The sequence below is a fragment of the Marinobacter sp. G11 genome (assembly GCF_021282325.1).
In the GTDB taxonomy this organism is placed as follows: domain Bacteria; phylum Pseudomonadota; class Gammaproteobacteria; order Pseudomonadales; family Oleiphilaceae; genus Marinobacter; species Marinobacter vinifirmus.
In genome coordinates, this window is the sequence record NZ_JAJSPB010000005.1 from 115,344 (window position 1) to 173,014 (window position 57,671).

A 57,671-nucleotide genomic window follows, 5' to 3' on the forward strand; every position below is an offset into this window, starting at 1 on the left:
TCTCCAGGAGATTGCCAACAACCGGAACGCCGCAGTAAAACTGGTCGACACCGTGGATTACGACGGCTGATCCATCAGTAACTGATCGATAGCTTTTATAGCTGACTCGAAAGGTGCTCCGGAGGGTTCCGGGGCACCTTTTCTTTTAGCAGGACAAAAGGAAATGACCCGCATCATTGCAGGGAGCATGCTCAGTATCTAAAATCGGAACACTTCTCATCACCACTATCAGAACGGATCACTCATGACAGAGGTCGTTACCAGCGCCAACCCGGGTCTATCGCAACCATTGCTGGCCAAACGAACCTCCAAACGATGGATGATCAGCGCACTGGTCACCACTGCCATCGTAGCCTTACCCGTTCTGTCGGTGATTGTCCTGGCCCTGTTCCCGGAAGAGAACATCTGGCCGCACCTCCTGGAAACCACCCTGCCCCGCTACCTGGTGACTACCATCAAACTGATGATCGGTGTGGGCGTAATTACACTGGCCATCGGGCTGGCAACGGCCTGGGCCGTCACCATGTGCGAATTTCCCGGCCGTAAATTTTTCGAATGGGCGCTGATGCTGCCCTTTGCGGTGCCCGCCTACGTGATCGCCTATGTTTATACCAGCCTGCTGGATTACGCGGGCCCGGTTCAGATTGCCCTGAGGGACTGGTTTGGCTGGCAAAGCGCCGCCGACTACTGGTTTCCGGAAATACGCAGCCTGGGCGGCGCGACCATCATGATCGGACTGGTGCTGTACCCCTACGTGTACCTGCTCGGCCGCGCCGCGTTTCTTGAACAGTCCCCATCGCTGTTTGCGGTCAGCCGCAGCCTTGGCCATTCTGCCCTGAGCACCTTTTTCAAGGTAGTGTTGCCCATTGCGCGCCCGGCCATCGCCGTAGGCTTGTCGCTGGTGTTGATGGAAACCCTGAACGACTTCGGCACCGTGGACTTCTTTGCGGTACAAACCCTCACCGCAGGCCTGTTCGATACCTGGATGAACCTGGGCAATCTGGGGGGAGCCGCGCAGATCGCCACCACCATGCTGATGTTCGTGGTACTGCTGGTGACGCTGGAACGCTATTCCCGCCGCCGGCAGCAACAGTTTGCCGCCCGGGACAACCGTGAGCCGCTGCACCGGTTCACCATGTCTTTCCCGCGCCAGATGATTTGCGTGGTGGTGTGTGCCGTACCACTGGTACTGGGCTTTGTCATTCCCGGTGCAACGCTCGGCTACTACGCCTGGGAATATTTCGATGTAAGCTGGAACCCCGACTTCCTGCGCAACACCATGAACAGCCTGTTCCTGTCCGGCTCGGCCGCCCTGACCACGCTGGTAATCGGGGTAACCCTGGCCTATAGCCGCCGGCTGCACAACACCCGTGGCATGCAGGTGCTGATGCGCCTTTCCTCATTGGGGTATGCCATGCCCGGTGCCGTATTGGCAGTCGGTGTGATCGTCCCCCTGGCCGGGTTTGATAACTGGCTGGATTCCCTGATGCGGGATTACCTGGGAGTCAGTACCGGCCTGCTGCTCAGCGGCAGTGCCTTTGCCCTGATCTTCGCTTACACCGTTCGCTTTCTGGCAGTATCAGCCGGCAGCGTGGAAAGCGCCCTGCAGAAAGTAACCCCAAGCATGGATATGGCGTCCCGCTCACTGGGCCACAGCCCCGGCAAAACCCTTGTGAAAGTCCACCTGCCGATGCTCAGGGGTACACTTATTACGGCGGCACTGGTGGTCTTCGTGGACTGCATGAAGGAGCTGCCGGCAACGCTGATACTGAGGCCGTTCAACTATGAAACCCTGGCCACCTACGTGTATCAGTTTGCGTCTGACGAGCAGCTGTACCATAGCGCACTGCCGGCGCTGATCATTGTGCTGGCCGGTATCATCCCGATTATTCTGATGAACCGCTCCATCTCCAATTCCCGCTCCATGGCTTAGGGCCGGTTTTCAACTGGCGCAAAAAACAAAGGCCCGGCAATTTGCCGGGCCTTTGTGATTCACCATCAATCCTGCAGCCGTTACTGCCAGATTACCGGCTGCTTCTGGGCATACCAGTTATCCACCTTCGCCTGGTAGGCATCTTCCACCACGTTACGCTTGAGCTTCAGCGTGGGTGTCAGGAAGCTGTTCTCGATGGACCATTCATCGCTGACAACGGTGATGAACGCCAGCTGCTCGTGGGGATCCACGGTCTTGTTCACGTCGGCAATCAGCTTCTTGAAGCTTTCCTCGATTTCCTTCCGGAAACCGGCGTCGGCCATCTGAGGACGGATTTCCTCGCCCAGCAGCACCAGCGCATGGGGCTGGGTCTGGTTGGCACCAGAAACGCACACCATCTCAATGGCATCGTGAGCCATCAGGCGGTTCTCGATCGGTGCCGGGGCAATGTACTTGCCTTTGCTGGTCTTGAAGATTTCCTTGATGCGGCCGGTCAGCTTCAGGCGGCCCATCTCGTCGATTTCGCCCTTGTCACCGGTTTTCAGGAAGCCGTCCTCGGTAAAGGTTTCCCGGGTTTTCTCCTCGTCCTTGTAATAGCCCATCATGGTGGCCGGGCTCTTCACCAGCACCTCGCCCTGCTCGCTGATCCTTACTTCAACGCCGGGCAGCGCCTCGCCAACATAACCGGTCCGGGTACGGCCGGGCTTGTTCATGTGGGAGTAGGCAAAGTTCTCGGACATACCGTAGCCTTCCAGCAGCTCCAGCCCCAGGTTGCGGTACCAGTCGAGCACATCGTTGGACAGCGGCGCCGAACCGGAGCCTGCCAGCTTGACCTTGTCGAGCCCCAGCCCCTTGAGCACTTTTTTCTTGATCAGCTTGCTGACCACCGGGATCTTCAGCAAACGCTCAAGCTTCTGCTTCGGCACTTTCTGCAGCACGCCGTGCTGGAACTTCACCCACAGGCGGGGTACAGACAGGAACAGGGTCGGCTGTGCACGCTGCAGGTCCTGGACAAAGGTATCCAGTGACTCGGCAAAATACAGCTCGAACCCGGCGTACAGTGAGCCGAGCTCCACAAAGGTCCGCTCGAACACGTGGGCAAGCGGCAGGTAAGACAACATCCGCTCACCCGGGCCCACGCCCAGGGTTTCGATACCGCCGGCGGCGGCAAAGGCCATGTTATTGAAACTCAGCATCACGCCTTTTGGCCGGCCGGTACTGCCGGAGGTGTAAACAATGGTGGCCAGCTCTTCGGGCTCACGCTCGGTCTTGCCTGCCAGCGGCGGATACTTGGCAACGATATCGTCCCAGGTTTCGAAATCATTGGGCGGGCTGAGGGGATAGGAAATGCAGCGCACGGAATCCGGCACGCCGGGTTTCATCATGTCCCAGTCGTCCAGCTTGCCCACAAACAGGACTTCACACCCGGCATGGTCGAGGATGTAGTTGACGGTATCGGCATTCAGGGTGGGATACAGTGGCACGGAAATATGGCCGGCCATCCAGATTGCCCAGTCGGTCATGACCCATTGGGCACAGTTCTTGGAAATCAGGCCGATACGGCTTTTTTCCGGCAGGTTAAGAGACTTCAGGTACGATGCCATCCGGCGAGCTTCGTCTACCGCCCGGCCCCAGGTGTATTGCACCACCTTGCCATCGCCGATGGGCTGGGTCATATAGAGGGAGTCCGCCATTGTGGCCTCCCGGTGGTAAACCATTTCCAGGGGAAGTTTCTTTGCTGTGTCCATGGACCTTCCTGCTTTGTCTTTATAGTTTTCAGAGTTGCGTTTTTAGTGTTATCCGTGGCCTGAATAGCCATTACGACTTTAGTAGCCTATTTGAACACACCTTCACTCGTCAAAACGTGATGAATGCAAAATTATCTGCAGTTCAATACATTGAGGAAAAACAACCGATAAAGTTCATCGCAATCGCTACCCCGAACCCCGCAACCCTGTGGTAAACTTGCGAACTTTGAAAATTTTCCACCCCGTTCCAAGGGGAAACCTGCAAAAGACCCGGAGATCGGCATATGGCCAAGAAAACTCTGCGTACCCTGATCGGCGCGTCGCTGCTCGCCGCTGCAAGCCTGGTTCAGGCAGAAGACACTCGTGTAGTTGCCATCACCCAGATTGTTGAACACCCGGCACTGGATGCCGCCCATCAGGGCGTGGTCGACGAGCTGGCCGAACGTGGTTACCGTGAAGGTGAAAACCTGCGTCTCATGCACGAAAGTGCCCAGGGCAACTCGGCTATCGCGTCCCAGATCGCACGCAAGTTTGTGGGTGAAAGCCCGGACGTCATCGTGGCCATTGCCACACCGTCAGCCCAGACAGTTGCCGCAGCCGCCCGGGAAATTCCCGTTGTCTTCTCCGCCGTAACCGACCCGGTTGCCGCCAAGCTGGTTAAGAGCTGGGAAGCACCTGGCGCCAACATCACCGGCGTAAGCGACATGCTGCCGATCGAAAAGCACCTGGACCTGCTCCAGCGTGTAATGCCGGATGCCAAGCGTATCGGTACCGTATACAACCCGGGCGAAGCCAATGCTGCTGCCCTGGTGGAACTGCTGGAAGAGCGCCTGGCTGCCCGTGGACTGGAGCTGGTTAAAGGTGCCGCCACCAAGACTTCCGAAGTACTGGGCGCTGCCCGCTCCCTGGTTGGCAAGGCCGATGCCATCTACCTGACCACCGACAACACCGTTATCAGTGCAGCTGAAGCGGTTATTTCCGTAGGCGAGCGCGCCAAGATCCCGGTCTTTGCCGCCGACACCGCTACCGTAGAGCGCGGCGCGGTTGCAGCCCTGGGCTTCAACTACTACAACCACGGCCGCCAGACCGGCGCCATGGTAGCCCGCGTACTTGAAGGTGCCAGCACCGCAGACATGCCGGTGGAAATCATGGAAGAGCTGGACCTGTATGTGAATCCTGAAGCTGGTGAGCGCATGGGCATTACCCTGTCTGAAGACCTCATCCAGGAAGCAGTAAAAGTCGTCAAGAACGACAAGTAACGCCTGACCAACACGGGCGGACCCCAAAAGGGCCCGCCCGTTTTCTTTCACGGTGAATCCATACCCATGCTCAGCGAAATTGCTTTTTACGGCGCACTCGAAACCGGCCTCATTTATGGCCTGGTTGCTTTTGGTATCTATATCTCTTTCCGTGTTCTGGACTTTCCCGACCTGACGGTAGACGGCAGCTTTCCCCTTGGCGCCGCTGTGGCAGCCGTATTGCTGCTGGAAGGCTGGAACCCCTGGCTGGCCACAGGCTGTGCCGTCCTGGCAGGCATGGCCGCCGGCGCGGTGACTGCCATCCTGAACGTTAAACTGAACATTCTTAACCTGCTGGCCTCCATCCTGACCATGATTGCGCTTTATTCGGTGAACCTGCGCATCATGGGGCGGCCCAATATTGCGCTGCTTACCGAAGAAACCGTGCTGACCCCCTGGTACGACCTGGGGCTGAATTACCACCAGGTTCCGGTACTGCTGTTCGTGATCGTGGTTTTTGTGTCACTGATCCTGCTCTGGCGTTTCATGAAATCCGAAACCGGCCTGGCCATGCGCGCCACCGGCGCCAACGCCCGAATGGCTCGCGCCCAGGGCATCGCGACTGGCGGCATGATCATTCTCGGCGTTGCCCTCTCCAACGGCCTGGTTGGCCTGGCTGGCGCCCTGTTCGCCCAGAGCCAGGGCGCGGCAGACGTGACCATGGGCGTTGGTGTGATCGTTATCGGCCTGGCCTCGCTGATTGGCGGCGAAGCGGTTATCACACCGTCTACGGTTATCCGGGCCCTGCTGGCCTGCGTGATTGGTGCCATCATCTACCGCCTCGCGATCGCCTTTGCCCTGAATGCCGACATTCTGGGATTGCAGGCACAGGACCTGAACCTGATCACCGCAGTGCTGGTAACCCTGGCCATTGTTCTGCCGGGCGTGCGCACCAATATCGCCAACCGCTTCACCCGCAAGAAAGCCTGAGGAGGCACTATGATCAGCGCAACCGATCTGAGGCTCACCTTTGGTAAGGGTACTCCCCTGGAGAACCCGGCCTTGCGGGGCATGAGCCTGACTGTAAACCAGGGTGAATTTGTCACGGTTATCGGCAGTAACGGTGCCGGCAAGTCCACCTTCCTGAACGCCCTGGCCGGCGAGGTGATGGTCGACAGCGGCCAGATTATCGTGGACAACCAGGACGTAACCCGGCTGCCGACCTACAAGCGCGCTGCGCGGGTGGCCCGGGTTTTCCAGGATCCCCTGGCGGGCACCTGTGAAAACCTGTCCATCGAAGAGAACCTGGCGCTGGCCATCAAGCGCGGCCAGCGCCGTGGCCTCACTTCTGCGGTAAAGAGACAGTATCTGGGCCAGTTCCGGGAGAGCCTGTCTTCCCTGAATCTGGGCCTGGAAAGCCGCCTTGGTGACAAGATGGGACTGCTTTCCGGCGGCCAGCGCCAGGCTGTGAGCCTGCTGATGGCAAGCCTGACCCCGTCCAGCATCCTGCTGCTGGACGAACACACCGCGGCGCTGGACCCCAAAACCGCGGCCTTTGTGCTGGATCTCACCGAGCAGATCATCGAAGAGCAGAAGCTGACCGCACTGATGGTCACCCACAGCATGAAACAGGCACTGGAAGTCGGCAGTCGCACTGTGATGCTGCATCAGGGCCAGGTGGTGTTCGATATCGCCGGTAAGGATCGGGAAGGCCTGGAGGTGAAAGACCTTCTGGGGCTGTTCGAGAAACAGCGCGGGCTTCAGGTAGACGACGACAGCCTGTTACTCGGCTGATTCAAACCAGAGCCTGACCTGAAAAGCGGGGCCTGGCCCCGCTTTTTTTGTTTTGTTAATTGTGGCAAGGATCACCTTTTAACCACTACATCTAGTGATCTCCGCAAACGCAGGTTTCATGCGGGGTTGCGGAGTTTCAAGCCTTTTTCCATTGAATTTCTTTGCGGGGCATCGCTCCGGCAATAGTTCGTACCTTATTCACAGAACACTATATCCTGTTATACTCCATTCAAAATAAGCCCATATATAGGGTTAAAGCCAAAGACAGACTGGAAACCGAGGGTGGCAATGAACGCTAAGGCACAGGCAGTAATCACAACGATTCCGATGCAGGAAGCTTCGCTCGACATCTGGAGCAGCAAGTACCAGCTGAAAACCAAGACTGGCGAGCCGGTCGACAAGGACATCAACGCAACCTACGAACGGGTTGCCCGCGCCCTTGCCGAAGTCGAGAAAAAGAATGTACGCGACAAGTACATGAAAGAATTCCTGTGGGCCCTGCAGAACGGCGCCATTCCGGCGGGCCGTATCACCTCCAATGCCGGAGCCGAGGCTCACAAGCCGGCGACCTCGACCATCAACTGCACCGTGTCTGGCAGCATCCACGACTCCATGAATGACATTCTGGAGAAAAACCACGAAGCAGGCCTTACCCTCAAGGCCGGCTGCGGTATCGGCTATGAATTCTCCACCCTGCGCCCCCGTGGTGCCTACGTGGCCGGCGCCGGCGCCACTACTTCCGGCCCGCTGTCGTTCATGGATATCTTCGACCGCATGTGCTTCACCGTGTCGTCTGCCGGTGGCCGCCGCGGTGCCCAGATGGCCACCTTTGACGTTCACCACCCGGACGTCATCGAGTTCATCCAGGCCAAGCGTGAAGATGGCCGCCTGCGCCAGTTCAACCTGTCTCTGCTGATCACCGAAGATTTCATCGAAGCCGTACGTAACGGCGACGACTGGCACCTTTCCTTCCCGGTCACCAAAAAGGAAGTGGAAGAAGAGGGCCTGGACCTGGCCGACACCAGCAAGTTCCTGTACCGCGACTTCCCGGTTCAGGACAGCTACGTTATTAACGATGAAGGCAAGGTCGCCTGCCGCATCTACAAGACGGTGAAAGCCCAGTTCATCTGGGACACCATCATGACCAGCACCTACGACTATGCCGAGCCGGGCTTCATCCTGATTGACAAGGTCAACCAGATGAACAACAACTGGTTCTGCGAAGACATCCGTGCCACCAACCCCTGTGGCGAGCAGCCCCTGCCCCCTTATGGCAGCTGCCTGCTGGGTTCGGTCAACCTGACCAAGTTCGTGGACTACCCGTTCACCGACAAGGCCAGCTTCAACTACGAGAAATACCGCAAGGTCGTTGGCACCTTCACCCGTATGCTGGATAACGTAGTGGAAATCAACGGCCTGCCGCTGGCCGAGCAGCGCCACGAAATTACCTACAAGCGCCGTCACGGCATGGGTATTCTGGGCCTCGGCTCTACCCTGGCTATGCTGCGCATGCCATACGGTTCAGATGAATCCGTGAAGTTCACCGAAGAAGTGGTTCGGGAGATGGCCGTAGAAGGCTGGCGCCAGTCCCTGGCCCTGGCCGAAGAGAAGGGCCCGGCTCCGATCATGGAAGACGAGTTCGAAGTGACTCCGAAGATGATGAGCAAGTGCCCTGAGCTGGCTAAAGACGGCTACAAGGTGGGCGACATTCTCAAGGGTAAGCTGCTGCACGCGAAGTACAGCCGCTACATGCAGCAGATCGGCCACGTAGAGCCGGAGCTGGTCAAGCAACTGGCCGAGAAAGGTGGCCGTTTTACCCACCACACTTCCATTGCTCCGACCGGCACCATCAGCCTGTCCCTGGCCAACAACGCCAGTAACGGTATTGAGCCGAGCTTCTCGCACCACTATGCCCGGAACATCATCCGTGAAGGCCGGAAAACCAAGGAAAAAGTGGACGTGTTCAGCTTCGAACTGCTGGCCTACCGCCACCTGGTCAACCCGGGCGCCATGCCGTTCTCCGATGACGACGACAAGAAGCTGCCCGGCTACTTCACCACATCCGATGATGTATCACCGAAGCAGCACGTAGACATTCAGGCGGCCGCTCAGAAGTGGGTTGATTCCTCCATTTCCAAGACCGCCAACGTACCGCAGGACTTCAAGTACCAGGACTTCAAGGGCATCTACCTGTACGCCTACGACATGGGCCTGAAGGGTTGCACCACTTTCCGCTTCAACCCGGAGGCGTTCCAGGGCGTGCTGGTTAAAGAGAAGGACCTTGAGAATACCCTGTATGAGTTCACCCTGGACGATGGCAGCAAAGTCACCCTGAAGGGCAACGAACAGGTAGAGTACGACGGCGAAGTCCATACCGCCGCCAACCTTTTCGACGCCCTCAAAGAAGGCACCTACGGAAAATACTGAGTCCGGAAACCGACAGACAGGAACAGCAAAATGACAGTCAAAATCAGCAACAAAATCGTCGGCTACCGGGTCAAGAAAGCCGATGCGGAAACCCCGAACGAACACCAGGCACCGGTACAGGCAGAAACCAAGCCGGTGGAGATGAATGAATACATCGAGCGGCCGGATTTCCTGTTGGGCACCACCTACAAGATCAAGCCGCCCGTGGCCGAGCACGCGATGTACATCACCATCAATGACATCCTACTCAACGAAGGCACTGACCACGAGAGCCGCCAGCCCTATGAAGTGTTCATCAACTCCAAGTCGATGGAACATTTCCAGTGGGTTATCGCCCTCACCCGCGTTATCTCGGCGGTATTCCGCAAAGGTGGCGACGTCACCTTCCTGGTGGAAGAGCTGCGCAGCGTGTATGACCCGAACGGTGGTTACTTCAAGAAAGGCGGCGTCTTCATGCCGTCACTGGTGGCCGAAATCGGCGCCGTGATCGAGAAACACCTGAAAGCCATCGGCCTGCTGGAAAGCGACGAGTTGAGCGAAACCACCAAGCGCATTCTCGCCGAGAAGCGTGCGGAGTTTGAAGCCAGCCAGGACAAGGCCACCAACGACGACACAGGCAGCGACTACCCTGCCAACGCCACCATGTGCGGCAAGTGCAATACCAAGGCTGTGATCGTGATGGACGGCTGTGCTACCTGCCTGTCCTGCGGCGACAGCAAGTGCGGCTGAAGTAATCAGCTGACGAGTTGAAAAAAACCCGGTTGCGCAAGCAACCGGGTTTTTTGCAGGCAATTACAGATAAACGCCAGGCTTCTCAGGAACAGGAACCACAGCAGGTGCCACCACCATGGCCGCCTTTACTGGCTTCTTCCTTCTTCTCTTCCGCGTTGGCTTTGGGGTCAAAACCTTCAACCTTTGCGGTCTCAGTTTCTTTCTCTTCTTTCTTGAAAATGTTCAGAAATGACAATGCCATCAGGTATTCCTCTATCAAGGTTTCTTAACATTCATTTTTAATGAATGTTAAAGGGTGCCGGGAATGCGGTCAAGCAATTTGAGTGGGTATGAATGCTGGATTTTCCTGCTGTACGGGGTATGCTGCGGGTATAGTGGAATAACGGTTTTAACCTGCTATCCAACACAGGTGCACACTGAGCTGACATGAACACAATCACGTCTATCACGATTCGCAAGTACCAGATTCAGGATCTGAGCCCGGTGGTTCGGCTGTTTACGGATTCCGTACATGAGCTGACCGCTGGGGCCTATGATGAAACCCAGCGCTATGCCTGGGCCTCCCGCACGCCTCACCTGGATGTCTGGCGCGCTCGGCTGGACTCGCTGGAAACCCTGGTCGCCGAGGAAGGCGACGACCTGGCCGGGTTCATTTCCTACGACAAGGACGGCACCATTGACCTGGTGTTCACCGCGCCCAACTTTGCCCGCCGGGGCATTGCCTCCACCCTCTACCATGAGGCGGAGAAGCAACTGATCGGCATGGGTGTGAAAGAGCTGAAAACCGAGTCCAGCGTGGTCGCACGGCCGTTCTTTGAGCGGCACGGCTTTGAAGTGGTCGACGAGCAGCGAGTCACGGTTCGTGGAGCCCAGTTCCTGCGCTATAACATGCGCAAAGTACTGGAAGGATAATGCGGTGATGCACTATGGCATCACCCCATGCTCACAGGGCCAGCTTCTGGCCAGCTGGTCCGAAGAAGGCCTCTGCGCCATCGAGCTGGGCGACACAGACGAAGAACTTGTCGCCCTGCTTCACGCCCATTTCCCGGGCCAGGTTATAAAGCCCGCAGCAGCCGGCATCGCCGACGTACTTGACCCCGTGCGGCAGCTTGTCGACACCCCCACTGGCAGCCTACCGATACCCCTGTCACCAAAAGGCTCTGTCTTCCAGAAAGAAGTCTGGCAAGCCCTTCTGAAAATTCCGGCAGGCACCACCGTCAGTTACAGCGAACTTGCCCGGATGCTGGGCCGCCCGAAAGCCACGCGCGCCGTTGCTACGGCCTGTGCAGCCAATAAACTGGCGGTGGTAATACCCTGCCACCGGGTTGTCCGGTCTGACGGCAGCCTCGGGGGCTACCGCTGGGGCATCGAGCGTAAACGCGCCCTGCTCAACCTTGAAGCGACGCTGGCAGCCAGCGCTTCTTAGCCTTCTCCACAAGATCCCGGGCGTCGTTGTTCCAGGGGTGGAAGTTCGGGCTGTAATACTTCAGGTAAGACGGTATCAGCTTGCGGAATACACCCGGCTTACCCCACATATAATTAAAGGCCCCGGCCCAGGATTTCAGGTTCCCCAGCTGGCCGTCTTCCTTCATCAGCTGAATCACATGCAGCGTGCTGAAGAACGGGAAGATCACGCTCACAACCATCATTTCCGTTACCCGGATAAACTCGCTGCCGCCGATACTCTTATAAACATCAAAGGCCACCGCCTTGTGCTCTGACTCTTCAATAGCGTGCCAGGCCCAGACTGGCGCGATCCTCGGGTCCATTTCCTCGAGCGCATCAAACTTGAGCAGAAACTCCTCTGCCATCAGGGCCGTAAAGTGCTCAACCGCCACGGTATGGGCCAGCTGGCGCTCCGGGGTGAAGTTCCTGCGCAGCTTGTTCATGAACCACTGAACTTCACGCTCTAGCCGGCCCAGACCAACGCCCCGCTCCTCGAGGAAGCCGTTCATCAGTTTGTGCTCTTTCGAGTGATGAGCCTCCTGGCCGATAAATGCCCGGATCGCCTTCTTCAGCTCCGGGTCCGTAATCTGGTCCTGGTAGTGACGGACAGAATCAATGAAGAATTTTTCTCCGGGCGGGAAGCTGGCAGACAACGCCCCCAGCAACAAGGTTTTTACCGGGTCGTTATCCCACCAGTATTTTGGGAGATCCTCCGGAAACTCGAAATCCGGACTGCGCACTTCCGGAACCAGTCCCGGCGGTGTCGCACTCCGGTAGCCCCTTGTGGACTTCTTGATCTGTGTCGCTGGCGCGTTCATAGCAAACTCTCCTGAACCTGTGGGCTCGAATACATTCCTACAGGCTACGCCCCCTTTTACGGGGGCGTCAGGTGATTGCGGGCCAATTTCGTAATCAGGCGGGCTCTGTGGCCTCTGCGGCAAGCGCCCGTACCCGTTCGAAGTCCTCCTCGGTGAACACACCGTTAACCCCGGACACCGCCGCCAGCTGCATGCCGTGCTTCAGGCCGAGTTTGTAGATTTCCCGCACCTTCTCCCATTCGATATTACGGCCCAGGGTGAAGTTTTCGAACCGGGCTTCCAGCGTCAGTACGATGGTTTCGGCCAGGCAGGCATAGGCGATGCCTTTGGGCAGGCCAATGTCTTTCATCTTTACCGGCCCGGGAAGCTGGATTTCACCGGATTCGATGACCAATACATCCGGCCGCCGGGCAACATCTTCTGCAGGAATATCCAGCGGCCGGGCCACGTCGGTGATCACGCAGCCGGGCTTCACCTTCATGATATCCAGGATGCGTTTGCCGGCCCCGGAGGTGGCCGTTACCACCATATCCATATCCGGAAGATCGCGATCGGTGGTGGCTGCCACGTGAACGATAGCACCCGGGGTTTCCAGTTCGATGCTTTCCTTCAGGGCCAGCAGCTTGGCCGCTTCCGGAGCAACCATATAGATTTCATCCACGGCCTTGGCCAGCAACCGGGCGCACACAGAACCAATGGCTCCGGTAGCGCCCACAACCATGGCCTTGCCAGCCATCTTGCCGCTTTTGCCGATACTCACCCTGCCAATACGCTGCGCCGCGTCGTGGGCGGCCCAAAGGGCACCTGAGGCGCTGTAGCTGTTGCCGGTAGTAATCGGCAGCGGTGCCCGCTTGGCCACCGTAATCCCGGCATCCCCGACTACCTTGGTAAACGCGCCCAGGCCCATAATCTGGGCGCCCAGTTTCCTGGCCAGCTTTGCCGCCGCCAGCAAGCGGCTGTAGGTAAACTCCGGGTCGTGGGCCATGATTTCTTTCGGGGTGCCGCCCACGGTAATCAGCCAGCCTTCCACTTCATCACCAGTGGGTGACTGAATGCCGGAGACCTTCGAATACACAAATGGCGGCGTATAGGCGATGGCTTTTTCCACCAGGTTCATCACCGCCGGCGGCGATACGCTGGCGACCCAGTCCAGGGGCGGGGTTTTGGTCAGATACTGTTGGGACAGCGGATGGATTACAAAGGCGAACCGGTTTATTCGGCGGTAGCCATTGGGGTACAGAATCCGGGGTTCTACCCCGAGCCGCTCGATCACATCGAGAAAGTCATCCGCACCCAGCTGCTCCGGAGTTCGTGACAACGCTGCGCTGATCATCGCCTCCATAACGTTCACCCCCACTGGCCGACCTTCCAGCCAGGGGCTGTAGTCCACCACCATGGCGACTTTCCGGGAACGGAACCAGTCCAGGGCAGATTCGCTCACCCGCGAGGTGATCACGGTTTTGCCATCCAGCTCTTTCTCCGTAAACGCCTCCAGATCCCCCATCGCCCCGACAATCACATGGCAGTCCCTGACCGATTCATGCAGGGAACCGCTGATCAGCTTCTCCCCCATCCGGTAAAGCGGAGTACGATGCAGTCGCTCGATGACCTTCACGGCATTGGGGCTGAACATCACCGGTGCGGTGAGCTTGGTGTAGGCTTCCAGCTGGCTCAGGGAAGTCAGCAGACGCGGCACGCCGAAATCCAGGTAAGGATCAGCGAACAGCAGGTTGTCTGTATGTTCCGACAGCGCCCTGGCAATGCGGAAACCGGCCTGGCCGTTGAGGAACAGCACCCGGGCGTTGTCGAAAAAATGGCCCAGTTCGGTCTGGGTATGGCGCACGGCCCATTCCTGGAGAATGCCCCGAAGGCCGGCCCCGGTGGTGACGGGCTTATCCGGCACACAGGCTTCCAGACGCGAGGTATCCGGGTGCTGAAGCTGCTCCCGCCCTACCTGGTAATGGTCGTGGATCATACTCAGGCCAATGGCATCTGCCTGTTCACGCACCGAATCCAGAACGGCCTCGGCACGGTCCAGGTTACCATCGCTCCCCACCCTGATCACCCGGAAGTCCTGGCCCAGAAACCGGGTTTCAAGCTCGTAGTCGTACTCGGATGAGCCCTGGCTGATACTCACAACGGTTTTCATGGCGCCTTGCCCCTGTTTTTGTCCCTGTTGTTTTGTTCTATCTCAAGTCTAGAAGCTGGCGCCTTATCCTGCCTTAGCCCAGATCAAATACCACCGCGCAAATTACCGGCTACACTGAAAAGCACGTTTGATCACCACATCCTTCCACGGAGGTACCATGACCATTCAGGGCGACCTTATTACCACCATTGCCGACCTGGTGCAGCCCGGCAAAGGCATACTGGCTGCTGACGAGAGCACGCCCACCATCGCCAAGCGCTTCAAGGCGGTCGGTGTGGAGTCCACGGAAGCCACACGGCGCGAATACCGCAGCATTATTTTCTCCACGCCCGGCCTTGGCAAACACATCAGCGGCGTGATTCTTTACGACGAAACTCTGGAACAACTGAGCCTGGATGACGTCGCTATCCCCAAGCTGCTTGCCAGTCAGGGCGTTGTGCCCGGCATCAAGGTCGATCAGGGTAAAGGCCCGCTGGTGAATGCCCCGGGGGACGAGATTACCTATGGGCTGGATGGCCTGGCTGCAAGGCTGGAACACTACAAATCCATGGGTGCGCGATTTGCCAAGTGGCGGGATGTGTTCCATATCTCGGATACCCTGCCCTCGTTCCAGGCCATCAAATCCAACGCAGAGGTGCTGGCCCGCTATGCCGCTGTGTGTCAGTCGATGGGTATTGTGCCGATTGTTGAGCCGGAGGTACTGATTGACGGCAACCACACCATCGAGCGGGCTGCAGAGGTGAGCGAAGACGTGCTGCTGGAAGTATTCAAGGCCCTGCACCGGCACCGGGTGAACCTGGAATGCATGGTGCTGAAGCCCAGCATGGTGACGCCGGGCAAGGAAACCGGCAAAGCCACACCGGAACAGGTTGCCGAAGCGACACTGAGTGTGTTCCGGCGAGTGGTGCCAGCGGCCGTGCCGGGGATTTTCTTTCTTTCCGGTGGCCAGACACCTGAAGAATCCACCGAAAACCTCAACGCTCTGAACAGCCTGGGCTACCACCCGTGGGAGCTGAGTTTCTCCTACGGCCGGGCGCTGCAGGAGCCCGCCCAGAAAGCCTGGGCCGGAAGACTGGAGAACGCCGGGGCATCACAGGCGGCCATGAAAAAACGGGCCAGACTCAATGGCCTGGCCCGTTCCGGTGATTACACGCCCATGATGGAGAACGAGGGCTAGGCGGCGTTGGAGCTGCGCTGCGGCAGGTCAACCGGTTGATCCAGGCAGGCCAGCATCGGCGCCACTTCGCGGATTTTACGGGCCTGGGGCCACAGGGCTTCGGCTTCGGCAAAGCCCTGGCGCAGGTAGTTGAGCCATTGCTTGATGCGGCCGGTCACGTATTTGTCTTCCAGGCGGGTTTGCAGGGCGGAAGCGTATTCCCGCACCAGAACCACAGCCTCGGCCCAAGTCATGGATTCCAGTGTTTCACCGTTCTGGGAGGCTTTAATCTGTGCCGCCAGGTCTGGCCGGGCAATCAGGCCGCGGCCGATCATCACATCGTCGCAGCCGGAGACTTTCCGGCAGCGCCAGTAATCGTCCACAGTCCAGATTTCGCCGTTGGCGATGACGTGGCTTTTGACCGCTTCGCGTACCCTGGCGATTTCTTCCCAGTAGGCCGGCGGTTTGTAGCCGTCTACTTTGCTGCGGGCGTGAATCACGATTTCCGAGGCCCCGGCTGCTTCCAATGCCTGACCACAGGCCACACCCATGGAACGGTCGTCATAGCCCAGGCGCATCTTGGCGGTGACCGAAATATCCGCAGGCACGGCTTTACGAACGGCTGCGGTGATCTCATACATCAGCTCCGGCTCGCGCATCAGTACACAGCCGCCCTTATGCTTGTTCACGGTCTTGGCCGGGCAGCCGAAGTTGATGTCCACCTGCCCTGCTCCCAGCTCGGCGGCCTTGGCCCCATGACGGCCCATCATTTCAGCGTTGGAGCCCAGCAGTTGAACGGCCACGGGCGTGCCCACTTCAGTCAACGCGTTGTTGTAAAGTTCCGGGGCGTACTTGTAGAAAATCCGGGGCGGCAACATGCCGTGGGTCACGCGAATAAATTCCGTCACGCACCGGTCAATCCCGCCGACTTTGGTCAGGGTTTCACGGATGGGTGCGTCGACCAGCCCTTCCATCGGGGCAAGGATGATTCGCATGAAGGCTCCAGGAACTGAGAGAAGTGAATCAGAATGCGGCTGATCAAAAATCAGGCGGTGCGGATTGTAAGGAATTCGGGGGAAAATAGGTAGCCGGGCATCCCGAAACAGGACGCCCGGCTTATTCTACAACGTTACCGGTAGATTATGCCTGTACGTCGAAGCGGTCGTTGTTCATGACCTTGGTCCAGGCAGCGATAAAGTCCTTCACGAACTTCTCACCGTTATCGTCCTGGGCGTACACCTCTGCGTAGGAACGCAGGATGGAGTTGGAGCCGAACACCAGGTCTACGCGGCTTGCGGTCCACTTGGCCTGGTCGGTCTTGCGGTCACGGATCTCGTAGGTTCCGTTACCCACCGGCTTCCAGCTGTAGGCCATGTCGGTCAGGTTCACGAAGAAGTCGTTCGTGAGCTGGCCTTCACGGTCTGTGAACACACCGTGCTTGGTGCCACTGTGGTTGGTGCCGAGCACCCGCATACCGCCAACCAGAACTGTCATCTCCGGTGCCGTCAGACCCATCAGCTGGGCGCGGTCGAGCAGCAGCTCTTCCGGCTTCACGATGTAGTCTTTCTTCTGCCAGTTACGGAAGCCATCGGCTACCGGTTCCAGGTATTCGAAAGACGGCGCATCGGTCATCTCGTCGGTTGCGTCGCCACGGCCCTTCAGGAAGGGTACGCGAACATCGTAACCGGCAGCTTTCGCTGCTTTTTCGATACCCACGCTACCGGCCAGGACGATCACATCGGCCACGCTGGCACCGGTTTCGGCAGAGATCTGCTCGTACACCTTGAGCACCTTGCTCAGACGGGCCGGCTCGTTGCCTTCCCAGTCTTTCTGCGGAGCCAGGCGGATACGGGCACCGTTGGCACCGCCGCGCATGTCAGAGCCACGGAAGGTACGGGCGCTATCCCAGGCAGTGCTGACCATCTCGCTGATGCTCAGGCCGCTGTCTGCAATCTTCTCTTTCACCACTTCTTCGCAGTAGTCGGTGCTGCCTGCCGGTACCGGATCCTGCCAGATCAGGTCTTCTGCCGGCGCTTCCGGGCCGATATAACGGCTCTTGGGGCCCAGATCCCGGTGAGTCAGCTTGAACCAGGCACGGGCGAAGCAATCCTTGAAGTATTCCGGATCTGCCATGAACTTCTCGCAGATGGCGCGGTACTTCGGGTCCATCTTCATGGCCATATCCGCATCGGTCATGATCGGATTGTGGCGCTTGGACGGGTCGCTGGCGTCCAGCGGCTTGTCCTCTTCCTTCATGTTGATGGGTTCCCACTGCCAGGCACCGGCCGGGCTCTTCTTGAGCTCCCACTCGTAGCCGAACAGAAGGTCAAAGTAACCCATATCAAACTTGGTCGGATGGGTGGTCCAGGCACCTTCAATACCGGAAGTCACGGCATTGGCAGCCTTACCCTTCATGTTCGGGTTGCTCCAGCCAAAGCCCTGCTCTTCTACATCCGCCGCTTCCGGCTCGGGGCCGAGGGCACCTGCGTCACCGTTACCGTGACACTTACCAACTGTGTGGCCACCGGCTGTCAGGGCTGCGGTTTCTTCATCGTCCATCGCCATACGGGCAAAGGTTACGCGAACCTGTTCACCGGTCTTGATCGGATCCGGCTGGCCATTTACACCTTCCGGGTTTACGTAGATCAGGCCCATCTGAACCGCGGCAAGCGGGTTTTCCATGGTGTCTGGCTTATCGACGTCGCCGTAGCGCTCGTCAGACGGTGCCAGCCACTCTTTCTCGTTGCCCCAGTAGATGTCTTTTTCCGGGTGCCAGATGTCCTCACGGCCGAAGGAGAAGCCGTAAGACGGCAGGCCCATAGACTCATAGGCCACCGTACCAGCAAGAATAATCAGGTCTGCCCAGCTCAGTTTATTGCCGTACTTTTTCTTGATCGGCCACAGCAAACGGCGGGCCTTGTCGAGGCTGACGTTATCGGGCCAGGAGTTCAGCGGGGCAAAGCGCTGGTTACCCGTACCACCGCCACCACGGCCGTCCTGGATACGGTAGGTACCAGCGGCGTGCCACGACATACGAATCATCAGACCACCGTAGTGACCCCAGTCTGCCGGCCACCAGTCCTGGCTGTCTGTCATCAGGGCGTGCAGGTCTTTCTTGACGGCTTCAAAATCGAGTTTTTTGACTTCTTCCCGGTAGTCGAAATCTTCACCGAGGGGATTGGTCTTGCGGTCGTGCTGGTGCAGGATGTCGAGGTTGAGGGCTTCCGGCCACCAATTCATGACATCGCGATTTTCGGTGGAGTTGGCACCGTGCATTACCGGGCACTTACCACCAGAATTATTCTCAGACATAGCACTCTCCTGTTTTCGTCATTTAGACATTCGGTCTTTCTTATCAGGGCAACACTTAATATAGATCACTCACGTTTGCCTGCTTGAATCTTTCCTAACGCCAGCATAGTGCGTGACTATAAACGGCCCCTAAAGTTCCGGGATGTGAGGTCAAGATACGCCGGAACCATGATTAGTAACAATTAATTAGAAATAACCTGGCGAAAGATTTTATTTATCGAAAACATTTCTCATTGCCAACAAAAAAGGGGCGGTGATTTGCTCACCAGCCCCTTTTTCTCAACCACAGTAACGATCGCTATCAGTTCGCAAGTTCCAGCAGCAACCGGTTCAGGCGGCTGACATAGGCACCGGGATCTTTCAGCTGTTCACCGCTGGCCAATGTGGCCTGGTCAAACAGAACCGCAGACAGCTCCTTGAAGCGCTCCTCGCCCTGCTCGGTTTCCAGGCGCTGCACCAGCGGGTGGTCCACGTTGATTTCAAAGATCGGCTTGCTCTCCGGCACTTTCTGGCCGGCAGCTTCCATGATCTTCTTCATCTGGGCGCCCATATCGAACTGGCCAACCACCAGGCACGCCGGTGAATCGGTCAGGCGGTTGGTTACCCGCACTTCCTGCACCTGATCGTCCAGCACCTTCTTGATACGCTCCAGCAGGTCCTTGTGCTCCTTGGCCGCTTCTTCCTGGTGCTTCTTGTCTTCCTCGGTTTCCACTTCGCCAAGGTCCAAGTCACCACGGGCAACGTCCTGGAACTGCTTGCTGTCGTATTCGTTCAGGTAACCCATCATCCACTCGTCGATACGATCCGACAGGATGAGTACCTCGATGCCCTTCTTGCGGAACACTTCCAGGTGCGGGCTGCTCTTGGTGGCCGCGAAGTTGTCGCCGGTAATGTAGTAGATCTTTTTCTGGCCGTCTTTCATCCGGCCGATGTACTCGTCCAGAGAGACGTTCTGGGTCGACTCACCAGTGTGGGTAGAGGCAAACCGCAGCAAGCCGGCAATTTTCTCGCGGTTGCTGAAGTCTTCGGCCGGGCCTTCTTTCAGCACGGTGCCGAACTCGTCCCAGAAGCCCTGGTAGTCATCACCCTCTTTCTTGGCCAGCTTCGACAACATGTCCAGCACCCGCTTGGTCATGGCAGTGCGGATGCTCTCCACGGTGCTGTCGTTCTGCAGGATTTCCCGCGATACGTTCAGGGACAGGTCGTTGGAATCGATCACACCCTTGGCGAAACGCAGGTACAACGGCAGGAACTGCTCGGCGTCGTCCATGATGAATACACGCTGAACATACAGCTTCAGGCCACGGGGCGCTTCGCGGTTATACAGGTCAAACGGCGCACGCTTCGGGATATACAGCAGGCTGGTGTAGTCCAGCTTGCCTTCCACCTTGTTGTGGGACCAGGTGAGCGGGTCTTCGAAGTCGTGGGCGATGTGCTTATAGAACTCCTTGTACTCTTCGTCCTTGATCTCGGTACGGGGCAGCGTCCACAGGGCGGTGGCATCGTTGACCGTCTCATCTTCACCCTTCTTGTCCTCTTCCTCGGACTCGGCTTTCATCACGACCGGGAAGGAGATGTGATCAGAGTACTTCTTCACCAGGCTGCGCAGCTTCCAGCCATCCGCAAACTCTTTGTCTTCGGCTTTCAGGTGCAGCACGATTTCGGTACCGCGCTGCTCACGGCTCACCGGCTCGATGGTGAACTCGCCATCGCCCTTGGACTCCCAATGCACACCCTCTTCGACCGGTGCACCGGCACGGCGGGTGAATACATCTACCTTGTCCGCCACGATGAAGGCAGAGTAGAAGCCCACACCAAACTGGCCGATCAGCTTGCTGTCTTTCTTTTCGTCACCCGACAACTGCTTGAGGAACTCTGCAGTACCGGAGCGGGCGATGGTGCCAAGGTTGGCAATCACATCGTCACGGGTCATGCCGATGCCGTTGTCGGCAATGGTGATGGTGCCGGCGTCTTTGTCGTAATCCAGGCGGATTTTGAGTTCGGAATCGCCTTCGTAGAGTTTGTCGTCTTTCAGGGCGGCGAAGCGGAGTTTGTCTTCGGCGTCTGAGGCGTTTGAGATGAGCTCACGAAGGAAGATTTCCTTGTTCGAGTACAGAGAGTGGATCATCAGGTGAAGCAGTTGCTTCACTTCGGTCTGGAATCCTAGTGTCTCTTTGCTGGTTTCTACCGTCATGGCTTTGTTTTCTCCTGCTCGGGTTCTAACTTTTGGTGGAGCGGCCTGGGCCGGTAGGTTCTTCCAAAACACGCTGTGAATACGTCCATGTACGCTCTGCTCCGCCATCCATGGCTCCGCAAGGTTTTGGAAGAACCTACCGGCCCAGGCCACCCAACTTTTGAGTTGGTCCAGTGAAAGCACGATGTCTGGGCAAGTGGGTGGGGATGGCTTTCCGAAACCGTGCGGAGCCATGGATGGCGGAGCCCGAGCCGCACAGGGACGTCTCGAGGCGTGTTTCGGAAAGCCATCCCCACCCGCTTGCCTGCACCAATGCTGAAATTTCTTGAACCAGAGATGGGGGTCGACCGGGGCATTTCAACCCCGGCCAGAACCAATTCAGTCTTCGAGAAGGAAGTGCGCGCGGGCCGTGGCTATGGGCTGGGAACGGGATTTTTGCCAGGCGGTGATCATTACGTTGGCTACCCGGTTGCCCTGGCGGGTCAGGCGGCATTCGGCGTAGGTTTCACGGTTGAGACCGGCGCGCAGGTAGTCGAGGGAGAAGTCGACGATTCTGGGCATTCTGAAGGTGTCCTGGGACATCATCAGGTAGATCGCCGCAGACATTTCCATAAAGCCGCCAATCACGCCACCGTGGATGGCGGGCAGGATGGGGTTGCCGAGGTTTTCTTCTTTCTTGGGCAAGCGGAAAATCAGGTCGTCACCGAAGCGCTCGCACTGCAGGCCGATCCACTTGGCGTAGGGTACGGCGTCGAGCATTCTGGAGAAGTCGCCGCTTTCCCGGGTGTGCTTGAGGATTTCCGGGTCGGTCATTCGGCGCCTCCGGTGATCAGGTCGCGGTAGCTTTTAGGCGTGGCTTCTTTGCCGATGCGCATGAAGGTGCCCACGCAGTTGGCGATGGTTTCGCCGCCTTCCTGGTAGGCTTCGCAGCGGGTGAAGATGATGTTCTTGGTGATCTTGTAGGTTTCGGCCCGGGCGAAGACCGGTTTATGGGGTTCTGCCGGGCGCATGTAATCTACCCGCAAGTCCAGGGTCGGGCAGAGTTCGAATTCTTCCAGGGCGCAGATCATCACCGAGCCGGAGGTGGTGTCCATCAGGGTGGTGATGGCGCCACCGTGGATCACGCCGGTGTCAGGGTTACCGATGATTTTGTCGCTGTAGGGCAGCTCCATGACCAGGTAGCCTTCACCCGCTTCCCTTGCGGCCAGGCCGAGTTCCCGGGCCTGGTTGAGCGTGTTCAAAAACCGGTTCACCCGGTTAATTCGGGTTTCGTCATTCATTCAGGAAAATCCTGCAGGTCAGTTTTTCGTTTTTGCATCGTCACCCGTGCGGGCGGGGGTGGCTTCTTCAAATACTTTGCCGGCACGCAAGGATGCCAGCGCATCAGAGTGGAATTCCCTGCGGTAGAGCACGTATACCACCAGCGTCGCCGCCGCAATCAGGGCCAGCGGGTGTATGAACCAGGCCACCACGGCGAGCGCATAGTAATAGGAACGCAGGCCAAGGTTAAAGGTATCGCCCGCCTGGTTGCAGATGGCGCCGGCACTGCGGGCAAAGGCCTCCCTCGCCGCCGGGCTGGTTTTGCTGTCGTCGGGCATGGGGGCGCTGCCGATCATCACCGCCACGAAGTTGTACATGCGCATCGACCAGGTGAATTTAAAAAAGGCGTAAACAAACACCACCATCAGCACCACCAGCCGCAATTCCCAGATTTCCCGGGAGGGTACGGCCCCGAACGGCATGGTGGCGAACACTTCCATGGCTTCACTGGTGTAACCCAGTGCCGTGATGATACCCGCAAGGATCAGCAGGCAGCTGGAGGCAAAGAACGCGCCGTTGCGCTCGAGGTTACCCACCACAGAGGCGTCGGAGATGCGGTTGTCCCGCTTGAGCATCACCCTCATCCAGTCTTCCCGGTAGAGGTCCAGCGTGTTGGAGAGGCAAGACCGAGAATCCGCCCGGTTACGGGAGTACCAGGTATAGCCACCCCAGCAAGCCAGAAACCAGATCAGTGCCAGAAAATCCAGGTAATGCGTTGTCACAGGTAGCGGTATCCGGGCCAATTTCGGTGATTATTCAATGTGCTGATATGATACGCCAAGGGCGGTGGCCCGGCCACATCCCCGCCAGTACAGGCGAGGAAACCACCGCCTGGCTGTGCTATAAAAACAGCATCATGAATGGCCGGCCCCTGAACAGGACGTTGGTTGCTGACCCATCAAGGAGTAAAACGTGATATCCGGATCTCTCGCCCGTTTGTGTGTCGTTCTTTCTTTGCTGTTTGCCCTGGCGGGCTGCGCCGTGAATCCGGTGACCGGCAAGAAGCAGCTGTCCCTGATCTCGGAAAGCGAAGAACTCGCTCTGGGCGCAGAACAGTACACCCCTACCCAACAAACCCAGGGCGGTCAGTTCTATATTGACCCTGAGCTGACGGTGTACGTTCGGGAAGTCGGCATGAAGATGGCGCAGGTCAGTGATCGTCCGGACCTCCCCTACGATTTCGTGGTGCTGAACAACAGTGTACCCAACGCCTGGGCCCTGCCGGGGGGCAAGATTGCCATCAACCGGGGGTTGTTGGTGAAGCTTGAAGACGAAGCCCAGCTGGCGTCGGTACTGGGCCATGAAATTGTTCACGCTGCGGCCCGCCACAGCGTTCAGCGTATGCAGCAAGGCATGCTGATCAGTGCAGGCATGGCGGGAATCGGCATTGCGGTCTCTGACAATGAATGGGCAAGCCTGATTATGGGAGGCGCAGCCGTTGGCGCACAGCTGGCGCTGGCACGGTACAGCCAGGGCGACGAACTGGAATCGGATGCCTATGGCATCGAATACATGAAAGCGGCAGGCTATGATCCCCAGGCAGCCGTGGAACTCCAGGAAATTTTCCTTCAACTCTCCGAAGGCCGGGAGAGCAACTGGCTGAGCGGGCTGTTTGCCAGCCACCCGCCCTCCGCCCGTCGGGTGGAGGCGAACCAGCAACTGGTGCAGGAACTCGGTGGGGGCGGCTACCGGGGCCGGGACGTGTACCAGCGCCGGATTGCCAAAATCAAACAACTCCAACCCGCCTACGATGCCCACGACAAAGCCATGAAACTGGCGTCCGAGGGGGATTACGAGGCAGCCCTGGCTTCGGTAAACCAGGCCATTAAGGCAGAACCCCGTGAAGCCATGTTCTATGCCCTGCGTGGCCGCATCTACAAGGCACAGGACCAGGCTGAGAAAGCCCGTGCCGACTTCGACAAAGCCGTCTCGCTGTATCCGGAAATGTTCGAGTACCAGCTTTACAACGGCCTGAACGAGCTGCAACTGAACAACCTCACCAAAGCCCGCGAACACCTTGAACGGGCGAATCAGGTGGTGCCCACCTCTATCGCTTACCTGCGGCTGGGGGATATTTCCCGGCAGCAAGGGCGGAGAGACGAGGCGGTGCAATACTATGCAGCCGCTGCCGAAGCCGGTGGCGATGTGGGCGAGGAAGCCAAGCGTAAACTCGCCGCCATGACCAACTGACGGCAACGCCGCAAGCCCGGGAACCGGAGGCCACAAGCCTCCGGTTTTTTGTGCCCGGTCAATTTGCCAGCCTGACGCGGAGTTCGTGTCACTGAATGCATTGACTTCTAGAGCAATAACTCTAAAAATCACTGAAACCAACAACAACCGGATTGCGAACATGCTCCTCAAGCGACTCCAACCGATGATGTTTCAGGCCAGGCGTAATTATGTGGAACTGATGTTCCAGGTAATGGGCCGGGCACTGCAGGCGATCAGTGACGTAGACGAACCCACCCGCGAAGAAGTCCGCGCCCTGCCCGAAGGTTTTCTGTTCGAGATGCAGGTTATGCCCAACGGGCCGAAACTGATTGTGGAACACACCGGCGACGGCAAATTGCACTTTCACGGTGACACCGCCCCGCGCCCCGTGGACCTGTCTATCCAGTTCAAACACATGGCCCACGCGTTCCTGGTGTTGTCGTTCCAGGAGAAAACCTCTGTTGCCTTCGCCAACGATCGCATGCTGGTGGATGGCGATGTCAGCTACGCCGTGCGTATGACCCGGGTGCTGAACCGCCTTGAGTCGTTCATCCTTCCAAAACTCGTGGCACAGCGGGCGGTCAAGGAATACCCCGCAGACCTCCACCTGCCGGAGAAACTCATGAGCTCAGCCCGCATCTACCTGAAAGTTGCCACCCAATTTGTCGAGACAGTGAGAGCATAATGACTAACAAATACTACGAGTTCTTCTGCCCGGTAAAAGTGATTGCCGGTAAAGCCGCCCTGGAGCATATTCCGTACGAACTGACCGGACTTGCTGCCAAACGGCCGATGATTATTACTGACAAGGGTGTGCGGGCCGCCGGCCTGCTGGACCCGGTGATTGCAGCCTGTGAAGAGAGCGGGCTGGAGATTGTCTCTATCTATGACGATGTGCCGCCGGATTCCTCCACGACCGTGGTACGGGACATTGCCGCTGTTTATCGCAAGGAAAAATGCGACTCCATCATTGCCGTCGGTGGCGGATCCGCCATCGATACCGGAAAGGCCGTCAACATCCTGGTGTCCGAGGGTGGCGATGACATTGCCAGGTACACCGGCGCGGGCGTGCTCAAACATCCGCTCAAGCCCTTTTTCGTAGTACCCACAACTGCCGGCACGGGCTCCGAGGTTACCTCGGTGGCGGTCATTACCGACGAAAAGAAAGGCGTCAAGCTGCCGTTCACCTCCAGCTTCCTGCTGCCGAATGCCGCGATTATAGACCCGCGCATGACCCTGACGCTGCCGCCGCACATTACCGCCGCCACCGGCATGGACGCCCTTACCCATGCCGTTGAAGCCTTCACTTGCATGGCCAAGAATCCGTTAAGCGATGCCTACGCCACCGCCGCCATCAAGAAAATCAGCCAGTCCCTGCTGGCGGTGATGGACAACCCGAAAGACCGGGACGGCCGGTTAGAGCTGGCTCAGGCCTCAACCATGGCCGGTATCGCCTTCTCCAACTCCATGGTAGGGCTGGTGCACTCCCTGGGGCACGCCACCGGTGCCATCTGCCATCTGCCCCACGGCCTGTGCATGAGCTTGTACCTGCCGTACGTGCTGGAGTTCAACCTTGAAAGCATCCGTGAGTCTCTGGGCGAATTGCTGCTGTATCTGGAAGGCCCGGAGGTCTATTCTGCCACTCCGGCTTCCCGCCGTGCCGAAGCCAGCATCTCCGCCATCCGCAAGCTTCGTGATGCCCTGCACAAGCGCTGTGAGTTGCCCCGTACCCTGAAGGAAACCGGCAAGGTACTGGAAACCCAACTGGAGGCGATTGCCCGTCAGGCACTGGACGACGGCTCCATCATGTTCAACCCCAGAGAGGTGACCCTCGAGGACGCATTGAGCGTTCTCCGCCGGGCCTGGGCCTGAACACGGACTCAAAATCATTGAAACAAACGGATAAAACGGTAATATTTGGCAAGCGCACTGGCAGGGAGTTGGCCGGATAAGTGCATTTTCAAAGCATAGGCCGCTTCCACCAGAGTTTCTTGCGATGACTAAACTGGTCCGACACCTCAAGAGCATTGGTTTCCGGACACTCTCCGGGCTGATAACCGCAGGCTGCTTTTCCATGGCAGCCTATAGCGGAGAAACCGGCCCGGGGGTTTTCCACTTCAATGTATCCCCTAACGGCTACCCCCCGTACCTGATCGTCCAGGACTCCGAGCCTGCCGGTATTATGTGGGATGTGGTGGAACTGATCGTTCCGCGGCTCGGCTACCAGGTCGAGCCACGAAAGATACCGCGCAAACGGGTAGACCAGATGCTGGAAGACGGGTACATCGATGGCACGCCCAGAGCCATCGAATGGACCGAAGAACCGGAAAAGTTTCTGTTCACGGATCCTGTTGTGAATGTGGAAGAAGTGTTTTTCTTTCCTGAAGTTTCAGACCTGGATTTCGAACATCCCAGCGACCTTTTCGGGAAAACCGTGGTAACTCACCTGGGCTACCTCTATCCCACCCTGGCCCCCTATTTCGAAGACCAGCGTATCCGGCGCTTTGACGTTTCCCGTGACCGTGACATGTTCCGCTTCCTGCAACACGGCGACCGATTCGATACTGCGCTGGCAGATCGCCTGGTGGGCAAGTGGATACTGAGAAATGAAGGCATGGCGGATGAGTTCAGAAGCTCGGACAAAGCCATCAGCCAGTATGGGTTCCGGCTGATGTTGAGGCCTGACTGGACGGACTTCGCCGAATCCTTCAACCGGGAACTGGAACTGATTCGCGAGAATGGCGAACTGGACGCCATTCTCGCCAATTACCGCTAAAACGCCGTCATTGCCGGCTCACTCGAGCCGGCGCAGCAACAGCATGGGTGACACGCTGAGTACCGGCCGCAACTGCCAGCGGCCAAACAGGGCCAGCAGCAACGCGCTGATCAATGGCACTGGCAGCATCACTTCCCAATGCCACTGAAAACTGCCCTCGAACATTCTCACCTGCAAGGCATAAACCGCCGCTTCCGCCGCCAGCACGCCCAATATCCCGGCAACGAACCCAAGCAAGGCAAACTCGAGCATGGTGCTGCGCACCAGCAGAGATTGTTGGCCGCCCAGCGTCCGCAACAGGGCACCTTCACGCTGACGGTCCCGCAAGGTCGCGCTGACGACCGCCGCCATCACAACCAGTGCCGCCGCAAGAATCAGCGCCAGAATGGCCTCAATGGCCTGGGTGACCTGGCGGACGATATCCTGGATGCGCTCGATAATGTGATCGATCTCCAGCACCGACACCGTGGGAAAACGGCGCGAAAACTCGTTCAGGGCCACCTTGTTGCTGGCCCCCAGATGGAAACTGGTAATCCAGGTAGCCGGCATGTCGGTCAGGCCGCCGTCCGGGGGAAAGGCAATGTAGAAGTTCGGCTTCATGCTGTCCCATTGCACGGTACGGATACTGACGACCGGCTCGGTGACCTGTTCCGAGCCTATGGTAAAGGTCAGCCGGTCGCCAAGTTTCAGCCCCAGCCTCTCCGCCAGCTCGGCTTCCACCGAGACCCCCTCGGTTACGCCCGCAGCAAACCACTCGCCTTCCACAATCCGGTTGTCTTCGGGCAGGTCTTCCATCCAGGTCAGGTTCAGCTCCCGGTTAAGCGCGTTAATTCGCTCATCCTTACTGACCGCTTCTTTCACAGGCTGGTCGTTCAGTTCGGTCAAACGGCCACGCACCATGGGATAGACGGTGTCCAGGGGCGATCCCTGCTGCGCCCAATAGGCATCAACCTCGTCCACCGTGTCCGGCGCTATGTTTATCAGGAAGTGATTGGGAGCATCGTCCGGAAGCTGGGCCTGCCAGTCGTCCAGCAGGGACGAACGGACCAGCACCAATGTCGCCGCCAGCATCAGGGTCATGGCAAATACCGCCATTTGCGCCATGCTGGCCTGACGGTGCCGATAAAGGCCAACAAGGGCCAGGCGCCAGGCGTTGCCACCACCGCGCACTTTGCGCAGCACCGAGACCATCAACCAGCCCACCAGCCCCAGCACTGCCAGCAATAACACCAGCCCGCCCAGCAGCGATGCCACCAGGGCAAGTTCGCCGGCATACATCCACACCAGCCCGAAGATGGCCAGCACGGCGATGACCAGGTCCGGAACGGCTTCCCGGCCGGTTTCCCCGGGCTGGGAGCGCAGCACCCGCATAGCCGGCACATTGCGCAGGCGGCGAACCGGCGGGTACGCGAAGGCGAACAAGGATACCAGCGCGGTCAGCAGCGCCGGCGCCAGGGCTGCAGGGTCGAGATAAATATCAACCGGGCGCTCCAGCACACTGCCAAGCATCCTGGCCAGCAGCCAGAACAGCGGCAGCGCCAGCACCAGCCCACCAATAATGCCCGCCACGCCCCACAGGGCCAGGCGGCGAAGGTACAATCGGCCGATGCCCTTACCGGTAAGCCCCAGCGTTTTCAGCAGTGCCACCGTGTCCCGTTGCGACAATGCGTACTGGCGACTGGCCACGGCAACCGCCACCGCTGCCAGCAGAACCGCCAGGCTGCCGCCAAGCAGCAAGAAGCGTTCGGCCCGCTCAAGGGAGCGGGAGAAGGTTTCGCCATCCCTCACGCCTTCCCATTCATGGCTCGGCTCCAGTTGCGGTTCCAGCCACTGGTAGTAATCGTTTAACAGGTTTTCGGCACCGGCAAACAGATAGATGTATTCCACCCGACTGCCTTCCTGAAGCACTCCGGTAGCCGGAACATCGTCTACGTGCATCATCACCCGGGGCGCCAGCGATGAAAGCCGGAAACCGCCATCGGGCTCACGTAACAGCAGGTTTGAAATCTCAAGTTTCAGGTTGCCGACTTCCAGCGTGTCGCCAACGTCCAGCTCCAGCAAGCGCAGCAGGCGCGGGTTGATCCAGATCTCGCCTTTGGCAGGGCCAGACCCCACAATTGAGCGAGTACCCTCGGCACGGGATTGCACTTCAATGTCACCGCGCAGCGGATATTCGTCGCTGACCGCCTTTACCGACACCAGCTGAAAACCGCTTTCACCGAACACCATGGTGGAAAATTCGATCATCTGGCCGGTTTCGATACCGCGATCACGCGCTTCCTCAATCCAGCCTGCCGGTACCGGCCGGCCATTTTCGGCTTCCAGCTGGCGATCAGCCGCCAGGAAGGAGCTGGCCGAGGAGACCAGAGTGCGCTGCAACTGGCTTGCAAACAGGGCGATGGTAGCCACCGTGGCCACGGCGATAATCAGGGCAACCAGGACCACCCGAACGTCTCGTTCGCGCCAGTCCCGGCTGACGGACATGAGCTTCTGTGATGCTGCCATCAGCCAGACACCTCTTCCACCAGCTCCGGCTCGGTGAGCACACCCGCTTCAATATGCAGCTGCCGGCCACAGCGGGCCGCCAGGCGGTCATCGTGGGTGACCATCACCAGTGTGGTGCCCTGCTCCCGGTTCAGGTCCATCAGCAGGTCGGACACTGCCTGGCCGGTGCGGTTATCGAGGTTACCGGTGGGTTCGTCGGCAAACAGGATCACAGGGTCGGAAGCAAACGCCCGGGCAATCGCTACCCGCTGCTGCTCGCCGCCGGAGAGCTGCCGGGGCGTGTGGCTCAGGCGCTCACCCAGGCCAACCCGTTCCAGCAGTTCCCGGGCCCGTTTCTCCGGCGCTTCGATGCCGGCAAGCTCCAGCGGCAGCATGACATTTTCCAGGGCACTCAGGGCCGGCAACAGCTGGAACGACTGGAACACGAAGCCCACCCGCCGGGCCCGCAGCCTGGCGCGTTCGTCCTCGCTCAGACGGCTGATTTCAGAGCCGTCCAGCTCGACCTTGCCTTCGCTGGGGGTATCCAGGCCCGCCAGCAATCCAAGTAACGTGGTTTTGCCGGAACCGGAGCGGCCAACAATGGCTACGGACTCTCCCCGATTGATTTCCAGATTGACCCCCTGCAAGATCGTCAACGTATCAGCTTCCAGGCTGACCTTGTGGGTCAGGTCTGTTACGCGCAGCATCGGGCTGGTATCGGTTTTACTGAGATCCGTCATCTGGTTCACGGTTGCTCCGTTGTCTGGTTCTGGATGTTCATGAATTGTTTAAGGGTATACGACTTTACTATGCATACGATATCCACGTTCGTCAGATCATTGGTCATCGCAGCGTTTGCCATGGTTTCGCTGCCGGCTCTGGCCAGCCAGAACACTCTGCTGGTGGTCGGCGACAGCATCAGTGCCGCCTACGGCGTACCCTCTGAAACAGCGTGGGTAGAGCTGCTCAGGGAAAGGCTGTCCGGACAAGGGCTGGACTGGCAGGTCGTGAATGCCAGCATCAGCGGCGAAACCACAGACGGCGGCCTTCGTCGCCTGCCGGGGCTGCTGGAGAAGAATGATCCGGATATCGTAGTGATCGAACTGGGTGGTAACGATGGCCTCCGGGGGTTTCCGCCAAACGTGATCGAATCCAACCTGGCCGGGATGATTGAGCTGGCACAGGATTCCGGCGCGGTTCCGTTGTTGGTGGGAATGCAGATTCCGCCAAACTACGGCCAGCGCTATACCCGGATGTTTGCTGATCTGTTCCCGACCTTGTCTGACCGCTACGGGGTCCCTTTGGTTCCGTTTTTCCTTGACGGAATCTACGACCAGGACGGATTAATGCAGGGCGATGGCATTCACCCTACCGAGGAGGCCCAGCCTTTGTTGCTGGACAATATCTGGCCGCGGCTGGAACCCCTGGTTGCCGATTAACTTCCAACAAACATTAACGCCCGTCGCTCTGACCAGTAGTAACCGTCCTTCGCATGCTCCACAAAGCCCACGTGCCCTCCCCACTTGGGCACTTCCAGCTTCACATAGGAACCCAGCACTTTCTTTGAATCCGGGAAACAGGCCGGAGACAGGAAAGGGTCGTCTGCGGCGTTGATCATCAGCGAAGGTACACGGATATCTTTCAGCCGGAACAGGGCCGAGCAATTCTCCCAGTAGTCCTGCGCATCTTTGAAACCATGCAGGGGGGCGGTGTAGCGGTTATCGAATTCATGGAAGTTACGGATATCCCTGAAACCACTCACATCGATCAGATCAGGGAATAATTCCGATTTTTCCTGCATTTTCCCATGCAGATCGTTCAAAAATCGCTGCATGTAGATCTTGCGACTGGGCAAGGCGAGCATGTCGGCGCTGCCGGCGAGATCTGCCGGGACCGAATAGACCACCGCACCACTGATGCGGCTGTCTACCTGTTCACCCTGCTGGCCAAGATACAGGAGCGTCAGGTTGCCGCCCATACTGAAACCACTCAGGAACAGGTTCTGGTAGTTTTTGCCCAGGGCGTGGTTGATCACGATTTCCAGGTCTTCCGTAGCACCGCTGTGGTAAAACCGCGGCTGACGGTTCATCACGCCTCCGCAGGAGCGGAAGTTCCACGCCAGCACATCCCAGCCGGCCGCCATCAACGCCCGGGCCAGGCCCAGTACATAGGGGCGCCGGCTGTGGCCTTCCAGTCCGTGGGAAATAATGGCCAGGCGGTTGCTGTGTTGGCGGTACCAGTCCAGGTGGAGCTGGTCGTCATCCGGGGTGCTGATCACTTCGGTTTGTGGCTCCGGCATCTGCACCTTGCGGAACAGCGTGGGCCAGATGGACTGCACGTGTCCGTTACGCAGCCAGACCGGTGGGCGATAGCGGTTTTTGGCACTTCTGTGCAAATTTTGACCTTTCATTTCAGAGGGTTGACGAACCTGATCAAAGCGCTTAATATGCGCGCCACGTTGATGATGTTCCCCGATAGCTCAGTTGGTAGAGCAACGGACTGTTAATCCGTTTGTCCCTGGTTCGAGCCCAGGTCGGGGAGCCACTTATTCCGAAAAGCCGCTGATTGTTTCAATCAGCGGCTTTTTACTTTCTGCCTCAGAATACTTCTTCCCGCTGCATGAATTCCTTCAACACCTGGTACAGGGTGTAGCCGTCCTGGGTACCAATGAGTTCCCGAATGGAATGCATGGCAAATTGCGGCACACCGATATCCAGGGTCGTTACCCCCAGATTGCCGGCGGTCAGCGGGCCGATGGTGCTGCCGCAGCCCATGTCACTGCGCACCACAAAGGTCTGGTGCGGCAGGCCGAGTTCGTCACTGATGTGACGATACAATGCAGCTGAGCGGCTGTTGGTGGCGTAACGCTGGTTGTGGTTAACCTTGATCACCGGGCCCTGGTTCAGGATCGGACCATGGTTCTCATCGTGCTTGTCCATAAAGTTAGGATGCACGCCGTGGGCGTTGTCGGCCGAGATCATCATGGAACGGGCGATGGCCCTGCCCTTTCCGGCACCACACCAGCGTTCCAGCACGGAACCAAGGAATGGCCCCTGAGCGCCTTCGGCCGACATGCTGCCCACTTCTTCGTGGTCGTTGCATACCAGCAAGGCCGCCTGGTCTCCGGACGTATCCAGCAACGCCTGCAGGCCGATGTAACAGCTCAGAAGGTTGTCCAGCCGCGCAGAGGCCAGGAACTCTTCCCGCAGGCCAACGTAGGAAGCGCCCTGGGCGTCATAGAAGCTCAGCTCATAACCCAGCACCTTGCGGGCTTTCAGGCCGGATTCACTGGCAATCTGCTCCCGCAACAGGTCGGTAAAAGCCGTGGTATCCGTCTCTGGCACCTGCATGACGACCGGTGGCAGGTCGGTCTGGGCATTGACCGAACGATTGCTGTTGGCTTCCCTGTCCAGGTGAATAGCCAGGCTGGGGATAATGGCCACAGGCTTGCGGAAGTTCACCAGGGTGTCCTGCACCTTGCCGGACTCATCCAGCACGGTTACCCGGCCGGCCAGGGACAGGTCCCGGTCAAACCAGGGGTTCAGCAACACACCGCCATAGACTTCTACCCCGAGCTGGAAGAAACCTTTGCGGCGGATCTCCGGTGTCGGCTTTACCTTCAGGCAGGGGCTGTCAGTGTGGGCGCCGACCATACGAACACCGGAGCTGACCACGCCATTCTTTCCGGTACGGAAGGCAATAATGGATGAGCCGTTGCGAATGGCGTAGTAGCCTTTGCCCTGCTCCAGCGCCCACTCTTCACGTTCATCCAGCTGCTGAAAACCTGCGGCATCGAGGCGGGTTTTCATGGTATTCACGGCATGCCAGGGCGTGGGTGAGGCGTTCAGAAATTCAATCAAGTCATTATTAAATTCAGTGTGTTCCATGATCTTCCTGATTGCATGATAATGGCCGCTACAGTATGGCACGAAGCCGGCAATGCTCCTACAGCGCGCGCCGTCAGTGACTATACTCACCCAACAATATTTACCGGAGTCGCCCGTGTCGATACCCCGCTTTCTGGACATCGAATACTGCCAGACCGAAGATGCCCTGTTTCCCGTTGCCATTGCCTGGTCGCTTGCAGATGGCCAGATGAAAACCGTGGTGATCACGCCGGAAGAATCCTGGATTCCGGAAGACGGGGGTCTGGGGGATATCGATCTACTGTACCTGGAAGAACAGGGCGTGCCGCTACTGGAACTGGTACAAGAGCTGCACCAGGACCTGCCGGACCAGACAGTTTACGTAGACGGCATAGACCCGGATGAACTCCTGGTCGACCTGATTTTCAGCGCCGTAAGCCAGGATGCCCCCTTCGAAGTCGCCCCTGTTTCCGAACTGATCACCGGCCTGGACAGCGAAGCCATCGAGGACCGCCGGCGGCAGCTGTTGTTCGATGAAGGCCTTGAACCACAGCTCCCGGAAAACGGCGTCTATGCCCTGCTCCTGCTGGCCCAGGAAGAAGGCCTGCTGGACGACCTGTAACCGGCCTTCAGGCGGGGAAGTGTGACCGGCGTCTGCGTAACAACCCGTTACACAAGGCAGAATCTGGCGTCAGTATCCATGACGACAGGACGCCGGACCATAATGAAAAAAATCACATCTCCCCTGCTTTGCGCCAGCCTCGTGACCGCGGTTTTATTCCCGCCGGTTGTATGCGCCCAGGAAGGTGCCTCGTCAGAAACTCCCCGCTCGGACAAACACTACATCGGATTACTGGCCACGGCACTGGAACATCGCTCCATAGGCATTTCCAAGGAAGACGGCTGGGGCCAGGCGGGTACGCTGGTGATCGGTGGCCACCTGAATGACCTGATCCACGCTGAAATCCGCCTGGGCGGTGGCTATAAGGATGCCGAGATCTCCCGAGGTGACCTGAGCCTGGCGATCGACTATTTCGGAAGCTGGTACATGGGGCTGCATTACCCGATTGGTGAGCTTGGTAATGTCTATGCGCAGGCAGGCTTCACCCACGTGAGCGGCGAGGCAACACTGGACAACCCGGACGCCGATGCCAACGGGCAGTTCCGGGATTACGTGGGGGATTACCCTTCCAGCAGTTTCAGCTTCAGCTGGCTTGCCGGTATCGATTTCGAACTGCTGGATAGCACGTACCTGGTGCTGGAAGGTGGCAAGCTGTTCAAAGATACCGATACCAGTGCCAATGCCTTCCAGTTTTCTTCCGGCATTCGTTTCGAGTTCTGAGTTGGCGGCCCGTTTCCGGTGCAGGCCGCCACTAAACTGACGCTTAATCAGTAAGTTTATGTTGGATATGCCAGCAGCGGTGAATCTTCTGATTCCGCTGGAAATCCTTGTCCAGAGTGCTCGCCGTTACCTCTTTAACCTCGAACTCCTGCTCCAGATCTTCATCAAGCTTAAATTTCCGGAAGTTGTTGGAGAAGATCAGTAAGCCATCACTGGATAACCGCTCCATACACTGCCGAACCATGGCGCCGTGATCCCGCTGGATGTCGAGAACGCCGGCCATTCTGGCGGAGTTCGAGAAGGTGGGCGGGTCCATGAAGATCAGGTCGAAGGTCTGGTTGGCGGTTTTGCGGTCGGCCAGCCAGGCCAGGCAGTCGGCCTGTTCCACTACGTGCTTGCGGGAGTCTGCCCGATTCAGGGCCAGGTTGTCCTGCGCCCAGCTGACGTAGGTTTTGGACATATCCAGGCTCAGGGACCGGCTGGCGCCGCCAACGGCTGCGTGTACGGTGGCTGCGCCGGTGTAGCAGAACAGGTTCAGGAAGCGTTTGCCCCGGGCATGTTGCTGTATCCAGTGGCGTACCGGGCGGTGGTCCAGGAACAGGCCGGTGTCCAGGTAATCTTTCAGGTTTACTTTCAGGGTGCAGCCGTGTTCGTGCACGTTGAAGTATTCACCGGTTGCGGCCTGTTTTTCATACTGCTTGGTGCCGGTCTGGCGCTGGCGTTGTTTACAGACCAGGTTTTCCGACGCAACTTCCAGCACTTCCGGGATGACCGCCATGGCTTCGGCGAGGCGTTCCCTGGCGGCTTTTTCGTCTATAGATTTCGGGGCCAGGTATTCCTGCACATGCACCCTGCCCTCGTAGATATCGATGGCCAGGGCGTACTCCGGCATGTCCGCATCGTACAGGCGATAGCAGCCAATGTTCTGTTTCCGGGCCCACTGGCCGATGGTTTTCAGGTTTTTCTTCAGCCGGTTGCGCAGCATGTCTGCCCGCTCGGGATTGGCGATCCGGGGCATCACCTGGCCGGGCGCTGCAGGGTCCCGGGGGGTGCGGGCATTTTCGGGCTGGATTTCGAATAACAGCAGTTGTGCCGGCAGTTTTCCGTTGAAGAGCTTGTATTGCTTGAAGCTGCGCAGGCCGATGGACTTTCCGAACTCCGGAGCGCCAGTAAACACTGCCAGACGCCAGCCGGGAAGCTCACGCAGCACCACTTCGCCAAGAGCCTGGTAAAGGCCGGCCAGTTCTTTGCGCTCACTCAGGCGTTCACCGTAAGGAGGGTTGGTCAGCACCAGGCCCTGTCCGGCCCAGCTTTCCTGCCGTTCAAATCCGGCAACCGGCCGAACCTCAACCTGCACAAGGTTATCCAGGCCGGCCCGGCGGATGTTGTTTCGGGCGGTATCGATAACACGGCTGTCCTGGTCGAAACCGGCAAAGGCCGGTATCCGTTTCTGTTTACCTTCGTGGGCGCGGCGCTCCGCTTCCTGGCGTAGTCCAAGCCAGAGTTCCGGCTGATGGCCAGGCCATTTTTCGAACCCGAAACGCTCGACCCGGCGGCCCGGAGCGATATCCAGGGCCATCAAAGCGGCTTCAATCAGCAGGGTGCCGGAACCACACATGGGGTCAACAAAGTCACCACCGGCAGCGGCAATGTCCGGCCAGCCGGAACGCATCAGCAAGGCGGCCGCCAGGTTTTCCTTCAGGGGTGCCAGGCCTTTCTCCGTGCGATAGCCCCGCATGTGCAGGCTGTGGCCACTGAGGTCGAGCCCCACCGCCAACCGGCCCCGGTTCAGGCGAGCTGAAATGGTCACGTCCGGGTCTTTCGGGGCGACGGACGGCCGTGGCATGCCGGCACCGCGGATGCTGTCAACGATACCGTCTTTAACTTTCTGGGCACCAAACTGGGTGTTACGGATCTCTTCGTTCTGGCCCAGGAAGGTCACGCGGAAACTGCCAGACGCAGGGATATGGGCCTGCCAGTCCAGCGACACCACGCCTTCGTAAAGTTCCTCGGCACTGCGGGCGCCTACCTCGGCGATGTGCAGCATTACCCGGTTGGCCAGGCGAGACCACAGGCAGGCACGGTAGCCCGACTCCAGCGTGCCCTCTACCCAGACTCCCGCCGGCGCATTACGCACCTGTGCCAGACCAAAACTTTCCAGTTCATCAGCCAGGAGATACTCAACGCCCTTCGGGCAGGTTACGAAAAATACATGTTTGGACAAAATAAACTCCTGGTTTTCCTGATGAAGCCGGTAAGCCGCCGGATTGGCAGCAAAACCCGATTTTGGGCTGTCATCGATATGCAATAAACCTATAAGAAAAGGTTCACATAGATGAAATAAGTAGTGTACTTCCGCTCAAGGTTCGTCTTACCTTGTACATGACGCGTCGTTCCGGAAGCCAGTAGAAAGTGCTTCCGTTAACAGGATCCTGACTGCTCTGGCCCGAGCTGGCAATAGGGGGATATCCCGGACTGGGTACCCATGCCACGGTCACTGCAGATGTGTACACGCTTGTTCTGTTAATCCATCAGTGAGGAACGGCATGAAAAGACAGAAGAGAGACATGTACGCTCGTGCATTCAAGCGGGGTTATCTCGCTGGCGTGTCCGGCAAATCCAAAGACAGCTGCCCCATTGATCAGCCAGAAGTACGTCAGGAATGGCTGAACGGGTGGCGCGAAGGCCGCACAGATAACTGGGAGGGCATGACCGGCGTATCCGGCATCCACAAGCTTGCCAACGTAACCGCCACGTAACTGCGGTGTTGGCAGACCCCGTTTAACCCTGATCTGTTTTTTTCACACACCAACACAACAATTAAAGCAGTAACCAGAGCAACCAAAACGGGGCCTCCCGCCCCGTACCATGCGAAGAAGCGCTACGGGGTTCATTCCCCGCAAGGGCCCGCTCAGCGGGCCCACCTTCTTTCTGGCCTCACCGTTTTTGCTGTTCTTTCCTGATCGCTTCTACTGCTTCGTTAATCAGCGCAGGGCCTTTATAGATGAAGCCTGTGTAGATCTGTACCAGTTTCGCCCCTGCCCGGATTTTCTCTGCTGCGCTCTCGCCATCGGTAATGCCGCCCACGCCGATAATGGGCAAACGCTCACCCAGCTCGGCATACAACCCCTGAATCACCCTCAGGGAGGCCTCGCGCACCGGGGCACCACTCAAACCACCCGCTTCCTGTTCGTGCCGGTGGCCGCGAACCGCTTCACGGCTGATCGTAGTATTGGTGGCAATCACGCCATCCAGGCCCGCCTCGAGCAGCGCGTTAGCCACAAAACGAATACCGTCGTCGTCCATATCCGGCGCAATTTTTACAGCAACGGGCACATAGCGGTCCTGAGCCTGGTGGCACCTGGTCTGCTCGTCTTTGATGGCATGCAGCAACTGCTTGAGGGAGTCGCCAAACTGCAGGTCCCGCAGGCCCGGCGTATTCGGCGAAGACACATTCACCGTAATGTAGTCGGCGTGCCCATAGACCGCTGCAATCCCCTTTCGGTAATCCAGCTCGGAGTCTTCGTTGGGGGTGTCTTTGTTCTTGCCCACATTAATGCCCAATACACCCTGGTAACGACGGTGCTGCACATTGTGAACCAGGTGCTCCAGCCCTTCGTTATTAAAGCCCATGCGGTTGATGATGGCCTGGTGTTCCGGCAAACGGAACATGCGGGGCTGGGGATTACCCGGCTGGGCCAGGGGCGTAACCGTGCCCACTTCAATAAAACCGAAGCCCAGCGCACCCAGGGCATCAAGATGGTCGGCATTTTTGTCGAGACCTGCGGCCAGCCCGACCGGGTTCGGAAATTCCAGCCCCATGACATTGACCGGACAAGGCGCGGGATGCTTTGAAAATACATTCAACATACCCAGTTTATGGGCTACATCCAGGCTATTAAGTGTCACATTATGAGCGGTTTCCGGGGGCAGCCGGAACAGCAGGTTTCGAACAACGCCGTACATCAGAAAACTCCTTGCCAGAGGGTGGCCGGAGTATACCGGAAGTTTTCCACACCATCCTCCTGAACCGGTAAATGTATCCTTAAGCCCCATGTTCAAAGGGCTCGCGCGGCTTTTCCACGGAATCTGTGGATAACCCTGTTGAAAACGTCGGGGCAAACGTTTCTACCCCTTGATAACTGCGCCAGCCTACAAATTGATCATTTTTTAACCAGTCTTTTTGTTGTTATTTTTCAATGTCTTACATTGCTAAAAATAAGATTTGACGAAAGTTGGAGCAAAATGCTAACGGTTAACCGATTTGTCATCATGTGCATAAATCGATCCGTCTTTCTTGATTAATCCCGCCCTGTCAAGCGCTTGTTCACGCTATACTGGCCACTGTCAGAAATCCCCGGAGCCACGGATAATGGAACAGCCTTCCCCAGCACATCACCGCGCACAGCCCGACCTGGAAAAGGAAAAGCATGCTGCCTCCCGGGTTACCCTGATCGGGATGTTTCTTGACGCCTTTCTCGGTGTCATAAAAGTCATTGGCGGTACTCTTTTCCATTCCCAGGCCCTGGTCGTCGACGGCATCCATTCCTTTACCGACGTAGTCTCTGACTGGGTGGTGCTGGCAGTCATGCGGTTATCCCGGAAAGGCCCGGATGCCGACCACCCCTACGGCCACCAGCGCATCGAAACGCTGGGCACCCTGCTTCTGGGCAGCATCCTGATTGCCGTAGGTGCAGCCCTAGCCTGGGAGAACATTCTGCGCCTGTTGTCCGGCGAAGACCTGGCAGTTCCCGGCTGGCCGGTTCTGGTCGCGGCGGCTATTTCCGTTGGCAGCAAGGAGTGGATTTACCGCTACACCCGCCACGTTGGTATCCGCATCCGTTCTGACCTGCTGATTGCCAATGCCTGGCACAGTCGCACCGATGCGTTCTCATCAGTTGTGGTGCTGGTATCCACCATCGGCGCAATGCTTGGGTTTGTGTGGCTGGACGTCGTCGCCGCGGTGGTTATTGCCGGCATCATTATCCACATTGGCTGGAAGTTCACCTGGGACAGCGTGAAGGAACTGGTCGATACCGGTCTCTCTGAAGAAGATACCCGCATGCTTATGAACATTGCCATGGAGACCGATGGCGTTCGCAATGTTCACGAACTGCGCAGCCGCCGGATGGGCCACGATATCCTGCTGGACGTTCACCTGGTGGTACGCCCGGAAATCAGCGTGTCGGAAGGCCATCAGATTGGCATGAAGGTGGTTGCCGCCATGCGGGAGGCCCTTGGCAACATCCTCGATATCAATTTCCACATCGATGCCGAGAACGACGAGAAGTACCCCCACCCCACCGAGCCGGACCTTCCCTCCCGCGAGCAGGTGCGGGAATACCTTCAGAACGCCCTGGGCGAGCTGCCCCACCACAGCAAGCTCCGCCTTCATTACCTGAAAAACCGGGTGCACCTGGAACTGTTCCTGGACGAGGATCACCCCGCCCCGGAACTGACCAACGAAACCGTCCGCCAGGTTCTTGCCGATTACCCCTGGTTTGGCAGCGTCCGGGTCTGGGTGGCGGCCACCTGACCCGGCAGCCTCGCTTAACCGGGATCAGCGGCGGCGGTTTTCCTCCATGCGGGACAAAAACTCCTGCATGATCAGGGTATACAGTTCACCGCCCAGGAACTTGTCCTCGACGCCGGAATCGATGCTCGGGTTGTCGTTCACTTCAATCACCGCAACCCGGTTACCGGCCTGTTTGATGTCTACACCGTACAGGCCGTTACCGATCAGGCGCGTGGAGTTCAGCGCCGCCTGAATCACGTTGCGCGGCACCTCGTAGGTGGGCATGGTTTCAAAGCCGCCACTCTCCACCGACGCGCCACCATGCTGGTAAATCTGCCAGTGGCCTTTCACCATCATGTATTTGCACGCGTAAATCGCCCGGCCGCCCAGCACACCAATACGCCAGTCGTAATCGGTATAGAAGTACTCCTGGGCCAGCACCAAGGCCGATTGTTTGAACAACTCTTTCAGACCCGCCCGTAGCTCCTTCTCATCCCGGGCCTTGGCCACACCCCGCGAGAAAGCACCGTCCGGTATCTTGATCACCACCGGAAAGCCCAGTTCCTGCGCCACCTGCTCAACCGCGTTTTTCTGGTCTTTCGACAGGATCAGGGTCTTTGGCGTGGGCACCTTGTTGTTCTTCAACAGGTCCGCCAGGAACACCTTGTTGGTACAGCGCAGAATGGAAACCGGGTCATCAATCACCACCATGCCCTCGGCTTCTGCCTTGCGGGCGAACCGGTAGGTGTGATGGTCAATGGCAGTGGTTTCCCGAATAAACAGGCCGTCGTATTCCGGCAACCGCATATAGTCCCGCCGGGTAATCCGCTCCACATTGATACCCAGCTTGCGCCCTGCCTTCTCGAAGCGTTTCAGGGCAGCCTCATCACTCGGCGGCATTTCCTCATCCGGGTTCACCAGCATGGCCAGGTCGAACCGGTAACGCCGGCGGGTGCGGGGTTTCCGCCAGACCATGCTGCTGAACCGATCCAGTGCAGAGGCAAAGACATCCTGTTCAGACTCACCCAGGTCAGACGGAGACGCCGGCTTCATGGACTCGATCTGCCACTGTTTCCGGTGCCGGAACACCACTTCAAGAATCGGACAGGGAAAACGCTCGAACAGGGCGCGGGCCACCGGCTTCAGGTCCGGATGCTCGGCCTGGCCGAAATAGGTGCGAATCCGCACCTCATGGGTCGCTTCCCGGGCATCGGTAGACGGGTCAATTTCCCGGGCCTCTTTTTCCAGCCACTGGATAACACTGCTGTCGAGTTCCTCCAGCTCCAGGGAGAAAAGGCCCTTGCGGCTGAGGTCATTCAGCGTCATCACCGACGGCACCACATGATGGCCGCGGGCTTCGGCCAGCAAGGAGCAGTAGTAACCCCGGCTCAGGTACTTGCCACTCTGGCACAGGTTGATCACCCGCACCCGGCTGTTAGCCGGCGCGGTAAACTGCAAGTACTGGTCAAAGGTAAGCACATCTTCGCTGGGGTAGTAAGGCGCCCAGTCTTTGGCACGGTCCACAACAATCAACAAGCGGGACATCAGCGGCATTCCTCCCTGAAGGTTCAGCCGGGGTTATTTCGCGCAACAATACGCCGGCGCACAGTACTTCACAATCGGCTTTCGATGCGTGCTTTTACGCATCACGGCCGGCTATCGGAACACGGCGCTCTCTACCATAATAGCTGCAGGAACGGCGCCCGCCATTTCCGCCTGATACACCCGGGACACCCAGAAACATGACCGATGTAATTCTCCGACAAGCCGTCGCTAAAGACCTTGATGCATTGGTTCAACTGGAACAGCGGTGTTTCTCTGAAGACCGGATATCCCGTCGCAGTTTCAAGCGTTTCCTGGACATGCCCAGAGACCGGTTGATAGTCGCCCGGCAGGAATCTGAACTGGTGGGCTACTGTCTGGTGCTGATGAATGCGGCCACCCGCCTGGCCCGCATCTATTCCATTGCGGTATCACCCTCGGTTCGTGGCCGGGGCGTGGGCGAGAAGCTGGTTCGTGAGGCAGAGAAAGAAGCGGTAGAAGCAGACCGGATTCTGATGCGCCTGGAAGTTCGGGAAGACAACACCGGCGCCATCAATCTTTACAAGCGGCTGGGCTATCGCCAGTTCGGCACCTATCGGGATTACTACGAAGACCACGGCAACGCCCTGCGGTTCGAACGGCGCATTCTGTATTACGAGCCATCCCGGGAATTCCTGCCGGTGCCCTACTACCCCCAGACGACGGAGTTTACCTGCGGGCCGTCGGCACTGATCATGGCCATGGCCGCCCTGGATGAGCAGCAGCCCGTCAGCACGCTGGAAGAGCTGAAAATCTGGCGCGAAGCCACCACCATTTTCATGCTCGCCGGCCACGGCGGTTGCGGCCCCCACGGCCTGGCGTTGTCTGCCTGGCACCGGGGCTTCGAGGCCAGTGCGTGGATCAGCCAGGAAGGCGCCCTGTTCAAGGACACCGTCCGCAACGATGACAAGAAACGGGTACTGGAACTGGTGCACGAAGGCTTCCTGCATGACATTGGCCGGACCGATATCCAGCTGCACCACGACCCGCTGACGCTGGACGCCATGGAAGCAGCCCTGCACCAAGGCCGTATTCCGGTGATCCTGATCAGCACCTGGCAGCTGAACCGCAGCCGGGTACCGCACTGGGTGACGGTATGCGCCATCGACGAAGACTTCGTGTACCTGCACGACCCGGAAATCGACACCGAAGAAGGCGAAACCGTGGCCGATAAGCAATACCTGCCCATCGACCGCCGGGTATTCGACAAGATGTCTCGCTATGGCCGCAACCAGCCCTTGCAGGCTGCGGTGATCGTCGGGCCGAAGCGGTCCTGATCAACCAGTACGAATAGCCGCTTCCTTCAGTTCGGAAATCTGGTCCCGCAGACGGGCGGCCGTTTCAAAGTCCAGGTCTGCGGCGGCCTTGTACATATCATCTTCAAGGCGCGCGACTTCCTTGAGCAGGTCTTCCGGTGAGCGTTTGCCCGCCTTCACCAGGTAACTTTCTGCTTCTTCCGCCGCCTTCTGGCCCGGGCGCTCCGCCTTGCGCCGGCCACGACCACCACCGGTGGCGCCTTCCATCACATCGGCAATCTTCTTGTTCAGCCCCTTGGGGGTAATGCCGTGTTCTTCGTTATGAGCTAACTGCTTGGCGCGACGGCGTTCGGTTTCATCAATGGCCCGCTGCATGGAACCGGTTATCCGGTCGCCGTACAGAATCGCCTTGCCGTTCAGGTTACGGGCTGCCCGGCCGATGGTCTGAATCAGGGAACGCTCGCTGCGCAGGAAACCTTCTTTGTCTGCATCCAGAATGGTTACCAGTGACACCTCTGGCATATCCAGGCCTTCCCGCAACAGGTTGATGCCTACCAGCACATCAAACTCACCCCGGCGCAGGTCACGGATGATCTCCACCCGCTCCACGGTATCGATGTCCGAGTGAAGGTACCGGACCTTGATGTCGTGTTCCATCAGGAAGTCGGTCAGGTCTTCCGCCATGCGCTTGGTCAGGGTGGTCACCAGTACCCGCTCCTGCACCGCCACCCGCTTGTGAATCTCCGACAGCAAATCGTCCACCTGTGTAGACGCCGGGCGCACCTCGATTTCCGGGTCCAGCAGGCCGGTAGGCCGCACCACCTGCTCCACCACCTGGCCGGCGTGTTCCGCTTCGTAGTTGCCGGGAGTGGCAGACACAAAGATCATCTGCGGCGCAATCCGCTCCCATTCCTCAAACCGCATGGGCCGGTTATCCAGTGCCGACGGCAGCCGGAAGCCGTATTCCACCAGGGTTTCCTTCCGGGAGCGGTCGCCCTTGTACATGGCGCCGATCTGCGGAATGGTCACGTGGGACTCGTCCACCACCAGCAACGCATTGGGTGGCAGGTAATCAAACAAGGTAGGAGGCGGCTCGCCCGGGGCGCGGCCCGACAGATAGCGGGAGTAGTTCTCGATGCCGTTGCAGTAGCCCAGCTCCATCATCATTTCCATGTCGTAGCGGGTACGCTCCTCCAGCCGCTGGGCTTCCACCAGCCGGTGGTTGTCCCGCAATTGCTGCAGCCGTACTTCCAGCTCGGCACGGATATTCTCTACCGCATCCAGCACTTTTTGCCGGGGCGTCACGTAGTGGGATTTCGGGTAAATGGTCACCCGGGGCACCCGGCGCAGCACTTCCCCGGTGAGCGGATCGAAGTAGCTGAGGTTTTCCACCTCGTCGTCGAACAACTCAATGCGAATGGCTTCGCGCTCGGATTCCGCCGGGAACACATCGATCACGTCGCCGCGCACCCGGTAATTGGCGCGGTGGAACTCGATATCGCTACGGGTGTACTGCAGTTCGGCCAGCCGGCGCAGGATCGAGCGCTGATCAATCTGATCGCCCCGATCCAGGTGCAGCATCATCTTCAGGTAGGATTCGGGATCACCCAAACCATAGATGGAAGACACCGTGGCCACGATAATGGCATCCGGCCGCTCCAGCAGCGCCTTGGTGGCAGACAAGCGCATCTGCTCGATGTGTTCGTTGATGGAGGCGTCTTTCTCGATAAAGGTGTCGGAAGACGGCACATAGGCTTCCGGTTGGTAGTAATCGTAGTAAGACACGAAATACTCCACCGCGTTATCCGGAAAGAACTCCTTGAACTCGCCGTATAGCTGCGCTGCCAGGGTCTTGTTGTGAGCCATGATGATGGTCGGGCGCTGAACTTCCTGCACCACATTGGCAATGGTGAAGGTTTTACCGGAACCGGTCACCCCCAGCAGGGTCTGGTGCGCCAGCCCTGAATGAATGCCGTCCACCAGCCCGGCAATCGCCTTGGGCTGGTCGCCGGCAGGCTGATAGGGAGAGTCGACACGGAACACTCCTTCACGGGCGACACTGGATACTTTACTGGCCATAACGGGCGGTTAACCTCCGGGTTTGGCGCTGGCCGCAATACGGCACAACCCCTACAAGAAATTTAGTGTTCTGGCTGCTTCATGATACCATCTGTGCGATCGACGGCTGGGTAGAAAAACAGCCCGCACCTTTGGCTCCACAGTTGCCCGGCCGATCGCAGCCCATAAGACGCAGCTTTAAGGAGCTCAAGTTTGGACCTTCAACTTTCCAGCCGAGTACAGGCGATCAAGCCTTCCCCCACCCTCGCAGTCACCAACAAAGCCGCAGAACTCCGCGCGGCTGGCCAGGACATCATTGGCCTGGGTGCTGGCGAGCCGGACTTCGACACCCCCGAGCACATCAAACAGGCAGCCATTGAAGCCATTAACAACGGCCAGACCAAGTACACCGCCGTTGATGGTACGCCGGCCCTGAAGAAAGCGATTATTGCGAAGTTCAAACGGGACAACGGCCTGGATTACGAAGCCAACCAGATACTGGTAAGCAGTGGTGGCAAACAGAGCTTTTTCAACCTGGCACTGGCCACACTGAACGAAGGCGACGAAGCCATCATCCCCGCGCCTTACTGGGTGTCTTACCCGGACATGGTGCTGGTAGCGGAAGGCAAACCGGTGATCATCGAAACCACCGTAGACACCCGCTTCAAAATCACCCCGGAACAGCTGGAAAACGCCATTACCGAGCGCACCCGCCTGTTCGTGATCAACAGCCCGTCCAACCCCAGTGGCATGGCCTACTCCCTGGAAGAGCTGCAGGCCATTGGTGAAGTGCTGAAAAAGCACCCGAACATCATGATCGCCACAGACGACATGTACGAGCCGATCCTGTGGACCGGTAAGCCGTTCTGCAACATCCTGAACGCCTGCCCGGAACTGTACGACCGCACCTTCGTACTGAACGGCGTGTCCAAGGCCTACTCCATGACTGGCTGGCGTATCGGCTACGCGGCCGGCCCGGCGAAAATCATCGGCGCCATGAAGAAAATCCAGTCCCAGAGCACCTCCAACCCCTGCTCCATCTCCCAGGCTGCCGCGACTGCCGCCCTGGATGGCGACCAGGCTTGCGTGGGTGAAATGGTCAAGGCATTCAAAGAGCGCCACGACTGGCTGGTAGACGCCCTGAACAAACTGCCGGGCGTTGAATGCCCCTACGGCGACGGCACTTTCTACGTGTTCCCGAGCTTCCAGGGCGCTATCGACGCCACCGAAGGCGTGAGTACAGACGTAGAATTCGCCGAGAAACTGCTGACCGAAGCCGGCGTTGCCCTGGTTCCGGGTTCTGCCTTCGGCAGCCCTGGCCATATGCGTTTGAGCTTTGCCACCAGCATGGATAACCTGCAAAAGGCTATTGAGCGTTTGCAGAAAGCCCTTGGCTAAAAATTTTAGTCAGGGGGTTGACGAGGCGGTATAGCCAACTTAATATACGCGCCTCGTCACATGACGACGTTCCCCGATAGCTCAGTTGGTAGAGCAACGGACTGTTAATCCGTTTGTCCCTGGTTCGAGCCCAGGTCGGGGAGCCACTATTTCGAAAGCCCGCTAGTTCTCTGAATTAGCGGGCTTTTTTTATGCCTCGTTTATGGTTTTCTTCCTGGGACTGATGGTGGCATTGTCAGGTTCTGGCCCTAGCCTGCGGGGCCTGGAGTATGGCGAGGTGGGGAGGGACACCCATCCGCGCCCTACCCGCGAACCCGGCAGGCTAGGTGCGGAGTGGGCGCTTTAACCGAAGTTAGACTGACACCACCTCAGCGTGAATAGCCTCCAAGGCAGCCAGGGGGTCAGATGCCTGGGTAATGGGACGGCCGATGACGAGGTAGTCGGAGCCGGCTTTGAGGGCATCGGTTGGGGTCATGATGCGTTGCTGGTCGCCTTTGTCGGCGGACAGTGGGCGGATTCCCGGGGTGATTAGCTGGAAGTCGGCACCCTGCTCGGCTTTCAGGCGCGGGGCTTCCTGCGCGGAGCAGACGACGCCATCCAGGCCGCAGTTTCTGGTGAGGGCTGCCAGGCGGGATACCTGGGCTTCTGCGGAGTCGGTGATGCCGATGCCGGCGAGGTCGGCGTCAGACATGCTGGTAAGCACGGTAACGGCAATCAGCAAGGGCTTGTCGGCACCGAAGGACTCCAGGCGCTCGCGGCAGGCCACCATCATTTTTTCCCCGCCGGAGGCGTGCACGTTCACCATCCAGACGCCCAGGTCGGCTGCCGCAGCAACGGCGGCTGAAGTGGTGTTCGGGATGTCGTGGAATTTCAGGTCCAGGAACACGTCAAAGCCCCTGCCCTGCAGCGACTTGACCAGTTCCGGGCCGGAGCGGGTGAACAGTTCCTTGCCGACTTTCAGGCGGCACTTGGCCGGGTCCAGCTGGTCAGCGAGGGCCAGCGCAGGGCCTTGGGAGGGAAAGTCCAGGGCGACGATGATTTTCGGGTCGTTAAGGGTTTGCACAGTAGAGTTCCGCATTCGGTAAATTAAGTTCGTTATTCCGCTTCGACGCCCTGAATGGGCCTGACGGTTTCCCATTGCTTGCAGCTCGGGCATAACCAGTGCAGTTGCTGGCCGGAGAAACCGCAGCTTACGCAGCGGTATACTGGCCGGTTGGCGAGGATCAGGTGCCCTATCCGGCTTACCAACCGGCCTTCATCGGTGGTCATGCCCTTTTCATATCCGGCAATTTCAACCAGGCGCAGCAAGCCGCGAACGGAGGGCCGGAGTTCCAGCTCCTGGCGCAGCAGGTCAATCGCTGCCGGGCGCCCTGCCGAGCGCTCGACGGATTCTACCAGCGCCAACAGCAAACTGGTGCCGGGATATTGCTCGTAGAGTTTGCGCAGTTTCTTCACCAACCGGCCTACGTCGCCATGCTCCCGCTCTAATTTCATCAGACGGTCCACGGCTTCCGGGCCAAAGTCCGGACTCTGCTCGAATACTTTCAGGCTTTGATTGCCGGCCTCCCGGTAGTTGCCCTGGCGTATCTGCATTTTCATCAGCAGAAGGGTCGCTCTGACACAGGAGCGATCGTAATCGAGGGCTTCCTTGGCGAGCTTCTGGGATGTCCAGCGGTCGTCTTTGTTGAGGGCTGCATCCGACAGTTCGCAGGTTATGTAGGCCAGGGTCTTGAACATGGCGGGGTCAGCATCGGAGCGGGTCAGCGTCTGGGCCACCTGGGCGGCTTTCTCCCATTCCCGCTCCTGCTGGTACAGCTCGATTAATTCCCGGGCAGCCCTGCGGCCGTACTCGCGATCACCCATTAACTGGTGAAACAGCGCCTCGGCCCGGTCAAGGAGACCTGCGTTCAGGTAATCCATGGCCAGCTCAAAGGTAACCTGGGGGGTGTAGCGTGCCGGCAGCTCCGGACGGGCAAGCAGGTTCTGGTGTATCAGAATCGCCCGGTCGGTTTCGCCCTTGTTGCGGAAGTGGCTGCCAATAGAGAGATGAAGGCTGACGGTATCCCGGTTAACAGCCAGGGACTGCACAAAGTTTTCGACCGCTTGGTCAGAATAGTTGGTAAAGAGAAACTGCAGACGATCCCGAACCGAATCTTCGTTATCAATGCTCTTGCGGGAACGATGGCGCTGCTTACTGTAGCGCCCAACGACCCAGCCGGCGGCAACCGCTACTGTCAGAAGCAGCCAGTTAAACACCATATCCATTACAACGTCCGGTCGTTTTCGGCCCTGGATTTTTCAAGTGCCTGCTCGGCACGATCAAGTCGTTTCTGAAGGTTACGGCGAGATACCGAGGTACGGAATGTTGCGAGCATGGTAATCAGCACGCCAATCAGCGCGCCAATCACAAAGGACATGATAATCCAGACTGCCACACCGTGAGGCTGGGTCTCAAACAACAGGAAATTGAGCGAGACCGCCATCTGGTTGTTGAGCGAAAACACCAGCGCCAACAATATAAGAAGCAGAACCAGAACGGTGATAAGGATCTTCTGCAGTCCAGCCATGTCGTTTGCGCTCCAGACGGGCAAATCGCCCGATGCTACGGTGTCCTTTGATCAGTGCGGGCGTGGTTCAGAAGCCTTTTTTCAGACTGTCGTTCACCTGCTCACGCAACTCTTTACCAGGCTTGAAGTGGGGCACAAACTTGGCAGGCAATTGAACCGCTTCCCCGGTTTTCGGGTTGCGACCGGTGCGGGCTTCCCGGTGATGCAGGGAAAAGCTACCAAACCCCCGGATTTCAATTCTTTGACCATCAGCAAGAGCCTGGGACATATGCTCGATGACCGTTTTAACCGCGAGCTCAACATCCTTGACGGAGAGCTGAGTCTGCTTCGAGGCAATCAGTTCTACCAGTTCGGACTTCGTCATGAGGCGTTTCCCTCTGTCGTTATTATTCCGTGGTCACTTACCGGATTCCAATGCCTCTAGTTTAGCCAAACCAGAAAAAAACACAAAAAAAACGGGCTCTTAGAGCCCGTTTTTTTGACACCAATCGGAATTTTATTCCTTGTTGGCGTTCTGCTGCTGCATCTGTTCCTTGATCAGGTCACCGATAGTGGTGGCACCTGAGGACTCAGCAGCCTTGCTGCGTACATTTTCCAGGGCCTGCTTGTCGTCCTCTACGTCTTTGGACTTAACAGACAGGTTGATGACGCGGTTCTTGCGATCGATGCTAATGATCTTCGCTTCAACTTCTTCGCCTTCCTTCAGAACGTTACGCGCGTCTTCTACGCGGTCACGGCTGATTTCGGAAGCCTTCAGTACCGCTTCAACTTCTTCGTTCAGGGCAATGGTGGCGCCTTTGGCGTCAACTGCAGAAACAGTACCCTTAACGATGGAGCCCTTGTCGTTCAGCTGAACGAACTCGGCAAACGGATCGCTTTCCAGCTGCTTGATGCCCAGAGAGATACGCTCACGCTCGGGATCAACAGACAGGATAACGGTTTCAACTTCGTCGCCCTTCTTGTACTCGCGAACGGCTTCTTCGCCAGTCTCGTTCCAGCTGATATCGGACAGGTGAACCAGGCCGTCGATGCCGCCATCCAGACCGATGAAGATACCGAAGTCAGTGATTGACTTGATCTTACCGGAGATGCGGTCACCCTTGTTGAAGTTGCTGGAGAAGTCTTCCCACGGGTTGGATACGCACTGCTTGATACCCAGGGAGATACGACGACGCTCTTCGTCGATATCCAGGATCATCACTTCAACTTCGTCACCTACCTGAACAACCTTGGACGGGTGGATGTTCTTGTTGGTCCAATCCATTTCGGATACGTGAACCAGACCTTCCACACCTTCTTCCAGCTCGGCAAAGCAGCCGTAGTCAGTCAGGTTGGTTACGCGTGCAGTAACCTTGGAGCTTTCCGGGTAACGGCCTTTGATGTCGACCCACGGATCTTCGCCCAGCTGCTTCAGGCCCAGGGATACGCGGTTACGCTCGCGATCGAACTTCAGGACCTTAACATTGATTTCGTCGCCCACATTCACGATTTCGCTCGGATGCTTGATGCGCTTCCAGGCCATATCAGTGATGTGCAGCAGGCCGTCAACACCGCCCAGATCTACGAACGCGCCGTAGTCGGTCAGGTTCTTGACGATACCCTTGATTTCCAGACCTTCGGTCAGGGTTTCCAGCAGAGCTTCACGCTGCTCGCTGTTTTCAGCTTCCAGAACGGCGCGGCGGGAAACAACCACGTTGTTACGCTTCTGGTCCAGCTTGATAACCTTGAACTCGAGTTCTTTGTTCTCCAGGTGCGCAGTGTCGCGAACCGGACGAACGTCTACCAGGGAACCCGGCAGGAAGGCACGGATGCCAGCCAGATCAACAGTGAAACCACCCTTGACCTTACCGTTGATGATACCCTTAACAACTTCTTCAGCTTCGAAGGACTTCTCGAGTACCTTCCATGCTTCAGCGCGCTTGGCCTTCTCACGGGACAGACGGGTTTCACCGAAACCGTCTTCAACTGCATCGAGAGCCACATCGACAACGTCGCCGACAGCTACTTCCAACTCGCCTTTTTCGTTCAGGAACTGGGAGGCGGGGATAACGCCTTCGGACTTCAGTCCGGCGTTAACGGTGACCCAGTCGTTATCGACGTCTACAACGGTTCCCTGAACAATGGAACCCGGTTGCATATCGATTTCTTTCAAACTTTCTTCGAAAAGATCCGCAAAGCTCTCGCTCATTATGTGCCCTATATGATCAACGCAAGTGTGCTCCGTGCCGCCAGCAACACGGTCTGTTAGTGATTTCCGGAATCAGCCAGCGGCTGGCAATTTGCGCTGCTTCCGGCATTCCAACGACAAAAAGGTGTAGTCAGGCCTGACCTGCTGCGGCCATACACCTGTCTAACACCTCTTCTATACTCAAACCCGTAGAATCAATGACTTGCGCATCATCTGCAGGCTTGAGAGGGGCCGCTGAACGGTTCATATCCCGCTCGTCACGTACCCGTATCTCTTCCAAAAGGGCGTCAATATTAACATCGACACCCGCTTGCATCAACTGGTTGTAGCGTCGCCTGGCCCGTTCTTCGGCACTGGCGGTCAGGAAGATCTTGACCGGCGCGTCCGGGAACACCACGGTTCCCATATCACGGCCGTCTGCCACCAGGCCCGGTAACTGGCGAAAATCCCGTTGCCGCTGCAGCAGGGCATCGCGAACCGGCTGCATAACCGCAACCTTCGAGGCGTTATCACCACAGGTTTCGGTACGGATTTCCGAGGTAACATCCTCGCCGGCCAGAACCACTTTAACCGGGTGCCCTTCCCCGGTCGGCTCGAACGCCACATCCAGGGTCGCCGCCACTTTCACCAGCCCGGCTTCATCGTCCAGGGCAACGCCCTGCCGGGTTGCCGCCAGGGCAGTCAGGCGGTAGAGCGCGCCACTGTCCAGCAGGTGCCAGCCCAGTTTCCTGGCCAGCATCTGGGTGATGGTGCCTTTACCGGAACCGCCCGGGCCATCCACGGCGATTACCGGAGCCTTGGTCTGGGTCATTACTGAACACCTTCTGTACTGATCTGAATTCCTGTCTGCTTTGCCAGCTCAACGAAGCCCGGGAACGAGGTAGCTACGTTCGCGCAATCGTTGATCCGGATCGGGCCGTTAGCCCGCAACGATGCAACCGCAAACGACATGGAAATCCGGTGATCTTCATGGCTTTCGATGGTGCCGCCCCCTATTGCCTGGTCGCCGTCAATAATGATGCCATCCGGCGTTACCGTGGTTTCCACGCCCAGCGCAGCCAGGCCGTCAGCCATCACCTGAATACGGTCGCTTTCCTTCACCCGCAATTCCTCGGCGCCGCGCAGCACGGTGCGACCCTCGGCACAGGCGGCGGCAATGAACAGCACAGGGAACTCGTCAATGGCCAGCGGCACCTGGTCTTCCGGGATATCAATACCCTTCAGGCTCGCGGAGCGAACCCGCAAGTCAGCCACCGGCTCGCCACCAATCACCCGCTCTTCCAGCACCTCAATATCTGCGCCCATCTGGCGCAGAATATTGATCACACCAACACGGGTCGGGTTCATACCGACATGGCGCAGGGTCAGGTCGGAATCCGGGGCAATACTTGCCGCCACCAGGAAGAACGCTGCCGAGGAAATATCCGCCGGCACATCGATTGCACCGCCAGTCAGCTTGCCACCGCCGGTAACACTGGCCGTGGCGCCATCACGGTGCACGTGGTAGCCGAAACCCTGCAACATACGCTCGGTGTGGTCGCGGGTAGGAGCAGGCTCGGTTACGGAGGTCACACCTTCGGCGTACAGCCCTGCCAGCAACAGGCACGACTTCACCTGGGCACTGGCCACCGGCATGTCGTAGTGAATACCAGTGAGGTGCTGCCCGCCCCGGATCTTCAGGGGCGGACGACCACCTTCTGCGGTATCAATCACCGCACCCATGGCGCGCAACGGGTCGGCTACTCGGCCCATTGGGCGCTTGGACAGGCTGGTATCTCCGGAGAGTTCAGAGTCAAACGGCTGCGCAGCCAGCAGTCCGGCAAACAAACGCATCGCGGTACCGGAATTGCCGAGATACAGCGGGCCCCGAGGCGCCTGCAGGCCGTTCATGCCAACACCGTGGATGCGGACAAACCCGTCTTCCGGGCCTTCAATCGTTACACCCATATCCCGGAACGCCTGCAAAGTCGCCAGGCTGTCTTCGCCTTCCAGGAAACCCTTAACCTCGGTAATTCCCTCAGCCAGGGCACCCAGCATGATGGAGCGGTGAGACATGGACTTGTCACCCGGCACCCGGATATCACCCCGGACAGAACCGCCGGGTTGCATTAGGAAAGTCACCTGCTTGTCACTGTTATTCGTCACGTAAGCCTGCCCTGAAAGCATCTTGGAAAAATGTTCACGCGCCGCCTTGGCGCGACTGAATACCCGAAGCAGCGTAGCGCCATCACCGGCGGCGATGGCAGACCGAAGCTGGTCGAGGTCCTGGGTAAAGTGGTCAATCACCCGCAGCACAGCATCGCGGTTTGACAGGAAAATGTCGTGCCACATGACCGGATCGCTGGCCGCAATCCGGGTAAAGTCCCGGAAACCGCCGGCCGCGTACCGGAAGATGTCCATATTCTCGTCTTCACCCGCCAGCGTGTCCACCAGCGAGAAAGCGATCAGGTGCGGCAAATGACTGGTAGCCGCCAGCACTTCGTCATGATAGGCCACAGACATGGTCAGCACCGTGGCTCCGGTGCCTTCCCACAGTGCCGTGAGCCTGCTGACACCCGAAGGAATCGCGCTTTCGGCTGGCGTCAGGATGACTTTATGGTGGGCAAACAGTTCCGGGTTAGCAGCGCGAATACCGCTCTTCTCTGAGCCGGCAATGGGATGCCCGGGAATGACATTTGCGGGTAAGGTGCCGAAAACGGCCTCCACATCCGCAACAAAGCTCGACTTGGTGCTTCCGACGTCGGTCAGCAAGGCATCATCTGCAAGAAACGGCTGAATCTGTTCGAGCACAGCCCGGGTAGCCCGCACCGGAACCGCCAGCACGATAAGGTCACTGCCCCGCACCGCCTGCTCAACACTTTCAGCGGCCTCGTCAATAACGCCGAGTTCAACCCCCAAAGCCGCATCTTCCGCTTTGCGGTCAAAGCCCACTACGGTACCGGCCAGCCGGTACTTGCGGATTGCGCTGGCCAGGGAACCGCCGATCAGGCCCAGGCCTATAACGGCAACACGACGAAAAACAGGCTCAGGTGCTGCCAAATCAGCCTCCCTCACCCGCTGATACCAGTGCCTCGGCAAGAGCATCCAGAAAACGATCGTTCTCTTCCGGCAGGCCCACAGAAACCCGCAGGTGACACGGCATGCCATAGCCGGCTACCGGGCGCACAATAACCCCGTGCGCCAGCAAAGCCTGGTACACACCGGCCGCCTGCTCGCCCACTTCTACCGCCACGAAATTGCCGGCGGAGGGAATGTAAGGCAGGCCCATCCGGTCAAAGCCTTCGCACAGCTGGCGCAGCCCGGCTTCGTTCACTTCCCGGGAACGGTTCAGATAGGCGTCGTCTTCCAGGACCGCGGTGGCAGCCGCCAGGGCGACAGTGTCTACATTAAACGGCTGGCGCACGCGGTTGAGAATATCGGCAATTTCCGGCGAGCTGATGGCATAGCCAACCCTCAGAGCTGCCAGCCCCCAGGCCTTGGAGAAGGTGCGGCAGACGATCAGGTTCGGGTATCGCGCCAGCAGCTTGATGCCGTCCGGGCATTCATCGCCGGTCAGATACTCGCAGTAGGCTTCGTCCAGAACCACCAGCACCCGCTCCGGAATGCGATCCAGGAAGGCTTCGAGGGCATCCGCTTCATGCACGGTTCCGGTGGGGTTATTCGGGTTGGCCACGAACACCAGCTTGGTGCGGTCTGTTACAGCAGCGGCCATGGCGTCCAGATCATGGCCCCAATCCCTGGCAGGTACCGAAACGCCCTTGGCCCCGATGGCCTGGGTGACAATGGGGTAAACGGCAAAGGCATACTGGGAGAACACCACTTCGCTGTCGCTGTCAGCAAAGCAGCGGGCGATCACTTCCAGTACATCGTTGGAACCGTTGCCCAGCGTGACCTGGTTCATGCCCACGCCAAAACGCTTCGAAAGCGCCTGCTTCAGGTCGAAACCGTTGCCGTCCGGGTACAGGCACATTTCTTCCAGCGCCTTACGGGCGGCAGCCATTGCCTTGTCACTGGGGCCCAGGGGATTTTCGTTGCTGGCCAGTTTAACAATCTCCGCGGGGTTCAATCCCAGCTCACGAGCCAGTTCCTCAATGGGCTTGCCCGGCTGATACGGAGACAGAGCCTGAACACCTTTCACCGCAAGACTCTGGTAATCCACTGCCATTCAACTTTCCTCCGGTTCCGGTCTGTAAAATCTTAGAGAACACCAATGGGGTATGAGCCCAGGCGTTTGAGCTCCACAGCTTCCTGATCAATTTCAGCGAGTACTTTTTTCACCTGGTCGTCATCCATGTGCCCTTCGAAATCGATGTAGAACACATAGGCCCAGGTGCCACTGGGCGACGGACGGGTTTCAATACGGGTCAGACTGATGCCATGGCGATGGAAGGGTTCCAGCACGGCGTATAGCGCACCCGGCTTGTTCCGCATGGACACCAGTACTGATGACTTATCCTGGCCGCTGGCAGGCACCTCTTCCTGGCCGATAATCAGGAAGCGGGTAGTGTTGTCTGGCCGGTCTTCAATACTGTTGGAAAGCTTTTCCAGACCGTACAGCTCTGCCGCCATATCACCGGCAATCGCGGCAGTGCCCGGCTCTTCAGCCGCACGGCGGGCCGCTTCTGCGTTGCTTGAAACGGTAATCCGTTCAATGCCGTAACGATGGGTATCCAGCCACTGGCGGCACTGGGCAAAGGACTGCTGATGGGAATAAATCCGGGTGATTTCCTGGTCTTTGTGCTTGGGCGAGACCAGCAAATGATGGTGAATCCGCAACTGCACCTCACCGCAGATTTTCAGCGGTGAGTCAATAAACATATCCAGCGTGTGGTTAACCATGCCTTCGGTGGAGTTCTCCACCGGCACCACGCCGTATTGGGCCGCACCAGATTCCACTTCACGGAACACGGCATCAATAGCCGGTAACGGAACACTGATCACGGAATGGCCAAAATGCTTGAGCGCCGCAGCCTGGGTGAAGGTGCCCAGGGGGCCGAGGAACGCGATATGCATCGGCTTTTCCAGGGCCAGGCAGGCCGACATGATTTCCCGGAACAGGCGGGCCATCTCTTCCGCCGGCAAAGGCCCCGGGTTCTGCTCCTTGATACGGCGCAGAACCTGGGCTTCCCGCTCCGGACGGTAGAAGAACACATCCTGCCCCGGATTGGCTGCCATCTTCACGCTGGCCACTTCCTGGGCGCATTTGGCACGGGCGCTGATCAGCTTCATGATCTGCTGATCAAGGCTGTCTATTTCATCCCGCAGCTCACCCAGACGGGTCTTCTCGTCCGTCATGATCAGCCCCGCTCCTTCGCAAATTCCGCCATGTAGGCAATCAACGCATCCACACCCTCTTCCGGCATGGCGTTGTAGATGCTGGCTCGCATGCCGCCTACCGAACGATGGCCCTGCAGGTTCAGCAGGTGCCGGGCTTCAGCACCTTTAAGGAACTCACCGTTGAGAGCATCGTCTGCCAGGGTGAACGGCACGTTCATCCAGGAACGGAAACGCGGTTCGATCGGGTTGGCATAGAAATCATTGGTATCAATGAAGTCGTACAGCTTCTTCGCCTTGCGGGCATTCAACTCGCCCATCGCCTTCACGCCGCCCTGCTCTTTCAGCCACTTGAACACCAGGCCGGACAGGTACCAGGAATAGGTCGCCGGCGTGTTGTACATAGAATCGTTATCGGCGATGACCTGATAGTTCATCATCGTCGGCGTTTCCTTGCGTGCCTTGCCCAGAAGGTCCTTGCGGATAATCACAACCACCAGGCCAGACGGCCCGATGTTCTTCTGGGCGCCGGCGTAAATCAGCCCGAACTTGTTGATGTCTACCGGGCGCGACAGCATGGTGGAAGACATGTCCGCCACCAGCGGCACCTTGCCGCTGTCCGGAATGAAATCGTATTCCAGGCCACCAATGGTTTCGTTCGGCGTGTAATGCAGGTACGCCGCATCGGCATTCGTAGTCCATACCGCCTGGTCCGGAATGGTGGTAAAACCGCTGTCTTCAGAGCTGGCCACCACATTCACATTGCCGTAACGGCTGGCCTCTGCGATGGCTTTCTTGGACCAGATACCGGTGTTCACATAATCGGCAGAGGTCTTTTCACCGAGCAGGTTCAGCGGGATGGTAGAGAACTGGCTGGAAGCTCCACCT

General features: G+C 58.3%; 49 protein-coding genes and 2 tRNA genes (2 of these 51 cut by a window edge). 23 read left to right on the plus strand and 28 right to left on the minus strand.

Annotated features, from left to right (window positions below):
- Positions 1–70: the end of a Fe(3+) ABC transporter substrate-binding protein gene (locus tag LWH94_RS05125; RefSeq protein ID WP_232901456.1), read on the plus strand. 944 nt of this gene lie to the left of the window's left edge; only the last 70 of its 1,014 coding nucleotides appear in the window; its start codon lies beyond the left edge, outside the window; its stop codon occupies positions 68–70.
- Positions 71–244: 174 nt separating this feature from the next.
- Positions 245–1,933, plus strand: a complete 1,689-nt coding sequence (locus LWH94_RS05130) for an ABC transporter permease (RefSeq protein WP_022989184.1) — start codon at positions 245–247, stop codon at positions 1,931–1,933.
- A gap of 80 nt (positions 1,934–2,013) precedes the next feature.
- Here LWH94_RS05130 and LWH94_RS05135 read toward each other — a convergent pair whose 3' ends face one another.
- Complete coding sequence (locus LWH94_RS05135) at positions 2,014–3,681, minus strand: AMP-binding protein (RefSeq protein WP_232901457.1); 1,668 nt, start codon at positions 3,679–3,681, stop codon at positions 2,014–2,016.
- A 284-nt stretch (positions 3,682–3,965) separates the two neighbouring features.
- Between LWH94_RS05135 and LWH94_RS05140 the strand changes: the two genes are divergently transcribed.
- From LWH94_RS05140 to LWH94_RS05160, 5 genes are all read left to right on the plus strand, one after another.
- A complete protein-coding gene (locus LWH94_RS05140) occupies positions 3,966–4,940 on the plus strand; it encodes an ABC transporter substrate-binding protein (protein ID WP_232901458.1) in 975 nt (324 codons plus the stop codon).
- A 66-nt stretch (positions 4,941–5,006) separates the two neighbouring features.
- Entirely contained in the window at positions 5,007–5,909 is a 903-nt protein-coding gene (locus tag LWH94_RS05145; RefSeq protein ID WP_232901459.1) for an ABC transporter permease, read from the plus strand.
- A 9-nt stretch (positions 5,910–5,918) separates the two neighbouring features.
- A complete protein-coding gene (locus LWH94_RS05150) occupies positions 5,919–6,713 on the plus strand; it encodes an ABC transporter ATP-binding protein (protein ID WP_058340513.1) in 795 nt (264 codons plus the stop codon).
- A 288-nt stretch (positions 6,714–7,001) separates the two neighbouring features.
- Positions 7,002–9,140, plus strand: coding sequence for an adenosylcobalamin-dependent ribonucleoside-diphosphate reductase (locus LWH94_RS05155; protein ID WP_199457314.1), 2,139 nt, complete (start codon positions 7,002–7,004; stop codon positions 9,138–9,140).
- Positions 9,141–9,170: 30 nt separating this feature from the next.
- On the plus strand, positions 9,171–9,869 hold the full coding sequence (locus LWH94_RS05160) for a TSCPD domain-containing protein (RefSeq protein WP_022989178.1): 699 nt from the start codon (positions 9,171–9,173) through the stop codon (positions 9,867–9,869).
- Positions 9,870–9,954: 85 nt separating this feature from the next.
- Here LWH94_RS05160 and LWH94_RS05165 read toward each other — a convergent pair whose 3' ends face one another.
- On the minus strand, positions 9,955–10,113 hold the full coding sequence (locus LWH94_RS05165; protein ID WP_199457313.1) for a CCGSCS motif protein: 159 nt from the start codon (positions 10,111–10,113) through the stop codon (positions 9,955–9,957).
- Positions 10,114–10,298: 185 nt separating this feature from the next.
- Here LWH94_RS05165 and LWH94_RS05170 point away from each other — a divergent pair, with 185 nt between their 5' ends.
- Together LWH94_RS05170 and LWH94_RS05175 are read left to right on the plus strand one after the other, a co-directional pair.
- Positions 10,299–10,784, plus strand: coding sequence for a GNAT family N-acetyltransferase (locus tag LWH94_RS05170; protein ID WP_232901460.1), 486 nt, complete (start codon positions 10,299–10,301; stop codon positions 10,782–10,784).
- Between the two features lie 7 nt (positions 10,785–10,791).
- Complete coding sequence (locus LWH94_RS05175; RefSeq protein WP_232901461.1) at positions 10,792–11,298, plus strand: methylated-DNA--[protein]-cysteine S-methyltransferase; 507 nt, start codon at positions 10,792–10,794, stop codon at positions 11,296–11,298.
- Here the strand turns inward: LWH94_RS05175 and LWH94_RS05180 are convergent.
- Positions 11,261–12,136: a metal-dependent hydrolase gene (locus tag LWH94_RS05180; RefSeq protein ID WP_022989175.1), complete on the minus strand. Its 876-nt coding sequence runs from the start codon at positions 12,134–12,136 to the stop codon at positions 11,261–11,263. The two genes, LWH94_RS05175 and LWH94_RS05180, sit on opposite strands and share 38 nt — an antisense overlap.
- A 94-nt stretch (positions 12,137–12,230) precedes the next feature.
- Positions 12,231–14,285 carry a dehydrogenase gene (locus LWH94_RS05185; RefSeq protein ID WP_232901462.1) on the minus strand — a complete coding sequence of 685 codons (2,055 nt, stop codon included), beginning with the start codon at positions 14,283–14,285 and terminating at the stop codon, positions 12,231–12,233.
- 157 nt (positions 14,286–14,442) lie between these two features.
- Between LWH94_RS05185 and LWH94_RS05190 the strand changes: the two genes are divergently transcribed.
- A complete protein-coding gene (locus LWH94_RS05190) occupies positions 14,443–15,462 on the plus strand; it encodes a class I fructose-bisphosphate aldolase (RefSeq protein WP_232901463.1) in 1,020 nt (339 codons plus the stop codon).
- Here the strand turns inward: LWH94_RS05190 and LWH94_RS05195 are convergent.
- From LWH94_RS05195 to LWH94_RS05220, 6 genes are all read right to left on the minus strand, one after another.
- The gene (locus LWH94_RS05195) at positions 15,459–16,436 is read right to left on the minus strand and encodes a tRNA dihydrouridine synthase (protein ID WP_232901464.1); all 978 of its coding nucleotides are present in this window, start codon (positions 16,434–16,436) and stop codon (positions 15,459–15,461) included. The genes LWH94_RS05190 and LWH94_RS05195 overlap by 4 nt on opposite strands.
- 145 nt (positions 16,437–16,581) lie before the next feature.
- Positions 16,582–18,753, minus strand: coding sequence for a catalase/peroxidase HPI (gene katG, locus LWH94_RS05200; RefSeq protein ID WP_232901465.1), 2,172 nt, complete (start codon positions 18,751–18,753; stop codon positions 16,582–16,584).
- Positions 18,754–19,054: 301 nt separating this feature from the next.
- Positions 19,055–20,947, minus strand: coding sequence for a molecular chaperone HtpG (htpG, locus tag LWH94_RS05205; protein ID WP_232901466.1), 1,893 nt, complete (start codon positions 20,945–20,947; stop codon positions 19,055–19,057).
- Positions 20,948–21,325: 378 nt separating this feature from the next.
- Complete coding sequence (locus LWH94_RS05210) at positions 21,326–21,760, minus strand: PaaI family thioesterase (RefSeq protein ID WP_022989169.1); 435 nt, start codon at positions 21,758–21,760, stop codon at positions 21,326–21,328.
- Positions 21,757–22,227, minus strand: coding sequence for a PaaI family thioesterase (locus LWH94_RS05215; RefSeq protein WP_232901467.1), 471 nt, complete (start codon positions 22,225–22,227; stop codon positions 21,757–21,759). Before LWH94_RS05215 ends, LWH94_RS05210 begins: the two co-directional genes overlap by 4 nt.
- An 18-nt stretch (positions 22,228–22,245) precedes the next feature.
- Positions 22,246–22,989, minus strand: coding sequence for a DUF599 domain-containing protein (locus LWH94_RS05220; RefSeq protein ID WP_232901468.1), 744 nt, complete (start codon positions 22,987–22,989; stop codon positions 22,246–22,248).
- Between the two features lie 190 nt (positions 22,990–23,179).
- Here LWH94_RS05220 and LWH94_RS05225 point away from each other — a divergent pair, with 190 nt between their 5' ends.
- The 4 genes from LWH94_RS05225 to LWH94_RS05240 all read left to right on the plus strand — a co-directional run bounded on the left by LWH94_RS05225 (position 23,180) and on the right by LWH94_RS05240 (position 27,254).
- Positions 23,180–24,457, plus strand: a complete 1,278-nt coding sequence (locus LWH94_RS05225) for a M48 family metalloprotease (protein ID WP_442914966.1) — start codon at positions 23,180–23,182, stop codon at positions 24,455–24,457.
- 160 nt (positions 24,458–24,617) lie between these two features.
- Positions 24,618–25,163, plus strand: coding sequence for a hypothetical protein (locus LWH94_RS05230; RefSeq protein WP_058340500.1), 546 nt, complete (start codon positions 24,618–24,620; stop codon positions 25,161–25,163).
- Positions 25,163–26,350: an iron-containing alcohol dehydrogenase gene (locus LWH94_RS05235; protein WP_232901469.1), complete on the plus strand. Its 1,188-nt coding sequence runs from the start codon at positions 25,163–25,165 to the stop codon at positions 26,348–26,350. The genes LWH94_RS05230 and LWH94_RS05235 overlap by 1 nt, the downstream gene beginning before the upstream one ends.
- A gap of 124 nt (positions 26,351–26,474) precedes the next feature.
- Entirely contained in the window at positions 26,475–27,254 is a 780-nt protein-coding gene (locus LWH94_RS05240; protein ID WP_058340498.1) for a substrate-binding periplasmic protein, read from the plus strand.
- A gap of 18 nt (positions 27,255–27,272) precedes the next feature.
- Here LWH94_RS05240 and LWH94_RS05245 read toward each other — a convergent pair whose 3' ends face one another.
- Together LWH94_RS05245 and LWH94_RS05250 are read right to left on the minus strand one after the other, a co-directional pair.
- Complete coding sequence (locus LWH94_RS05245) at positions 27,273–29,759, minus strand: ABC transporter permease (protein WP_232901470.1); 2,487 nt, start codon at positions 29,757–29,759, stop codon at positions 27,273–27,275.
- Positions 29,759–30,478, minus strand: a complete 720-nt coding sequence (locus LWH94_RS05250; RefSeq protein WP_232901495.1) for an ABC transporter ATP-binding protein — start codon at positions 30,476–30,478, stop codon at positions 29,759–29,761. The genes LWH94_RS05245 and LWH94_RS05250 overlap by 1 nt, the downstream gene beginning before the upstream one ends.
- A gap of 69 nt (positions 30,479–30,547) precedes the next feature.
- Here LWH94_RS05250 and LWH94_RS05255 point away from each other — a divergent pair, with 69 nt between their 5' ends.
- Positions 30,548–31,177 (plus strand): arylesterase, encoded by a 630-nt coding sequence (locus tag LWH94_RS05255; protein WP_232901471.1) that lies wholly within the window; start codon positions 30,548–30,550, stop codon positions 31,175–31,177.
- Here the strand turns inward: LWH94_RS05255 and LWH94_RS05260 are convergent.
- On the minus strand, positions 31,174–32,133 hold the full coding sequence (locus LWH94_RS05260; RefSeq protein ID WP_227498322.1) for a YheT family hydrolase: 960 nt from the start codon (positions 32,131–32,133) through the stop codon (positions 31,174–31,176). The two genes, LWH94_RS05255 and LWH94_RS05260, sit on opposite strands and share 4 nt — an antisense overlap.
- Before the next feature lie 73 nt (positions 32,134–32,206).
- Between LWH94_RS05260 and LWH94_RS05265 the strand changes: the two genes are divergently transcribed.
- Positions 32,207–32,282: transfer RNA gene (locus tag LWH94_RS05265), tRNA-Asn, on the plus strand.
- Positions 32,283–32,335: 53 nt separating this feature from the next.
- On the opposite strand, the gene LWH94_RS05270 is transcribed toward LWH94_RS05265, so the two are convergent.
- The gene (locus LWH94_RS05270) at positions 32,336–33,625 is read right to left on the minus strand and encodes a M18 family aminopeptidase (protein WP_232901472.1); all 1,290 of its coding nucleotides are present in this window, start codon (positions 33,623–33,625) and stop codon (positions 32,336–32,338) included.
- Between the two features lie 115 nt (positions 33,626–33,740).
- Here LWH94_RS05270 and LWH94_RS05275 point away from each other — a divergent pair, with 115 nt between their 5' ends.
- Together LWH94_RS05275 and LWH94_RS05280 are read left to right on the plus strand one after the other, a co-directional pair.
- On the plus strand, positions 33,741–34,226 hold the full coding sequence (locus LWH94_RS05275; protein WP_232901473.1) for a hypothetical protein: 486 nt from the start codon (positions 33,741–33,743) through the stop codon (positions 34,224–34,226).
- Positions 34,227–34,328: 102 nt separating this feature from the next.
- On the plus strand, positions 34,329–34,946 hold the full coding sequence (locus LWH94_RS05280; protein ID WP_232901474.1) for an outer membrane beta-barrel protein: 618 nt from the start codon (positions 34,329–34,331) through the stop codon (positions 34,944–34,946).
- A gap of 43 nt (positions 34,947–34,989) precedes the next feature.
- Here the strand turns inward: LWH94_RS05280 and rlmKL are convergent, their stop codons facing one another.
- Positions 34,990–37,170, minus strand: a complete 2,181-nt coding sequence (rlmKL, locus tag LWH94_RS05285; protein WP_232901475.1) for a bifunctional 23S rRNA (guanine(2069)-N(7))-methyltransferase RlmK/23S rRNA (guanine(2445)-N(2))-methyltransferase RlmL — start codon at positions 37,168–37,170, stop codon at positions 34,990–34,992.
- A gap of 322 nt (positions 37,171–37,492) precedes the next feature.
- Between rlmKL and rmf the strand changes: the two genes are divergently transcribed.
- A complete protein-coding gene (gene rmf, locus LWH94_RS05290; RefSeq protein WP_036219531.1) occupies positions 37,493–37,705 on the plus strand; it encodes a ribosome modulation factor in 213 nt (70 codons plus the stop codon).
- A 178-nt stretch (positions 37,706–37,883) separates the two neighbouring features.
- Here rmf and LWH94_RS05295 read toward each other — a convergent pair whose 3' ends face one another.
- Positions 37,884–38,912 (minus strand): quinone-dependent dihydroorotate dehydrogenase, encoded by a 1,029-nt coding sequence (locus tag LWH94_RS05295; protein WP_199457297.1) that lies wholly within the window; start codon positions 38,910–38,912, stop codon positions 37,884–37,886.
- Between the two features lie 406 nt (positions 38,913–39,318).
- Between LWH94_RS05295 and LWH94_RS05300 the strand changes: the two genes are divergently transcribed.
- On the plus strand, positions 39,319–40,482 hold the full coding sequence (locus tag LWH94_RS05300) for a cation diffusion facilitator family transporter (RefSeq protein ID WP_232901476.1): 1,164 nt from the start codon (positions 39,319–39,321) through the stop codon (positions 40,480–40,482).
- A gap of 24 nt (positions 40,483–40,506) precedes the next feature.
- Here LWH94_RS05300 and LWH94_RS05305 read toward each other — a convergent pair whose 3' ends face one another.
- The gene (locus LWH94_RS05305; protein ID WP_036219555.1) at positions 40,507–42,006 is read right to left on the minus strand and encodes a RimK family protein; all 1,500 of its coding nucleotides are present in this window, start codon (positions 42,004–42,006) and stop codon (positions 40,507–40,509) included.
- Positions 42,007–42,203: 197 nt separating this feature from the next.
- On the opposite strand from LWH94_RS05305, the gene rimI reads away from it, so the two are divergent.
- Complete coding sequence (rimI, locus tag LWH94_RS05310) at positions 42,204–43,319, plus strand: ribosomal protein S18-alanine N-acetyltransferase (protein WP_232901477.1); 1,116 nt, start codon at positions 42,204–42,206, stop codon at positions 43,317–43,319.
- Here the strand turns inward: rimI and uvrB are convergent, their stop codons facing one another.
- Positions 43,320–45,377 carry an excinuclease ABC subunit UvrB gene (gene uvrB / locus LWH94_RS05315; protein WP_232901478.1) on the minus strand — a complete coding sequence of 686 codons (2,058 nt, stop codon included), beginning with the start codon at positions 45,375–45,377 and terminating at the stop codon, positions 43,320–43,322.
- 192 nt (positions 45,378–45,569) lie between these two features.
- Between uvrB and LWH94_RS05320 the strand changes: the two genes are divergently transcribed.
- Together LWH94_RS05320 and LWH94_RS05325 are read left to right on the plus strand one after the other, a co-directional pair.
- Complete coding sequence (locus tag LWH94_RS05320; protein WP_094625016.1) at positions 45,570–46,754, plus strand: pyridoxal phosphate-dependent aminotransferase; 1,185 nt, start codon at positions 45,570–45,572, stop codon at positions 46,752–46,754.
- A gap of 70 nt (positions 46,755–46,824) precedes the next feature.
- Positions 46,825–46,900, plus strand: a tRNA-Asn gene (locus tag LWH94_RS05325).
- 206 nt (positions 46,901–47,106) lie between these two features.
- Here LWH94_RS05325 and pyrF read toward each other — a convergent pair.
- The 10 genes from pyrF to serC form a co-directional block, all read right to left on the minus strand.
- Positions 47,107–47,817, minus strand: coding sequence for an orotidine-5'-phosphate decarboxylase (gene pyrF / locus LWH94_RS05330; protein WP_232901479.1), 711 nt, complete (start codon positions 47,815–47,817; stop codon positions 47,107–47,109).
- 32 nt (positions 47,818–47,849) lie between these two features.
- A complete protein-coding gene (gene lapB / locus LWH94_RS05335; protein ID WP_232901480.1) occupies positions 47,850–49,019 on the minus strand; it encodes a lipopolysaccharide assembly protein LapB in 1,170 nt (389 codons plus the stop codon).
- Complete coding sequence (locus LWH94_RS05340) at positions 49,019–49,321, minus strand: LapA family protein (protein WP_058340484.1); 303 nt, start codon at positions 49,319–49,321, stop codon at positions 49,019–49,021. The genes lapB and LWH94_RS05340 overlap by 1 nt, the downstream gene beginning before the upstream one ends.
- Before the next feature lie 67 nt (positions 49,322–49,388).
- Complete coding sequence (locus LWH94_RS05345) at positions 49,389–49,685, minus strand: integration host factor subunit beta (RefSeq protein WP_022990025.1); 297 nt, start codon at positions 49,683–49,685, stop codon at positions 49,389–49,391.
- A 132-nt stretch (positions 49,686–49,817) separates the two neighbouring features.
- Complete coding sequence (gene rpsA / locus LWH94_RS05350; protein ID WP_022990024.1) at positions 49,818–51,509, minus strand: 30S ribosomal protein S1; 1,692 nt, start codon at positions 51,507–51,509, stop codon at positions 49,818–49,820.
- A 130-nt stretch (positions 51,510–51,639) separates the two neighbouring features.
- Positions 51,640–52,320 (minus strand): (d)CMP kinase, encoded by a 681-nt coding sequence (gene cmk / locus LWH94_RS05355; protein ID WP_022990023.1) that lies wholly within the window; start codon positions 52,318–52,320, stop codon positions 51,640–51,642.
- Complete coding sequence (locus LWH94_RS05360; protein ID WP_442914967.1) at positions 52,320–54,593, minus strand: bifunctional prephenate dehydrogenase/3-phosphoshikimate 1-carboxyvinyltransferase; 2,274 nt, start codon at positions 54,591–54,593, stop codon at positions 52,320–52,322. The genes cmk and LWH94_RS05360 overlap by 1 nt, the downstream gene beginning before the upstream one ends.
- Complete coding sequence (hisC, locus tag LWH94_RS05365) at positions 54,550–55,674, minus strand: histidinol-phosphate transaminase (protein ID WP_232901482.1); 1,125 nt, start codon at positions 55,672–55,674, stop codon at positions 54,550–54,552. The genes LWH94_RS05360 and hisC overlap by 44 nt, the downstream gene beginning before the upstream one ends.
- 32 nt (positions 55,675–55,706) lie before the next feature.
- A complete protein-coding gene (gene pheA / locus LWH94_RS05370; protein WP_232901483.1) occupies positions 55,707–56,804 on the minus strand; it encodes a prephenate dehydratase in 1,098 nt (365 codons plus the stop codon).
- Positions 56,805–56,806: 2 nt separating this feature from the next.
- On the minus strand, positions 56,807–57,671 hold the 3' portion of the coding sequence (serC, locus tag LWH94_RS05375) for a 3-phosphoserine/phosphohydroxythreonine transaminase (RefSeq protein WP_232901484.1). Its footprint extends 218 nt past the window's final position; only the last 865 of its 1,083 coding nucleotides appear in the window; its start codon lies off the right edge, out of view; it ends in the stop codon at positions 56,807–56,809.

What these genes read in the sequence shown, in the direction of transcription:
- LWH94_RS05130 (WP_022989184.1), top strand. Translation starts at nt 245, where the DNA reads ATGACAGAGGTCGTTACCAGCGCCAACCCGGGTCTATCGCAACCATTG.
- LWH94_RS05270 (WP_232901472.1), bottom strand. Translation starts at nt 33,625, where the DNA reads ATGGAACACACTGAATTTAATAATGACTTGATTGAATTTCTGAACGCC.
- rimI (WP_232901477.1), top strand. Translation starts at nt 42,204, where the DNA reads ATGACCGATGTAATTCTCCGACAAGCCGTCGCTAAAGACCTTGATGCA.
- LWH94_RS05175 (WP_232901461.1), top strand. Translation starts at nt 10,792, where the DNA reads ATGCACTATGGCATCACCCCATGCTCACAGGGCCAGCTTCTGGCCAGC.
- LWH94_RS05360 (WP_442914967.1), bottom strand. Translation starts at nt 54,593, where the DNA reads ATGCTCTTGCCGAGGCACTGGTATCAGCGGGTGAGGGAGGCTGATTTG.
- LWH94_RS05150 (WP_058340513.1), top strand. Translation starts at nt 5,919, where the DNA reads ATGATCAGCGCAACCGATCTGAGGCTCACCTTTGGTAAGGGTACTCCC.
- pheA (WP_232901483.1), bottom strand. Translation starts at nt 56,804, where the DNA reads ATGACGGACGAGAAGACCCGTCTGGGTGAGCTGCGGGATGAAATAGAC.
- LWH94_RS05145 (WP_232901459.1), top strand. Translation starts at nt 5,007, where the DNA reads ATGCTCAGCGAAATTGCTTTTTACGGCGCACTCGAAACCGGCCTCATT.
- LWH94_RS05280 (WP_232901474.1), top strand. Translation starts at nt 34,329, where the DNA reads ATGAAAAAAATCACATCTCCCCTGCTTTGCGCCAGCCTCGTGACCGCG.
- LWH94_RS05135 (WP_232901457.1), bottom strand. Translation starts at nt 3,681, where the DNA reads ATGGACACAGCAAAGAAACTTCCCCTGGAAATGGTTTACCACCGGGAG.
- LWH94_RS05165 (WP_199457313.1), bottom strand. Translation starts at nt 10,113, where the DNA reads ATGGCATTGTCATTTCTGAACATTTTCAAGAAAGAAGAGAAAGAAACT.
- LWH94_RS05210 (WP_022989169.1), bottom strand. Translation starts at nt 21,760, where the DNA reads ATGACCGACCCGGAAATCCTCAAGCACACCCGGGAAAGCGGCGACTTC.
- LWH94_RS05250 (WP_232901495.1), bottom strand. Translation starts at nt 30,478, where the DNA reads ATGACGGATCTCAGTAAAACCGATACCAGCCCGATGCTGCGCGTAACA.
- LWH94_RS05190 (WP_232901463.1), top strand. Translation starts at nt 14,443, where the DNA reads ATGACCATTCAGGGCGACCTTATTACCACCATTGCCGACCTGGTGCAG.
- LWH94_RS05235 (WP_232901469.1), top strand. Translation starts at nt 25,163, where the DNA reads ATGACTAACAAATACTACGAGTTCTTCTGCCCGGTAAAAGTGATTGCC.
- LWH94_RS05170 (WP_232901460.1), top strand. Translation starts at nt 10,299, where the DNA reads ATGAACACAATCACGTCTATCACGATTCGCAAGTACCAGATTCAGGAT.
- LWH94_RS05230 (WP_058340500.1), top strand. Translation starts at nt 24,618, where the DNA reads ATGCTCCTCAAGCGACTCCAACCGATGATGTTTCAGGCCAGGCGTAAT.
- uvrB (WP_232901478.1), bottom strand. Translation starts at nt 45,377, where the DNA reads ATGGCCAGTAAAGTATCCAGTGTCGCCCGTGAAGGAGTGTTCCGTGTC.
- LWH94_RS05180 (WP_022989175.1), bottom strand. Translation starts at nt 12,136, where the DNA reads ATGAACGCGCCAGCGACACAGATCAAGAAGTCCACAAGGGGCTACCGG.
- LWH94_RS05295 (WP_199457297.1), bottom strand. Translation starts at nt 38,912, where the DNA reads ATGTACGGCGTTGTTCGAAACCTGCTGTTCCGGCTGCCCCCGGAAACC.
- LWH94_RS05245 (WP_232901470.1), bottom strand. Translation starts at nt 29,759, where the DNA reads ATGGCAGCATCACAGAAGCTCATGTCCGTCAGCCGGGACTGGCGCGAA.
- LWH94_RS05160 (WP_022989178.1), top strand. Translation starts at nt 9,171, where the DNA reads ATGACAGTCAAAATCAGCAACAAAATCGTCGGCTACCGGGTCAAGAAA.
- katG (WP_232901465.1), bottom strand. Translation starts at nt 18,753, where the DNA reads ATGTCTGAGAATAATTCTGGTGGTAAGTGCCCGGTAATGCACGGTGCC.
- lapB (WP_232901480.1), bottom strand. Translation starts at nt 49,019, where the DNA reads ATGGATATGGTGTTTAACTGGCTGCTTCTGACAGTAGCGGTTGCCGCC.
- LWH94_RS05185 (WP_232901462.1), bottom strand. Translation starts at nt 14,285, where the DNA reads ATGAAAACCGTTGTGAGTATCAGCCAGGGCTCATCCGAGTACGACTAC.
- LWH94_RS05255 (WP_232901471.1), top strand. Translation starts at nt 30,548, where the DNA reads ATGCATACGATATCCACGTTCGTCAGATCATTGGTCATCGCAGCGTTT.
- LWH94_RS05215 (WP_232901467.1), bottom strand. Translation starts at nt 22,227, where the DNA reads ATGAATGACGAAACCCGAATTAACCGGGTGAACCGGTTTTTGAACACG.
- LWH94_RS05300 (WP_232901476.1), top strand. Translation starts at nt 39,319, where the DNA reads ATGGAACAGCCTTCCCCAGCACATCACCGCGCACAGCCCGACCTGGAA.
- LWH94_RS05240 (WP_058340498.1), top strand. Translation starts at nt 26,475, where the DNA reads ATGACTAAACTGGTCCGACACCTCAAGAGCATTGGTTTCCGGACACTC.
- htpG (WP_232901466.1), bottom strand. Translation starts at nt 20,947, where the DNA reads ATGACGGTAGAAACCAGCAAAGAGACACTAGGATTCCAGACCGAAGTG.
- rpsA (WP_022990024.1), bottom strand. Translation starts at nt 51,509, where the DNA reads ATGAGCGAGAGCTTTGCGGATCTTTTCGAAGAAAGTTTGAAAGAAATC.
- LWH94_RS05340 (WP_058340484.1), bottom strand. Translation starts at nt 49,321, where the DNA reads ATGGCTGGACTGCAGAAGATCCTTATCACCGTTCTGGTTCTGCTTCTT.
- LWH94_RS05195 (WP_232901464.1), bottom strand. Translation starts at nt 16,436, where the DNA reads ATGCGAATCATCCTTGCCCCGATGGAAGGGCTGGTCGACGCACCCATC.
- LWH94_RS05155 (WP_199457314.1), top strand. Translation starts at nt 7,002, where the DNA reads ATGAACGCTAAGGCACAGGCAGTAATCACAACGATTCCGATGCAGGAA.
- rmf (WP_036219531.1), top strand. Translation starts at nt 37,493, where the DNA reads ATGAAAAGACAGAAGAGAGACATGTACGCTCGTGCATTCAAGCGGGGT.
- LWH94_RS05305 (WP_036219555.1), bottom strand. Translation starts at nt 42,006, where the DNA reads ATGTCCCGCTTGTTGATTGTTGTGGACCGTGCCAAAGACTGGGCGCCT.
- hisC (WP_232901482.1), bottom strand. Translation starts at nt 55,674, where the DNA reads ATGGCAGTGGATTACCAGAGTCTTGCGGTGAAAGGTGTTCAGGCTCTG.
- cmk (WP_022990023.1), bottom strand. Translation starts at nt 52,320, where the DNA reads ATGACCCAGACCAAGGCTCCGGTAATCGCCGTGGATGGCCCGGGCGGT.
- LWH94_RS05345 (WP_022990025.1), bottom strand. Translation starts at nt 49,685, where the DNA reads ATGACGAAGTCCGAACTGGTAGAACTGATTGCCTCGAAGCAGACTCAG.
- LWH94_RS05140 (WP_232901458.1), top strand. Translation starts at nt 3,966, where the DNA reads ATGGCCAAGAAAACTCTGCGTACCCTGATCGGCGCGTCGCTGCTCGCC.